We start from the raw sequence: 50,371 nt of genomic DNA, 5'->3' as shown, positions 1-50,371 counted from the left end.
TCAGTAGGGTTAACTTTTGTTGGTTCGCCTTCTACTGTTGTTTTTGTTCTGTTGTCGTCTACACCTTTTGTGTGTCCTGTTACTGGAACTTCTTTTGTGATTTCTCCCTTTGGATTGTCTTCTGTCTTGAAGTCATCGTCTTGAATTGTAACAGTTATTGGTCCATCTACATTTGTTCCTGGTGTTACCTTGATTTCTCCTGTTTCTGGATCGACTTTTACTGGAATTTCTGTTCCGTCTTCATCTTTGGCTGTTACTGTTGTTGGTGTAGTTTCGTCTTGGTTTTTAACTGTTAAACCTGTTTTTTGTTCTTCGTCAGTAGGGTTAACTTTTGTTGGTTCGCCTTCTACTGTTGTTTTTGTTCTGTTGTCGTCTACACCTTTTGTGTGTCCTGTTACTGGAACTTCTTTTGTGATTTCTCCCTTTGGATTGTCTTCTGTCTTGAAGTCTTCATCTTTGATTGTAACAGTTATTGGTCCATCTACATTTGTTCCTGGTGTTACCTTGATTTCTCCTGTTTCTGGATCGACTTTTACTGGAATTTCTGTTCCGTCTTCATCTTTGGCTGTTACTGTTGTTGGTGTAGTTTCGTCTTGGTTTTTAACTGTTAAACCTGTTTTTTGTTCTTCGTCAGTAGGGTTAACTTTTGTTGGTTCGCCTTCTACTGTTGTTTTTGTTCTGTTGTCGTCTACACCTTTTGTGTGTCCTGTTACTGGAACTTCTTTTGTGATTTCTCCCTTTGGATTGTCTTCTGTCTTGAAGTCATCGTCTTGAATTGTAACAGTTATTGGTCCATCTACATTTGTTCCTGGTGTTACCTTGATTTCTCCTGTTTCTGGATCGACTTTTACTGGAATTTCTGTTCCGTCTTCATCTTTGGCTGTTACTGTTGTTGGTGTAGTTTCGTCTTGGTTTTTAACTGTTAAACCTGTTTTTTGTTCTTCATCAGTAGGGTTAACTTTTGTTGGTTCACCTTCTACTGTTGTTTTTACTCTCTCAACTATTGTTTGTTCTGGTGTTAGAGTATTTGTTGAATTATCTTTGTAAGTTAATGTTACGTTTCCATCGTCTTTAACTTCTACTTTTGTTGCTTCTGGATTTGCTTTCTTAACTTTTGCTTCAACTTCTTGTTTTTCTTCCGGTGTTAATTTCTCTTTGTTTTCAACAGTTGTCTTTTCTGGAGCTACTGCCGGATTCTTTTCAGCTTCTGTTTTTTCTTCTATTACGTTAATCTTTGTCTTAACAATTGTTGGTCCACCATTTTCTGTTGGATTTGGATAAGTTACTTTAACATTTACATCCTTTTCTCCAATTGAATTTGTATCTGGAGTAATCGGATCTCCTTTATCATCTACAAATTCGTATGTTGTTCCTTCAGGAAGTGTATCCTTATTTGCTATTGAATCTTTGGCATCAACCACAGCTCCCTTTTGTACAGTTTGTTCAGTTCCCTTTGGAGCATAGGCATCTTTAGCGCTGACTTTAAGTGTAGTATCTGTTGTTGGATAATCAGTTGGAACTACTTCTTTACCATCTACTGACCACTCTAAAGAGTTTCTACCAGTTATAGGATCAACATTTATTGTAGTCTTAGAACCATCTTTAGTAATCTCATTTATTAGATCAGAATATTTAACAGTTCCATCATTTTTGACATCATAAGCTTGTGTTCCAGTAATACTAGCAATATTTTTTCCACTTTCAAGTGTTACTCTTACATATCCTTGTGGTGTTTCTTGATTAGGGTCTGTTACTTCAATTATGTCGTCTAATTTTTCTACGTTGATTTTTGCTGTTGTAGTATCTGTTGTGTCGTCTGAATAAATTACTTTTACTGGAACATTTATAGTTTTTCCTGCATCTCCTGCACTTGGTGTATATGTTACAGCACCTGTTAGAGGATTAACACTAGCATTAGCTGGTGGGTTATCACCTAATTCAAATTTTGTTCCGTCTGGTATTGGAGTTGGAGCATTTTCAATATCTGTAAAGCTTGGAACATTAGTTGTAACTTCTTCTCCTACTTTTGCTTGTGTTTCTTCATAGTGAGGCTCATATGAAGTTGCTTTATCAGCTTGTTTTATTACTAATGGTACATGATCTACATGTCCTTCTGCAAATAGAACTTCTTCATTATTATCATTTAATTTATATATATCATATGTTACATCAACATTAGTTTTTTCTTGATCTGCATCAACAGCAACTGTTGGTGTTCCTGATATAGTATTATTTTCAGCTGTAAGACCTGCTATTGCACTTGTCAATTCAACTTTAACATTTTTAAATACATAACCGTCAATTGCTTTTGGACTTACAGTTTGATTGTATTCTTTTCCAACCATTCCTTCTGGAACTGGTGAATCAGTTATTAAATAACTATATGTTCTATTAGCTGAAAGAGCTCCTGATTGATCATTTACAGTTGTTGTAACTGTCACATCAAATTTTCCAGCTTCAGTTGGTTTACCACTAATAATTCCAGTATTGCTATCTATCTCTAAACCATTAGGTAATCCTTGAGCACTAAATGTTGCACCTTTTGTACCCTTAGTATCATGGGTAAAATCATCATATACTGAACCAATATATTTATCCACTATAACTGCAAATGAATCTACAGCTAAAAGCTCTGCGTTGTTACCTCTTGAGTCAACCCTATAAAGTTTTGCAGTATAAAGTTTGTTCTCTTTAACTCCACTTGTATCAAGTGTTGCTTCTGGTAATGCTCCTAGAGAATTTGGTTTTGAAATATCTTCTGACTTAACTTCAGCTCCCTTTTCATCATACCAAACTATTCTAAATGAATCTGGTGTATTAGAATATGGTAGACCTTGAGTAGATGTTTTTGCAATATCTCCTGGTGTTGCGGTATTTGCTCCTGCATCATAGTTTACGATATTAAATTTAATTTCAGCTGGTGCTAGGGCAAAGTCTGCTCTTAAGGAAGAGTTTGTCGCATTTGTAACTCCAGTGCTAAATCCTACTCCTGACCATCCACTATGGATACCATAGGTATTATGCATAAGTGTATATTGGTTATTATTATATGGAGTCATCTCACGTAAGTTATCTGCACCTTCTAATGATACAAATAGCCAATCATAATTTACATGCTTCTTTTGGTTTGTTGTAGCAGATGTTGTAAAACCACCTTCGCTTGCAGAATCTGCAACTTGTCCAAGTCTTGCAATTTGCTCATCAGTCCACCTATTCCAAATTTGTCCACTTGAAGGATCCCCTACTTTATAGGTATATTCTTTTTTACCAGCATCTGCATTTTTATAATCACCCCAAGTTCCCTTGAATTGAATCAAATACTTACCTTCAGCATTTGTTTGGGCAGAAACTGTTTCTGCAATCCATCTATCAGGATCAGTTGCGATTTGGGTTTTTATCCAATCTTGAAGTTGGTTTTCTAATGCTTTTGTCCATCCACTTCCACGTATATCATCAACTGACCTTAAACTCATTCTAGCTACAGTATCTTCACTATAGATTTGCTTTAAAGCATAATCAGAAAGATATGATGCCTTTACTGTAACACCTTGTGCTGGAGAAGTCTTATCAGCTACAGTATTCCATTGAACTCCACCAATTCCTGAATTATAATCATAGCTTACTGTTCCTTCTACAAAACCACCATCAGCTCTAACTTCAGTTGGTGTAGCTTCCTTATGCATATCTTCTTTTGGTTTTTCCATAAGAAGAACTTTCCAGTTATTATGAGTGTTTGATACAGTATCTGAACTAGCTCCACCTTGTGTTATTGGAAGTCCCGCATCTGGTATTACAACATTTTCGCCTGTAATATATTGGAGTTGATATTTTTCAGGAATTGTTTTTTCATCTACCCAAAACTTATATCTTTCATTTCCTCCTGATACTGTTGGATCAGCGTCAAATTTAATGATTTTTCCATCTGCAGCCAAGAATGGCTTAATAGCCAAGTGTATCCTTCCATCAGGACCTGATACTGTTGTATAGGTTGGGGAAACATAGCCACCATTTTCAAACCATTGGAAATATACTCTTACGCCTTCAACTGGAGTAAATGCTCCACCTGTAGCGGATCCTAAATTTAGGTTTATGTCTCCTGATGATTGAACTCCTACATATCCATGAACAGCATTTTTGGCATTTTTATCTGTAGTAGTATCTTCAGGAGCAGCAGCTTCTCTTGTAGCTATTCCATCTGTATTATTTGCTATCATTGAAGCGGCTCTTGGCACTCTTCTTTTTGCAACATTTGAACCAGCAGATTCAGTTGTTGCTTCTGTAGCTTGGCTATTAGCAGATAACTCATCGTTAGCTTCAACTGTAACTTTTATTTTAATTTCTTTTTCAGAACCATCTGAAAATACTATTTTAGCCTTAGCTATACTTTCTCCAATATTGTCTGTTTTTGCTGGAGTAAGTACTTCAAGTTTGGCATCTTGTGGTAGGTTTTCAACAGCATCTTTGTAGTTTATTTCTTGATTTTCCTTAACTATTATATCTTTAATGCTTGCATTAAAACTATCAGCTTGTTTTTTAACTACTTCTCCACTTGCTGTTTCAGCTTGTGGGGCATTTTCCTTACTTGTATTAAGCTCTCCTGCTGGTTGACTGTCTTTGTTAGGAGCAACAGCTTTCTCTGTGGTTGGATTAGCTGATGTTGCTTCACTAGTTTCTCCAGCTGGTGAAATCGCTTCTTTTGGCGTTTGATCCCCTTCTACCCCTGCATTAGTTTCTTCTGGTGCTGCTTGTTTTGGTGCTACATTTTCTGTTCCAACTTCTGCAGCATTAGAAACTGATGGAGTGAAAGCTATTAAGTAACCCATCATACAAGATACTAAGCCCACCGTTAGTTTCCTCATTGCATACTTAGGTTTTTTGTTTTGATTTTTAGACTTATTATTTTTAATAACTTCCTCAAATCCTCTCAAATTTTTCATATTTTTCCTTTCTTATCTGTAAGATAACTTTAATAATATCTACTTTAACCTAATTTTAGATATAATAGGTTAATTATATCCAAATTGACTTTGGTAGATATTATTTATAAATATTTTATAAGAAATATTGGGTATTGTCAGTGATAGTTAATAATAATCTTATCATGATTTATAAGATAATTTAGCTATCCTAACGCCTTATTTCTTTAAAAAATTATACCACATTATATAAGTTTAAGCCAAATATTTTTAATAATTATTGCAGGTCTTAAGTTTTTGAAAAAATATGCTTATTTTGTTTATATTTATTGACAAAAGATTTATTTTGATATTTCAAGATGTTTCTTGATAAGATTATTTTATTTAGAGATTATGTTCTAAGTCAATGAATAATTATTTATTTTATATGAAAATTTTGATTTTATTTATATTCCTCTTTATAATTTGTATAAAGGTTGTGCTTTTGAAATATTATATGAATATAGAAAAAACGCCATAAGGCGTTTAGTTCTATAAGACTTTTTTAAGAAATTGTCCTGTATATGATTTTTTACACTTGGCTATCTCTTCTGGTGTTCCACTTGCTACTAAGCTTCCTCCACCATCGCCACCTTCTGGTCCTAAATCTATTATATAGTCAGCTACTTTTATTACATCTAGGTTGTGTTCTATTACTAGTACTGTATTATTTTGCTCTACCAACCTATTTAAAACTTCTATAAGTTTATGGACATCTGCCATATGAAGTCCTGTCGTTGGTTCATCTAGGATATATAAGGTTTGACCGGTTGATCTTTTTGCAAGCTCTGATGCAAGTTTTACTCTTTGAGCCTCTCCTCCTGAAAGTTCTGTGGATGGTTGACCTAATTTTATATAGCCTAGTCCTACATCATAAAGAGTTTGTAGTTTTCTTATTATAGATGGATGGTTTTCAAAAAATTTAAGAGCATCTTCTACTGTCATATCTAAGACTTCTGATATGTCTTTTCCCTTATATTTTACTTCAAGGGTTTCACGATTGTATCTTTTACCATGACATACTTCACATGGTACATATACATCTGGCAAGAACATCATGTCTACTTTTATTGTTCCATCACCCTTACAAGCTTCGCACCTTCCTCCCTTTACGTTGAAGGAGAATCTTCCCTTGTCGTAGCCTTTCATCTTGGCCTCATTGGTCATAGCAAAAACATCTCTTATATTGTCGAAGAGTTTGGTGTAGGTTGCAGGGTTTGACCTTGGGGTTCTTCCTATTGGGGATTGGTCTATAGATATGATTTTATCAATTTGATCAACCCCTTCTATTGAATCGTGTTTTCCTGGGTGGGTTTTGGTCTTATTTAACTTTTTTGTTATTGATTTATAAAGTATTTCATTTACTAGGGATGATTTTCCAGAGCCTGATACTCCTGTTACTGCTGTAAATGTTGATAAGGGAAATTTTACATCTATGCCCTTAAGGTTATTTTCTCTAGCATTTTTAACTTCTATATATTTATCCCAATTTCTTCTTTTTTCTGGTACTGGAATCTTCTTTTTGCCTGATAGGTAGGCTCCTGTTATAGATCTTTTTTCATTTTCTATGTCTTCTAGACTACCCTTGGCAACTATCTGTCCACCATGAACACCTGCTTCTGGTCCTATATCTACAAGATAGTCCGCAGCCTTCATGGTATCTTCATCATGTTCTACTATTATTAGTGTGTTTCCTATATCTGTTAAATCTCTTAAAGCTTTAATCAATTTATTATTATCTCTTTGGTGAAGCCCTATGGAAGGCTCATCCAATACATAGCATACTCCTACAAGTCCTGAGCCTATTTGGGTTGCAAGCCTTATTCTTTGACTTTCCCCTCCTGAAAGGGTTGCCGCAGACCTTGATAAGGATAGGTAACCTAGGCCAACATCTTGCAAAAATTTAAGTCTTGCCTTTATCTCATTTATTATAAGTTCTGCAATCTTTGCTTTCATTGGTTCAAGTTTTAGATTATCAAAAAACTCTATTGTTTTATCCACAGACATATTAGCTATATCTGATATAGACATCTCTCCTACCTTTATAGAAAGAATTTCAGGTTTAAGTCTTGCCCCATGGCAAGTCTTACATTCTTCTTCACTCATAAAATCTCTCATTCTTTTCTTTTGGGTATCTGAGTTTGTCCTTTCATACCTATCGGATAGGTTTTTTATCGCTCCTTCAAAATGTCCTGTGAATCTTTTTCTACCCGAAAAATGACTGTCAAACATAAAGGAAATTTCATTTTTTGTTCCATAAAGTATTTCATCTATCATTTCCTTTGGAGCATTTTTAATTGGTTCATCAAGGTCAAAGTTATGATTTTGAGCTATGGCTTTTATCATTTCATTATAATAAGTTCCCTTAGCACTTGTGGCATATGGGTCTATGGCTCCTTGGTTTATGGATAGGCTCTTGTCTGGTATTACAAGCTCTGGGTCGATTTGTAGGTGAAAACCTAATCCATTACACTCAGGGCACATACCTTGGGGTGCATTAAAGGAGAACATGTTTGGTGTAATCTCTGGTAAAGAAACATGACCATCTGGACAAGCAAGTTTTGATGAAAGCATAAAGTCATCTCCCCCTATTACATTTATCTCAACTAAACCTTCTGTAAGCTTGAGTGCTGTTTCTAAGCTATCTGCAAGTCTTGATTCTATGCCTTCTTTTATTACTATCCTATCTACTATTATAGATATGTCATGTTTTTTGGTTTTAGAAAGTTCTATATCATCTTCTATCTCATAAGGCTGTCCATCTATCATAACCCTTACATATCCCATTTTTTGAATATTTTCAAGCTTTTTTTTGTGTTGCCCCTTTTTTCCCCTTACTACTGGAGCAAGGATTTGAATACGAGTTTTATCATCTAATTTTAGAATCCTATCTACCATTTGATCTATAGATTGGGCCTCTATTTTTTTACCACAAACTGGGCAGTAAGGATCACCTATCCTTGCAAATAAAAGTCTATAATAGTCGTATATTTCTGTAACTGTTGCCACTGTTGATCTTGGGTTTCTGTTTGTTGTTTTTTGATCTATTGAGATAGATGGGGAAAGTCCTTCTATAGAATCAACATCAGCCTTATCTAGGTTTCCCAAAAATTGCCTAGCATATGAAGATAGGCTCTCCACATATCTTCTTTGACCTTCAGCATAAATTGTATCAAAGGCTAAAGTGGACTTTCCAGATCCGGAAAGTCCAGTAAATACAATCATTTTATCACGAGGAAGAGTAAGATTTATATTTTTTAGGTTATTTGTTCTTGCTCCCCTTATTACTATTTTATTTTCACTCATTTTACACCTCTGCTAACTGTTTTTTCATCTTTGTTATTTGATCACGAAGCCTTGCTGCCCTTTCAAAGTCTAATTCTTCCGCAGCTTTATACATTTCTGCTTCCATATTGATTAGAATAGTATCAATTTGATCTGATGAGAATTCATCTCTGATTTCTTGGTCTTTTTCTTCAGCAGACTTGGTAACTTGGATAATTTCCGAGATATTTTTCTTTATGGTTGTTGGAGTTATACCATGCTTTTTGTTGAAGTCTTTTTGGATGGACCTTCTTCTTTCAGTTTCGGCTATGGCCTTTTTCATAGATTTGGTAATCTTGTCTGCATACATAATTACATGACCTTCTGAGTTTCTTGCTGCTCTTCCTATAGTTTGAATAAGAGAGGTTTCGCTTCTTAAGAATCCTTCCTTGTCTGCATCTAGTATTGCTATAAGAGAAACTTCTGGAAGGTCAAGACCTTCACGAAGGAGGTTTATTCCGACTAAAACATCAAACTTTCCTAATCTCAAATCTCTTATTATTTCACTACGTTCTATGGTTTTTATATCTGAGTGAAGGTATTTTACCTTGATTCCATTTTCTGACAAATAGTCTGTCAAATCTTCTGCCATTCTTTTTGTTAGAGTAGTAACAAGGACTCTTTCTTCTTTTTCTATAGTTTTATATATATTTTCTATTAAATCATCTATTTGATTTTCAACAGGTCTTACATCTATCTTAGGATCTAAAAGCCCTGTTGGTCTTATAATTTGCTCTACAACTTCTCCACCAGTTTTTCTAAGTTCATAATCTCCTGGTGTTGCTGATACGTAAATTGCTTGTTTTATGAGTTCTTCAAACTCAGGAAATTTTAGTGGTCTATTGTCAAGGGCTGATGGAAGTCTAAATCCATAATCTACTAAGTTTTGCTTCCTTGACCTATCTCCTTCATACATTCCTCCAACTTGAGGAATTGATACGTGAGATTCGTCTACAAAAAGGATAAAGTCATCTGGGAAGTAGTCTATAAGGGTATAAGGTCTTGAACCTGCTGGTCTTTGGGACATATGTCTTGAGTAGTTTTCTATACCCGAACAAAATCCTATCTCTTCAAGCATCTCTATATCATAGTTTGTTCTTTGTTCAAGTCTTTGGGCTTCTACAAGTTTATTTTCATTTTCAAGCTCAGCTAGCCTTTCTTTTAATTCTTCTTTTATAGTAACAATGGCAGCTTCTGCTTTCTCACTTGTTGTAGCATAGTGACTTGCAGGATAGATGTAGGCATGGGATATATGGGATTGGATTTTGCCTGTTAGAGAATCAAATTCTGAAATCCTATCTATTTCATCACCAAAAAATTCTACTCTAATAGCTTTTTCATCATTTCCAGCTGGGAATATATCAAGTACATCTCCTCTTTTTCTAAATGTTCCACGAGAAAAGTCAAAGTCATTTCTTACGAATTGCCTATCAATAAGTTCTTTCATGACTTCTTCTGGGCTTATCTCTTGACTTGGTCTAAGAGATAGGACTAATTTTCTATATTCTTGAGGATCTCCCAAACCATATATACAAGATACACTTGCTACTATTATTACATCACGCCTTTCAAAAAGGCTCATAGTAGCCGAGTGACGAAGCTTGTCAATCTCATCATTTATAGATGAGTCCTTAGCTATGTAGGTATCAGTTGCTGCAACATAGGCTTCCGGTTGGTAGTAATCGTAGTAGGATACAAAATATTCTACTGCATTGTCTGGGAAAAATTCCTTAAATTCTGTAAACAATTGGTAGGCAAGTGTCTTATTATGGGCAAGGACCAAGGTTGGTTTTTGAACCTCTTGAATAATGTTAGCCATAGTAAAGGTCTTACCTGAACCTGTAACTCCTTGGAGTATCTGGTGTTTTTTACCTTTTTTTAATCCATTTACAAGTTTTTTTATAGCTTCAGGCTGATCTCCTTTTGGAGAATAGTCTGATTTTAGGATAAATTTATTTTCTATCATATAACACTTCCTTATATAAATAAATATAATAAGTCATTAATCGTCCTATTTAGTATACACTTTAATAGTTTAATTTCAATCTTTTCACTAGGGATTATAAACTGGATAAGTTTGCCGATTAGCATACTTTCTGCTATAATTTTTTATGGGTAGATATTCATATGAAAGGATGTAATATGGGAAAATTATTAAAAAACATATCTGACAATGACTTGTTTGATTTGGCGGATTTATTTAAAGTTTTTTCTGACTCAACAAGGATAAGGATACTCTATTCTCTCTTTGATGAAGGAAAAAATGTAAATACGATTTCAACAGAACTTGAAATGACTCAATCTGCTATAAGCCACCAACTAAGATATTTAAAGGAAACAAACCTAATAAGTTCAAAAAGAGCTGGTCAGTCAATGATATATTCTTTGGCAGATGACCATGTGAAGACAATAATAAAAATGGGACTTGAACATTTATGGGAGAAATAATATAGCATTATATATTCATTTGATAAAAATAATCAAATATTTTTATTTTATGCAGTAATAGTAGATGAATTTTGTAGGCATTTAAGCGATTTTAGTCAATGATTTTCACATAATTATTAAAATATATATAATTCAATTTTAAAAAATTTAGCTTTTTAATGATATGTCCCTTTTGTTTCATTATATGAGCTAGGTTTTAGTTAGGAGCAATTATGAAAAAGAAATATAAAATAGAAAATTTAGGGTGTCCTTCTTGTGCATCTAAGATGGAAGATAAAATAAAAAAACTCGATGGTGTAAAGGATGTAAATATTTCATTTATAAGCCAAAAGATGAAACTTGATTTAGATGATGGTGTCGATATAGGCTATATTTTAGAAGAGTCATCTAAGATTATAAAGTCCATAGAATATGATGCAAAGTTGGTTTATTAAATGGAAGTTTTCAAAAATATGTCAAAAGAAAACAAGGTCAATCTTCTAAGACTCTTGTTTTTTACTATTATTAGCTTTATTTTATATAGGTATTATAGTCATGTAGGCAAGAAGTTTTCTATTGTTATGGGCTTTTTGATTGTTTACCTCCTACTTGGTGGGGAAATTTTTCAAAGAGGGATTTATTCAATCACCCATGGCAATAGTATGGATGAAAATTTTCTTATAACGATAGCAACTTTTATAGCATTTTTATTAGGTCAATATGAAGAAGCCTTGGCTGTGTTGATTTTTTATTCTTTTGGAGAAGTTTTTGAAGATATAGCTACAGATAAGTCTAGGGATAATATAAAATCCCTTATGGATATAGTTCCCCAAAAGGCACAAAAGGTAAATCCTGATGGAACTTTTACAGAAGTTGACATAGAAGATATAGAAATAGGAGATATAATACTTGCCAGTGATGGTGAAAAGATTGCTGTTGATGGAATTGTTATAGATGGTGAGGGACTTTTGGATACTTCCTCTCTTACAGGAGAGTCTTTGCCAAAATCTATTAAAAGTGGTTCTAAAATTTTATCATCTTCAATTCTTTCAAGTGGCATTATAAGATATAGGGCCAGCAAGGTATTTGATGATTCTATTGCAAATAAAATTATTGAGCTTATCGAAGAATCTAATGAAAGGAAGTCTGATAGTGAAAGACTTATTACAAGATTTGCTAAAATATATACTCCCATAGTAGTAGCTCTTGCGACTTTTATCGCTATTGTCCCACCACTTTTGGGATTTGGTTTGAGGGAATATCTTCTAAGAGCTGGAACATTTTTAATTATAGCCTGTCCTTGTGCCTTGGTTATTTCGATTCCCTTAACTTATATATCAGGACTTGGTCTTGCTAGTAAGAATAAAATTCTTCTTAAGGGAAGCAATTTTTTTGAAAAGATTATGGATTCTGATACCCTTTTTACAGACAAGACAGGTACCTTAACCAAAGGAGAGTTTGATATAGAAACTATAGTCTACTACACAGATTATAGTAAAAATCTTATCCTTGATTATATATATAATCTTGAAAAACTTTCAAATCATCCTATAGCAAAATCAATTGTAAATAGCCTCAACAGAAACGATAATCCTTCCTATTTTATTGCTAGTAAAAATATAATTGGCATGGGAGTTTGGGCTAGAACTTATGAAAACAATGAAATAAAGATAGGATCTGCTGACTTTGTAGGTGAAGTTGATAATACTAATGGCAAGGCTGTTTATATGACTATAAATAATCTTTTGGTATGTAAGATTATCTTACAAGATAAGTTAAAAGATGATGCTAAAGAAACTATAGATGATATAAGGGAAAATTTCAATCAAATTGCTGTTTTATCTGGTGATGATGAAAAGGCAGTTATAGAGGTTGCTAAAGAACTTGGAATAGGATATTGTGCAAAACTTCTTCCTGATGAAAAGTTAGAGCTTTTAAGAGATGAACAAAAAAAAGGACACTCTGTTATATATTTGGGTGATGGTATAAATGATGGCCCTATTCTAAAAAGTGCTGATGTTGGTATTTCTATGGGACAAACTGCATCAGATCTTGCTATAGAAGCATCAGATATACTTATAGTAAATGGAGAAGTTTCAAAGATTAAAGATTTAATAAAGATTTCAAAAATAGTCGATAAGACTGCCAAAGAGAACTTATCTTTCATACTTTTAGCTAAAATAATAATACTTATCCTAGGACTATTTGGTTACGCTCCAATGTGGCTTGCAGTATTTGGAGATGTTGGGGTTTCTATTATAGCTACCTTATGGGCTATGAGGATTTTAAATAAAAAAATATAAAATTTTTAAAAGCTAGGCTAATTAATTAACCTAGCTTTTTTATACATTTCTTGTTATTGTATGATTATTGTCATATCTTTCTTCTGTAAAGATATCATCTTCTCTTTTTAAATCACCTTTATAGTCAAGGTAGTTATCTGCAATTCTCGCCCTAATTATAGGTCCTATAATCAAAAAGTATATAAAAAATAATCCACCAACTATAACTCCTATTCCCAATGTAGTCATAGGGTCATCAGTTGCAAGAAAAAGAATTGTTAAAAGACCAGCTAAAATAGCAACTGGTATAAGAATATAAAGTAAATATACTGTAATTGTTTTTCCTAAAAGTTTTATACTTGTGCTAAATATATCTTTGATTGACTCGCTTATTGGTTGGTTTTTGTTTCTAGGATCTACTAAAATGTGATTGGTATAAGTTGTTAGTAGGTCAAAAACTATTGTTGCTAAATATCCAACAGAAGTAGCTGATAATAATGATAGTGGATTTTTACTAATAACTGATAATATTGCTCCTGTTCCTAATAAATACGTTATTGCTGTTGATATAAGTAAAACTAAAAGGTTGATTATAATAACTTTTCCATTAATTCTACTTACTTGATTAAGATAATCCCCAACTCCACCAGTTCTATTATTTATAAGTCCTGCAGTAATCAAAAATGAAGAAAACAAAGTAATAATACCTCTTATAAATCCTACTAAAAAGTTTGATTCATTTAGGTTAAGTAATGTCATAATTACATAAGATGCTAGACCACTTAAAATAGCAAATATCATATTAACTATAAACACTGAGCCATAGCTATATTCTCTTTTCATATTTATTTCCTCTCTATTTCTAAAAATTCATTTTTATATTTATACCCACTAAAATTAATATTAAAAATCTATATATAATTAATTATAATCTATATATTATTGTTGCTAATCTTGGGTATATACTATAATGAGGTGATATAATGGAATACAAAATTAATGAAGAAGAAAAACAAGTACAAGTTTTTGATGGAAATAAGAAAATAGGCCTTATAGATATGATTTTTAAGGGAAATGTTATAGATGCTGTCCATACTGGAGTAGAAAAAGAATATGGTGGTCAAGGTATAGCAGGAAAGCTTGTAGACAAACTTGTAGATTATGCTCGAGAGAATAATAAAAAAATCATCCCTTCTTGTCCTTATATAAGAGATAAGTTTGAAAAGGATGACTCATATGATGATGTTTATCTTAAATAGCTAATATAAGGGCTGTTGCAGAATGGATTAATCTTTGCAACAGTCCTTTTTATCTGTTTCTTTTGTTCATCTTATTTCTATAGAAAAATATTGCAATTAAGATTATATGTATTATCACAAAGGCAATAAAGCCTTTTGATAAAGATTTGGTATTGAGGAATTTATCAATCCAACTTAAAAATAAGGGAGCCATAAAGACACCCACATTACAACCTATAAAAATAAGGTTGGTTGCAAGCCTTGAGCTTTGTCCTCTTACATATCTTGGTACTTCGGCAAATATATAAGGCATACACAAAGATTGGGCAAAGACAGCAAGGAGAATACAAGACAAAAAGCCCCAAAAACTATTTTCGTATCCTATTATTAAAATATTTGCCAAAGTGTATAAGAAAAGTCCCAAAAATATAGTATATTCCCTAAGTTTTAGGTTAATAGGTGTAAATAAAATAGCTGAAAACATACCAATAATTGGGACAAGGTTTAAGTAAAAACTGATATTAATTCCCATTCCCCTAGTTAGACTTGCCACAAAGGGAAATCTTGTTTGCATACAGGTCATATTTAAAATCATAATCATAGCAAAAATTATGAATAAGAATATGTTTGAATCTATATATACTCTTGTCTTTTCCTTTTCTAATTTAACATCTTGTACATTTATTTTGAAAATAATAAATATAATTATAGCTGTTGAATAGACCAAAAATGTATAGATAAAATTTACTTGAACTAGAATACCTGCAAGGGTATATAAGAAAATCTGTCCTATAAATTCAGCTGCATTTCTTAGAGCATGGAGCTTTGTTCTCTCATCATTATCATTATATAAAAGATTTATATAATTTGCAGAATGCCCATTAAAGAGTCCAAGCCCTGAACCTAGGATAACCCTAGATAATAAAATTAGAGGATAAGAGTTGAAAATCACAGGAATTACCCCACTTATACTCACAAGAGATAGCCCTAGAAGGACTGTTTTTTTCATTCCTATATTTTGGGCTATATATTCTGCCAAAAGTATAAAAATCATAGTACTAAAAGATGCTAAAGTTACTATAAACTCAGTATTGGATCTTGTTAGGTTAAAGGCGTGCTGAATATAGATAAGAGAGCCTGATATAGCATTATTGCTTGCAAGAAGTAATGATATCGAAAGTATTGCAAGTTTTTGAGCTATATTCTGACTCTTAGACATCTTCTCGCTCCTTATAAGCGATAAATAATCTCTTAGCAAAGCCTACCATCTCTTTTGAAAAGTCATATCTCAAAAATTTTTCGTCTAAATCATCTAACCTAACCCTATCAAGTCCATCAGAGTCTTTAAAAAATTTGGAAAGTCTCTTCGCCCTATCAAAATCTTCTACAAAAAACTCTTTTATGGTATCATCCATTTTTTTATCTATCCTAGAGTGAGCTGCAAGAACTGCTTGGAGGGTTTTCTTGTCAGATGCATCTATCTTTGCAAAGTCTATTGAATAAAGGGCAGCCCTATATCCATGTTCAGTATCATAAGAATCATCTACTCTTTTTGTATCATGAAGACTTGCTGCATATCTTAGCACATCAGTATCGTTAGAATTAAGCTTATACTTATAAGATAAGAGCATAGCAAATAAAATTACTCTTTCTATATGACCTTGGTCATGAACTTTACTTTTATATAGGATATCGGTATTTAAGTTTCTATATGTGTCTAAAAGAATCTTATAGTAAGATGATTTTCTAAAATCTTTAAAAAAATCATAATCATCAAGCCATGAGTCTTGATTAAGTATGTCAAGTATAATCATAATTCTCTCCTAATTACTTATTAATTTATTATTATTATATCAAATTGGATTAAGATTTAATAGAATTTAAATTGCTGATAATATATTTATAAAAAAGGTATATAAGTGAACAGACCTCAAAAAATCGAGTTTTTAAGTTCAATTTTTTGGGGTCTGTTTATTTTTTGAAAGCTTTCTTTTTTTATTTTTATAAAGATTTAAGCATATCTACATATCTTGGAATAGAGTAGTTTTCTCTTGAAATTTCAATCTCAAGCGAATCTGAAACCTCTCTTATATTTCCTGCTATAACAAGGGCTTTTTCTTGTATAAAGCAAGCTTTTTCCTCTATATCATCTATTTGGTCAAATTTTTTAAGAATTTCTTTTAAATCTTCCCCATATTCTAGTAATTCTTCTACCTTTTTATTGATTCTTTGAGCCTTTTCTTTAAGTTTTTCATTTTCTACAAAGGATAAGTATTCTTTAATTTCTTTTATTTCCTTCATGGAAGATGGTAATATTTCTTGGTATATCATATTATTTAAGATTTCAAGTTCTGATGAGTAAAAATTACCAACTTCTTCTAATTCTACATTTATGATTGATTCAATTTCCTTATCTGTAAAAATTTTCTCATCCTTATAGAGCTTATAAGCATTAGAATTTCTGGCATTTATTAGGGCATCAAGGAAGCTTTTATGATTCTTAAGTCCTCTCTTTTTTGCTTCTTCAAGCCATTGTTTGGAATATCCATCTCCTTGAAAGAGTATGTTTTTATTTTCATCATAAATTTCTTTGACAATCTTATAAACCTCATTCATTAGGTCTTTTTCATCAATTTTTTCAAGTCTATCAGCAATTTTTTTCATACTTTGTGCCATAGCAAGGTTTATAAGGGTGTTTAAATCAGATGCAGTCTTTGAAGATCCAAGCATCCTAAATTCAAACTTATTTCCAGTAAAGGCAATAGGTGAAGTCCTATTTCTATCAGATGAATCTGTTTTTATCTCACCTAGATGAGGTATATTAACCCTATTATCTATATCAATACTTTCAAAATTATTTTCTGAAATTGATTTGAGCATATCTTCTAGGTCATTACCTATAAACATAGAGATTATAGAAGGGGGTGCTTCATTTCCACCTAACCTAAAGTCATTGGTTACAGATGATGTTGTTACTCTGATTAGGTCTTGATATTTATAGCAAACTTCTATCATTGCAGATAGGAAAAGCAAGAATATAGGATTGTTCTTAGGGTCTTTTCCTGGTGAAAAACAATTTTTCCCATAATTTGTAGCTAGTGAGTAGTTGTTATGCTTTCCACTTCCTGCCATATTTTTAAATGGTTTTTCCTTTAATAGACAGGCTAGCTTATGTTTAATTGCAGTTTTTTCTAGTATATGCATAAGAAGTTGGTTATTATCTACAGATATATTGCAATTTTCAAACATTATAGCTATCTCAAACTGATTTGGACCTACTTCGTTGTGCTCAGCTTCCATATAGATACCAAGGTCATAGAGTTGTTTATTTACATCTTCAAAAAAATCATTTACTCTTTGAGGAATAGCTCCAAGATAGTGAGAAATTAATTCTTTTTCGACCATAGGATCTGAACCTATAAGACTCATACCACAATACTCAAGGTCTATTCTTTTATCAAAATATTTTTTATCAATAAGGTAAAATTCTTGTTCAAGTCCAACCTTAGGCTTTACCCTATAAGTTTTTTCATCCTTTAAAAATAAATTACAAACTCTAGAAGCTTCCTTACTTATTCTATTCATTGATTCCATTAGTGGAAGCTTTTTATCAAGTTTTTCTCCATAAAATGAAACAAAAACTGATGGTATATAAAGAGTTTCGTCTTCTATAAATGAGTTAGCTGTCAAATCCCAATAAGTATATCCCCTAGCCTCAAAAGTTGATCTCATTCCACCAGATGGAAATGATGATGCATCAGGCTCACCTTTTATAAGTTCATTTCCAGAAAACCTATGTATTGGATTGTGTTTATCATCTCTATTTAAAAAAGCTGTCTTCTTGTTGGCAGTCTTTCCATTTAAAGGTTGAAACCAGTGGGTGTATGATGTAGCACCTTTTGAAATGGCCCAAGCTTTCATGGCATGGGCAATGGAGTCTGCTGTTTCCTTATCAAGATTTATATTATTTCTGGCAGCCTCTTTCCATTTCAAATATACAGGATAGGGAACATTCTCCTTCATTGTCTTCTTATCAAAAGCTAAGTTTCCAAATTCTTTTAAATTCATATACCGACCTTTCTAATGCTTTTTTCAGATTTACTTCTAGATTATAACACGATTTTTTTTATATGAAAATAATTTTTCAACTTTATTAGCTAGCTATAATAAATTAAGATTCATTGACACTAAAGTAAATTAGTGATAGATTATAAATAGTTATTGTATATAAAAGGATTTAAGATGAAAAAAAGCAAGAAAATTATATTATTATTGACAACTGCATTATCATTTGGTATTTTTGGCACAATGGAGAAATCTGAAGCAAAGTCTCTTATCATTAATTACGATCTTACAGAGGGAGTCAATGTAAGAAAAGATGATTCAGATAATGATAATTCTAATATTTTAGGTGGAATTGACTACCCAGATATATATGAGATTAAGGGCGAAACAGAAGATTATTATCAAATAGAATTTGAAGGAAAAAAAGTTTATGTAGGAAAATATTGGTTTCACATCCTAGATGATATCAAGGCCTTAAAGGATACAAAAATTTATGAAAAGAACGATGAAAGTTCTAATAAAATTTCAGATATAAAAAAGGATGAGCAATTGACCCTTGTAGATTTTGATGAAAATAAAGATTTTGTCAAAGTTAAAAAGGATGATAAAGAAGGTTTTGTAAAAATAGAAGACTTTGATTTATCTACAAAAGATGAAAAGGACTTAGATAAGTTAAAGGAAAAGTACAAAAAAATCTATGAATCTATAAAAAGATACATAGACTATCTTAAAAGAAATGGTCTAAGTCTTTATCCAGAAGGTGAAGATAAGGCAGAAGAAAACGACCAAATAAGAAGGATTTATCCTGAGAAAACAGCTTACGAAGAAAGTTCAGAAACTAGAGATATTGAATATATCTACTATACTGTTGATGACAATGATATAGGAAAATCTGCCTATAATTTTGCAACCAAATTTCTAGGTAATCCATATGTATTTGGTGGAATTGACTTGGTAAATGGTATAGATTGTTCAGGTTTTACTATGCAAGTATATAGTGAATTTGGAATTGGACTTCCCCACCTAGCTCAAACTCAATCAAACTACGGAAAAACTATAGCCTTGGGTGAAGAAAAAGCTGGAGACTTAGTATTTTTTGGAACAAGTCTTTCAAATATTACTCACGTTGCCATAGCAGATGGTCAAGGTGGAATAATCCATGCTGCTAATCCTAGGGCAGGTGTTATTACATCTTCTATCGGAAATCCAATACTTATTAAAAGATTAATAGAAAATTAGATAAGAAAAGATTAAAGTATGCCTTAAGGTGTACTTTTTTATTGGGAAAATAATATTGTAAGTAAAAAAAAATAGTGATATAATAATTCGTGAAATATTATAGAAAAATTTTAGTAAATATAAGGAGTTAAAAATGAGTGATACACTTAACCCATTAGAATCTGCCCAAATACAAATAAAAAAGGCTTGTGATAAGCTAGGACTTAATCCTGCAGTATATGAATTCTTAAAAGAACCTCAAAGAGTAATTGAAATTTCGATACCTGTTAAGATGGATGATGGAAGTCTCAAAATTTTTAAGGGCTATAGATCAGCCCACAATCACGCTCTTGGACCTTCAAAGGGAGGCGTTAGATTTCATCCTGATGTAAATATTGAAGAAGTAAAGGCACTTTCTACCTGGATGAGTCTTAAATCTGGACTTTTGGCAATTCCTTATGGTGGAGGTAAGGGTGGTATAGCAGTAGACCCATCAAAACTTTCCGAAAGAGAACTTGAAAGCCTATCTCGTGGATATATAAGAGGGCTTTACAAATATCTTGGTGAAAGGATAGATATACCAGCACCAGATGTAAATACCAACGGTAAAATTATGTCTTATTTTATAGATGAATATATAAAACTAAATGGAGATAAGGAAGACATAGGAACTTTTACAGGAAAACCTCTTATACTTGGAGGAAGCCTTGGAAGAAATGAGGCTACAGGATTCGGATTAATAATTGCAACAAAATACACTGCAAATGAAATAGGAATCGACCTTAAAAAAGCAAGGATAGGACTTCAAGGTTTTGGTAATGTAGCAAGCTTTAGCTTAAAATACCTTAATGAGCAAGGAGCAAAAATACAATATCTTTCAATAAGAGATGAAAGTGAAGAGTGTGGAAGATCTGCTCTTTACTCAGAAGAAGGCTTTGACTATGATTCACTCCAAGCCTATAGGGATGAACACAAAACCCTTGCAGGATATCCTAACGCAAAGAAAATAAGTGATGATGAATTTTGGTCAACAGAGTTTGATATTCTAATTCCTGCAGCACTTGAAAATATAATAACAGAAAAAATAGCTAAAAATCTTAATGTAAAACTAATAGTAGAAGGAGCAAATGGTCCAACAACCCCAGAAGCTGATGAAATTCTTAATGAAAAGAACATTGAAGTAATTCCAGATATATTAGCAAACTCAGGTGGAGTATTAGTATCATACTATGAATGGGTTCAAAACCAATATGGCTACTATTGGACACAAGAGGATGTCCAAGAAAAACAAGAAAAGGATATGTTAAAAGCTATAGAAGGAATCTATGAACTTAAAAGAGAATATAAAACAAATATAAGGCAAGCTGCATATATGTATGCAATAAAGAGAATTGCAGAAGCAATGGAACTAAGGGGATGGATATAGGTCTGTCCGACCCATAGAGGACTAGCACGTCTGGCTCAATGAGTTAGCCGAGTAGTATGTATCCCAAAATAAAATACCAATATAAAAAACTTACAAGAATTTCAAAATAGCTAATTAAAAACAGATATATTTCTACTATAAATCTTCTGAATAGGGTGATTTCCCCTTTCAGGAGATTTTTACTTAAATAACATAAATCTAGAAAATCAATAAAATCTATTCTTATGGTGATTAATGATATAAAAAATATCAACCTATAGGCTTTCTAGCCTACAGATTGATAATGTGGTTAATCTAATAACAAATTTTCCAAAAAGTTATATAAATTTTACACAAAAACCTAACTTATTATTATGGTATAGGTGAAATCATGCTTATATAATTTAAAATCAGCCTATAATTTTAATATATAAACAAATTTCAAATATAACTTAATTGCTAAAAATAAAATAATTCTTCAAATTTTTTATTTAAAGCTATGCATAATATTAATGCTAGTTTTGCAGTGGGATTAAACTGACCTGTCTCAATTGAACTAATAGTATTTCTAGAAACACCTATCTCATCAGCCAATTTTTGTTGTGAAAATCCTTGTTCTTTTCTTACTTCTTTTAGTCTATTTTTAAGAATCAATTCTTCTTTCATAATAGTCCTATTTAAATGATACAAAAAAGTACCCTACAATAACAAGAAAACCAACTATGCCACTAATAATGCCAAAGAATAATTCTTTTCTTTCTTTCATTTTTGAATACTTGAATAAGTATCTTGTAGCTTCCATAGCCAAGTAAACCCCAATTATAGCATAATTAAAGCTATTAAAGAAAAAAGCTTCAATTGCAAATATTAATGCAGTAATTATTAAACCTATTTAGCTTGAGGCTTTACCAGACTTTATAATAGTATCAATCATCATTTCATCAAAATACTTGTTTTCTTCTCTACTTTTTGACAAAATTTCATCTCTATTCATTTTTCTTACTTCTATCAATTTATTGCCAAGTAAACTTTGCAATATTATTATTGCATCGTCGACAAGTAAACCTGTCAAACAAACTTAAAAATTTACTATACTTTAAAAAGGGGCTGTTGCAAAATGAATTAATCGTTGCAATATCATTTCAAGTCCCTCTACGACAATTTGGCCTCCATGAGCCGGCAGGCTATTCTCAAATTGTCTAGGAGTAACTTGAAATGATGCAACGATAGAATTCATAATTTTGCAACAGCCCCTTAATAATACTATTATAAATTAAATATTTTAAATTTTAATCTAGTGGTCGGACTTAAGGCCTGCCCCACATAGGGTAATTATAGACTTTCCCCTTATATCATTTTCTTTTTTATATTTTTCATAGGCTGCAAGATTTCCTGCTGTAGTATACTCCACATAAGCTCCCTTTAAAGCTAACTTTTTTCTTGCTGGAAGAATTTCTTCTTCTGGAATTTCTACTATATCTATGTCATATTTATAGATATATTCTAAAATCTCCTTATCCCTCATAGGCTTACCTATAGCAATTCCTTCAGCCAAAGTACTTTCAGGAGAGATTTCAGGAATTCTTTTTAAATTCTTACTCTTAGCCTTAGCAAAAGGTGCACATTTTTCACTTTGTATAGCAATTATATTCGGCATTTTATCTATTAGATTTGATGATAAAAGATGTTCTAAGGCAAGGATTGAACCTATAAACAAAGTCCCATTTCCCAAAGGTAGAAAAATATTTTCTGGAATATAAGCTAATTCTTCATATATTTCGTAAATATATGTTTTTGTACCTTCATAAAAGTAAGGATTGTATACATGGTTTGCATAATATTTTCCACTTTCCCTAACATATTTTCGACACTCATCAGCACAATAATCCCTATTTCCATTTATTACATGACATTTTGCACCATGAGCTTCAATCATACTTATCTTTTTAGGTGATGTATTTTCCGGAACAAATATCTCACATTCTATGCCAAGTTTTGCAGCATAAGCCGCAACTGAATTTCCAGCATTACCTGATGAATCTTGAACAATAGACTTAACACCTATATCTATGCAGTGAGTCAAAAGAGCTGCAGCTCCCCTATCCTTAAAAGATAGGGTAGGCATCATGTAATCCATTTTCATTAAAAGATTTTCATCATAAGCTATAATAGGTGAAAGTCCCTCTCCCAAAGTCACAGACTTATAAGATGAACCTTCAAAAGGCATAAAGGCCCTATACCTAAATATATTCCACTCATTTGTGTCGATAAGATTTTTAGAAAAATCTGGAATATCATAATTGAGCCTAAAAAGCCCACCACAATCACACTTATATTCTAAAGTATCAGTAGGATATTTCTTCCCACACCATGTACATTCAAATTCTACCATTTCTCCCCTATTCTGTTGATTTGTTTGATCCAAACAATGAATTAAATATATCTTTTATAAAGTTTATTATCTTATCTAAAAGTCCTGATTCTTTTATATTATTTCCTACCTTATCAATTTCGTCTTTATTATCTTCGTAGAATTTCTTTCCTTTTTCTGTTACGTCTCCTGCAAATTTTTTTAAATTTTCTTTTACATCTTGGCTGTCTATAGCTGATGTTTCTTGGTATTGTTCAAAGTAATTTATAAGAATTTGTATATTGTTATTTGATAGAATATCTCCCATATTTACATTTTTAAGAGCATCTTCTATATACATTTTTATTTGATTAGAATCAGCTATTTGTCCATTTTTTTCTTTGTATTGTTGAAGATCTTGTTTTACTTCTGCTACTACTTGGTCAAGTTTTCCCTTATCAAATGAGGAATTATCAGAATTTTCTTCACTTATTTTCTTAAGTGTCCCAAGCTCTTCTTGTGCTGTTTTGGTTCTTTCTGTATCTATATTATCTCCACTTAACTCAACTGCCTTATATACCCCAACAAGGGCAGATTCTCCAGTAACAGGTTTTGGACTTGCTACTTTTATTTCTGCATCTGTAATTCCTGCAGTTATAGCTGCGTTAGTATATTGACCTTCAGTTATTGAGTTTATATAGTCAGGTGTTTTTATATCAACCTTTATTCCTGATCCTTTTGGAAGTTTTTTTACAGCAACTGAAGAAATCATGTCATAATCTGATGTACTATAACCAAGGTATCTTTGAAGGTCATTTGCATTTACGCTTGCTATATTAATATCATCTGAAAGATCAAGTTTTTTCCTAACCTCTTGGATTTGACTTTCATTTAAGCCAGCTCCATAAATGTAGGATTGCTTATTTGAATCAAATTGTTCGGCTTTTACAAGGCTTGGAACAAAAATAGTAAATATTAAAATCAAAGCCAATATCTTATTTTCTAATGTTTTTTTCATATTCTCACCTAAAGATTTTTTATTTTTTTGATTATATTATCAAGGTCTTTTTCTTCTACGTCTTCTATCCTTCCTTCATCTATCATTTTTGTTATTTTAGGATTTATGGCAAGTTTTGATACAGTATCTATAGCAAATTTATTAGCAATATCATCTGTTGCACCCTCACCAAATATTTTATATACTTTTCCAGTATCTGGAGCTTTAAAATATGACATATTTTCTACTATTCCAAGGATAGGCTTGCCCATCATTTTCGCCATGTTCAATGACTTTTCTACAACCATTCCAACCAAATCTTGAGGTGTAGTTACAGCAATTACCCCATCTATATTTAAAGATTGAAATACTGTTAGAGGAATGTCACTTGTTCCTGGTGGCATATCTATTAAAAGATAATCTAAATCTCCCCAGTCTGCCTCTGAGTAAAATTGTTTTAAAACATTGGTAACTATTGATGATCTCCAAACAACTGGAGATGTTTTTGAATCAAGGACTAAGTTTATTGACATAATCTCAATTCCACTTTTTGATTTAGCTGGTATCATTGCTCCATCTTCAAGAGCCCTTATCCTATCTTCTATGCCAAAGGCTTGAGGAATTGATGGTCCTGTAATATCTGCATCAAGGATTGCTATCTTTTTTCCATCTTTTCTAAGCTTTGATGCAATAAGGCTTGTCACTGATGACTTACCTACTCCACCTTTACCAGACATCACTGCTATTGTCTTTTTTATATTTGAGCCTTTTCTAGGACTTACCTTAAATTTATCAAAGTTTAATTTTTTGTTTTCCATAAAATCTCCTTTAGCTAATTTTAATCTTAACACCTATATTATATGCTCTTTATCTTATTTTTCTATCAAGCAAGATATACATAGTTTCCATAAAACATGGTAAAGGTAGCTATAAGTATAAATATATGCCAGATAGCATGATTATATTTGATTTTCTTATTAGAATAAAAGTAGGCACCAACTGTATAAAATATTCCACCTAATATCATATATAAAAGATATCCTATTCCTATATGTTTAATTATTTGATAAAATAGGATTAGAGAAAGCCATCCCATTATTATGTAAATAATCATTGATATCTTTGAAATTTTTTCTTCCATAGCCTTTGAAAAGGCAATAATATTCATAAGTATTCCTGCTATAGCAAGAATCCAAACAGCAACAAATATTACTAGTGAAAGCACTGACCTAAGACCTATAAGTATAATAGGAGTATAAGAGCCTGCTATGGTTAGGTATATTACTCCATGGTCTATAGCCCTAAAGACTGTCCTAAGCTTTGGATTTGTCATTGAATGATATAGAGTTGATGACAAAAACATAAGACCGATAGAAATCATATAGATTAAAAATGCTACAGCCTTAAGATAGTCTCCTTCTTTAAAAGCTGGAATTATAATAGGCAAAAAGCATATTAATGTTAGGATAAAACCTATAGCATGACTTAATATATTTGTAATTTCCTCACTTTTTTTGTATTGTATTATTCTCATTACTTACTTCCTTATCTTTTATTTATATATATGATATTACAAAATTATGTTTTAATAAAGTTTTATTATGGAAAATTTATAAATTTCATTTCTAAACATTAAAGCAAAAAAATATCTTGACAAATGGATTTTTTCAATGTATTATTAGCTTAAGATATTAAAGACTTTGATAAGAAGAGTAACTAATAGGCTATATTTAAAGAGAGTCTTGGCAAGGTGTAACAAGATAGTATAGGATTAGAGAAAAAAGCCTTGGAGTCGTGTCGAGGATTAATTGATTTGGCACCGTAATTTGCACGTTATAGCAAAGGGGTATGTATGTACTTTCTTATTTTAAAATCCTTTGAAAGTATATATGGTACTTTATAAGGATATTTTTGTGAGAAAATATTGAATTTGGGTGGTAACACGGTCTTCGTCCCTTAGGGATGAGGCCTTTTTTAATGTCTTAATTATATTTTAGGAGGATAATAATGAAAAAATTCAGGAGATTTTTTCTAGCATTTATTTTTATTTTTGTACTTAATATTACAAGTTCTTATGCTAGTGAAGATACGTTTAAGGTTGGAATGGAAGTAAACTATGCTCCATTTAACTTCTCTCAAGTTGATGATTCAAATGGAGCTGTAGAGGTTGCAAATTCAAAGGGTGAGTATGCTAATGGTATAGATGTACAAACCGCAAAGATGATTGCAGATAAGTTAGGTAAAAAACTAGAGATTTATAAGATTGACTGGGACGGACTTCCACCAGCTCTTACAAGTGGAAAGATTGACGCCATAATTGCTGGTATGAGTCCAACAGCAGAAAGAAAAAAGGAAATTGATTTTACATCTCCTTACTATTTTGCAGATCTTACTGTAGTAGTTAAAAAGAATTCTAAATATATGAATGCAAAATCTATAAATGACTTTAAGGGAGCAAAACTGACAGGTCAGCTCAATACTTTCCACTATGATTTATTAGATCAGATGCAAGGAATTGATAAACAAACTGCTATGGATTCTTTTCCTACAATGATTTCTGCAACAAAGGCAGGTTCTATTGATGGATATGTTTCAGAAAAGGTAGGAGCTTTATCAGCAGTTGCTGCAAATCCTGACCTAAACTATGTAGAATTTCCTGAAGGTAAAGGATTTAAAACAAATGATGAGGATACAACTTGTGCAGTAGGACTTGTTAAAAATTCCCCTATGAATGCTGAAATATCAAAAATTGTCGAAGGCTTTAATAGGGATGACTTTGATAAGATGATGGAGAAGATGGTGGCAATAACCGCTGCAGATGAGAAAGAAGTATCATTTTTTGGGCAAATGAAAAATATTTGGGATGAGTATTCTTCCATATTTATAAAAGGTATTGTAAACACTCTTCTAATATCTATAATTGCAACATCCATAGGTTTTATAATAGGACTTTTAGTTACAGTTATAAGAAAAATTGATGTAGATAAAAATAAGAACAAAGTAGGCTACATAATTCATAAAATAGTAAATTTCTTACTATCAGTTTATGTAGAAGTATTCAGATCAACTCCTATGATGGTACAAGCCATGCTTATATTTTATGGAGCAAAGCAATTTCTAAATATAGATATGTCAACAATGTTTGCAGCTTTAATGATAGTGTCCATAAATACTGGTGCTTATCTTTCTGAAGTTGTAAGAGGTGGTATCAATGCAGTTGATAAGGGACAATTTGAAGCTTGTAAAGCTCTTGGTATGACTCATTCTCAAACAATGTTTAATGTGGTAATACCACAAGCCATAAAGTCAATCCTTCCATCAATTGGTAATGAGTTTGTAATAAATATAAAAGATACTTCTGTACTTAATGTAATTTCAGTCACAGAATTATTCTTCGTATCAAAATCAATAGCAGGTTCAACCTATCAAATATTCCAAACATATTTAATAACAGCAATAATCTACTTTATACTAACTTTCGTAGTAACAAGGATTATAATGCAATTAGAAAAAAGATATATAAATAAGGAATTTACCTTAGAATCTTCAACAGGAGGAATACATGGAAACAATAATTAAGGTAGAAAATCTAGAGAAAAAATTTGGTGAAAACCTAGTTTTAAAAGATATAAATATGGAAGTTTCTAAAGGTGAGGTAGTAACTATAATAGGTTCATCAGGATCTGGTAAGTCTACTCTTCTAAGGTGCTTAAACCTACTAGAAGAACCTACAAGTGGAAAAATTCTCTACAAAAATGAAAATATACTTGAAAAGCACTTTGACCTAAGAGCTTATAGGACAAAAGTTGGAATGGTATTTCAAAACTTTAACCTTTTTGAAAATAAGACGGTTTTGGAAAATTGTACTTTAAGTCAAGAGAAAGTCCTAAAGACTTCAAAATCTGATGCTGAAGCTAAGGCTCGTAAATACCTAGAGCTAGTAGAAATGGCTCAATATATTAATGCTAAACCATCACAAATATCAGGTGGTCAAAAGCAAAGAGTTGCCATAGCAAGAGCACTTTGTATGGATCCTGAGGTATTATTGTTTGATGAACCAACAAGTGCTTTAGATCCTGAAATGGTTGGAGAAGTTCTAAGAGTTATGACAAAGCTTGCAGAAGAAGGTATGACAATGATTGTAGTAACTCACGAGATGGATTTTGCAAGAGAAGTTTCAACAAGAGTACTTTTCATGAATGAAGGAATAATCCTTGAAGATGGTACACCCGAAGAAATTTTCACAAATCCAAAAAATCAAAGAACAAAAGATTTTCTTAAAAGATACAGAGGATAACAGAAGCGGGAATTCCCGCTTTTTCTTTACATAAATTTAGGTATAGTAGATAAAAGGAGTTAATTATGGAAGATAAGTTAATAGAAATTTATGATAAAAACAATAATTCAATAAGTTTTGGATACAAGATATTTGAAGATAACAAAAATATTCTTATAAACAATTTAGATGACCAAGGTAGGTATGATGGCTATTTACTAGTAGACAAAAGCTTAATAGAGCAAAAGGAAACATCAGAATTTTTAAATAAGCTTAAAATCTACAATTCCTATTGGAAATCTATAAACATTGGAAAATCTGATAGTGAAGTCTTTAAAAATGACCTATCTTTTCTTGATATTCTCAGCTATGCAAAAGATAACAATAAAATTGTAAGCCTAGGGGAAGACCTTCTTTATTACAATATAATAAAGGGCTATGTAGAAAAAATTAATAATGAAAAAGTCTACATAAGGGCTATAGATATAAATAATGGCAAATATTTTGACGATTTTGAAATGGAAATTGTTAATATAAAGTACTTAGAAGTAGAAACAATAGACAACATCCTATTGGACTACGCTTATAATGAAATTTATTGATGTTTTGGAGTTATTATGGATCACTACCTAACAAGAGATAAGCCTTACAAGGCTATAATAAAATTTTCAATACCAATGATTATAGCATCCTTATTCCAACAAGTCTATACCTTAGTCGATTCTCTAATAGTTGGAAAATATGTTGGTGAGTCCGCCCTTGCATCGATTGGTGCAAGTTTTTCTTTGACAACTATTTTTATATGTATTGCTATAGGTGGAGGTGTTGGAGCATCTGTCTTAATTGCAAGATATTATGGTGCTAGAAATTATATAAAGATGAAAACTGCTACTTATACTTCAATAATATCTTTTTTAATTGTGGCCATTGCACTTTCAGTTTTTGGTCTTATTTTTTCAAAGGATATTATGATTTTGCTACATACCCCTGATAAGATACTAGATTTATCTGTCCTATATCTGGATATCTATTTTTATGGGCTCCCTTTTTTATTTATGTATAACATAATATCTGCCTTATATAATTCCTTAGGAGAGTCTAGAATTCCCTTGTATTTTCTAATTTTTTCATCAATTCTTAATGTTATTTTAGATATATACATGGTTAGGGACTTAAAGATGGGAATAGAGGGAGCAGCCTATGCTACTTTATTAGCTCAAGGAGTATCAGCCTTTTTTTCTTTCATTTTATTTTTAAAATATATGGGGAAATTTGATGCTAAAGTTGATAATTTTTTTGATATCCATGAATTAAGACTCATGTCAAGACTAGCAATTCCATCTATTATCCAACAATCAACTATTACCATTGGTCAAGTATTGGTTCAATCTGTTGTTAATTCTTTTGGAACAGAAATACTTGCAGGTTTTACTTCCGCTTTTAGAGTGGAAAGTCTTATAATAGTACCACTTACAAGCCTTGGTAATGCAGTTTCTTCTTATACATCTCAAAATGTTGGATCAGGTAAAAAGATGAGAATAAGTGAGGGACTTCGCAGCAGTTTAATTATTGTTGGATTTATATGTTTTTTTATATGTATATACCTGAGTATATACTATAAATCTATTATTGGAGCTTTCATGAACAAGTCATCTTCAAAGCTTGCTTATGAAACTGGGTATTCCTATCTTAGCTTTATTGCTTTCTTTTTTGTACTTGTTGGTTCAAAGCAAGTAGTTGATGGTGTATTGAGAGGTCTTGGAGATGTGAGAATATTTACTATGTCAAATATTGTAAATTTAAGTATAAGGGTAAGTTTATCAATGATTTTCGCTCCAATAATTGGTATAAGTATGGTTTGGTATTCTGTTCCTTTAGGTTGGCTAGCTAATTTAGTCATATCATCTATTTATTATTTTTATTTAAAGAAAAGAAATTTTACACTAAAATTTTAAGAAATTAGACTTAACTTATAGAAACTTTATTTAGTAAAAAATTAAAAGCTTGCTAGTAGCAAACTTTTAATCTTTTGCTATTTTTAGAGATTTTGTATTTTCTCTTTCAATTTTTTAGTTTCTTCAAATACATTTTTTGCATCCATTATTGACCTCACTACACATATACCATCAAAGCCTGTATTTTTTAATATATCTATATTGTCATAGTTAAGACCACCTATAGCGTAAACATCTATATCTACATTCTCCTTTATTCTTTTAAAAGTTTCTATAGATGTTCTTTTTGTATTAACATGGGTTTTTGTTTCATAAATCGCCCCTACTCCAAGGTAATTTGCCCCATCTTTTTGAGCTCTTTTTGCAGCTTCTACACTTTTTGCAGTAGCTCCAATTATAGTATTTTCTCCTAAAAGTTTTCTAGCTAGATTTACTGGCATATCATCAGCTCCAAGATGAACTCCACAGCCTAAAGCCCATGCAAGATGAGGCTTATCATCAAGTAAAAGAGGAAGTTTATATTTATCAGAAAGAGCCTTTACTTTTTTGCCTAATTTTAGGATTTCAAGGTCAGTTTTTTCCTTTTCTCTAAGTTGTAAAATATCAACCCCACCCTTTAGGGCATCTTCTACTCTTTTAAGAAATTCTTCTTCGGTATACTTGTCTGAGTTTGTAACTAGATATAATTTTTTCATAAAATCCCCTTTTTAATCTTTGCACTTTTTTCTATTGTTTCATTTTTTATTGTAGCAATATTATCCATTAGGTTTACAAAAAAGCTATAAGGCTTATCTTTTTTTGATAATTCTGCCGATACTTCAAGAATTAAAAGTCCCAAAAGTGAAGCATTTATCTCATTAGTAACTGATAAAAATGTTGATATGAGTCCTGTTAACATACATCCTGTTGCTGTTATTTTAGAAAGTTCTTCACATCCATTTTTTATTAGATAATAATCTTTATCTTTTACTAAAATATCTGTAGCTCCTGTAATAAGAACAGTTGTTTTATATTTAATAGAAAGCTTTGATGCAATTTTAATCATTTCTTCTATATTCTCATCGCTTATCTTATCCTCACAGCCTACATCTATGCCCTTTGCATTTGAAATTTTCCCACTTAAGGCAAGAATTTCTGATGAGTTTCCTTTTATAATTGAATATTTATATTGGCCTAAAAGTTTAAGGGATAAGTCATATCTAAGCTTACTTACTCCTATTCCTACAAGATCAATTATAATGGGAATATTTTTATTGTTTGCTAATCTTGAAGAAATTTCAATTGACTTTATTCTTGCATCCGTTATATTTCCAATATTTAGAGAGAGTGCCTTTGCTTTTGGAACAATATCTCTCATTTCATCAGGGTGTTCTGCACATATTGCCTTAGCACCTTGAAAAAGTATAGCATTTGCTAGCATATTTATAGCTAATGGATTGGTAATAGCATGAATTAGTGGTTCTTGCTCTTTTATTTTTTCTCTATTTGTTAGAAGTTTTTTTAGATTTATCATAAACATTTACTCCAAGTTTTTTTTGAATACTATATAAGACCTTGGATTTTTGTAAAGTTTTTAAAAAAATAAAGGCAAGAGAACCACCTATTATTGTAGCTATAATAAAGCTTGGTAGGTAATAAAACCAAGTTATATCTCCCGTTCCATAAAACAATTTCATAACTGGATATGATACTAGAGCTCCTATTACACCAGTTCCAAGAATTTCTCCTATTACTGGGCAAAGAAGATTTCCCTTGGATTTCCTATAAAATATACCTGAAAGAACTGCTCCAAAAACTTGACCTGTAATGGCAAGGGGTGGAATTCCCATAAAACTCATTCTTATTATAGCTGTAAGTATAGCATTTAAAAGGCTATACCAAGGTCCTAAAAATACCGAACATACTACATTTACAAAATGTGCTGTTGGTGCAAATCCCTCAAATCTTAAAATTGGTGAGATAACTACCCCAATTGTTACAAACATAGAAACTGTTATCATTACAAGTAATTTATTATCTTTTTTCATTTCTTCTCCTTGACTTCATATATTAGTCTTAAAGATTGATATAATCTGTAAATACTGGGCTCATACCAAAACTTTTTAAATCCTTAATCACATCATCACAAGATCTAGAATCTGCAATTTCAAATTGTTCATCTCCTTCATCTTTGCTTCTTTTAGACCTATGACCTATAGATGTATCAACAGATGCTGATATTTTTGTTGCCGCATATTTTATTGCCAAATTTCTAAAATCTTTATCTTCTCTTGTAGAAAGAGTAATTGATGCAAATGGCAAGAAAATCCTTAATGCAAGCATGATTTGGAAAAATTTCTTATCATCTATCTCACAAAAATCAAGCTTATCCGCCCCATGAGTAGGTCTTATTCTTGGAAGTGATATGGATACTTCTGCATGGGGATATTTTCTTTGAACTTCTTTTGCATGAAGTCCAAGTTTATAGGCCTCTTCTATCGGATTATTTAATCCAAAAAGTGCACCAAATCCAACTCCTCTAAAACCTGCCATTAGGGCTCTTTCTTGTGTATCTATTCTATACACAAAAGATCTCTTGTGGCCATAAGGGTAGTAGTAGTTGTATGATTTTTTATTATAAGATTCTTGAAAAACTGTAACAAAATCAGCTCCGGCTTCTCTTAATTTTTCATAATCTTTAATATTTGCAGGATAAATTTCTATACCTACTGTTTTAAAATACTTACTTGCAAGCTTACAAGCATTTGCTATATAGTCGATTGATGAAAATCTTTCACTTTCTCCTGTTAGAATTAATACTTCTTCTATTCCAGTATCTGCTAAGGCCTTCATTTCATCTTCAATCTCATTTCTATTAAGCTTTGCTCTTTTTATATTGGATTTTTCTCTAAAACCACAATACCTACAAGAATTTTCACAGTAGTTTGCTATATAAAGTGGTGAAAATAGAAATACATTATTTCCAAAATACCTTACTCTCTTATCTTGGGCAATCTTTCCCATTTTATCAAGAAAGTTACTAGCTGTATCTGACAATAGGTTATAAAAATCTTCATCATCTAAATCAATTTTTTCCAAAGAAGCTAAAACATCAGCCTGTAATACTTTTTTATTTATTATATTTTTGTAGCTTTTTTCTAATTTATCTTTTATATTTGAATCAATTATATCCATTGTTGGAAAATAATCTGTTACCTTTCCTATATTCATATTAATCAAAAAAGTCCCTTAGTGGTGATGATGGATCAGCTCCAGCTTCTAAGACTCTTCCTGGTTTTGAAAGATAGGCTAATCTTCCTGCCTCTATTCCTAGTTTAAAGGCACGTGCCATAAGGCTTATGTCAGATGCTGATGATATAGCTGTATTTGCCATTATAGCACTAGCTCCCATCTCCATTGCTTCTGCAGCTTGGCTTGGAACACCAATTCCTGCATCAACAATTACTGGTAAGTCTACTTCATCAATAATAATTTTTATAAATTCTTTTGTAATAAGTCCCTTATTTGAACCAATTGGTGCGGCAAGGGGCATTATTGAAGCAGCACCAGCATCTCTTAGGTCTCTTGCAAAATTTAAGTCTGGATACATGTAAGGCAAGACTACAAATCCATCTTTCGCTAAAATTTCTGTCGCTTTTAATGTTTCTACATTATCAGGAAGAAGGTATTTTGTATCTCCCATAATTTCAATTTTCACAAAATTACCACATCCCATTTCTCTTGCAAGTCTTGCTATTCTTACGGCTTCATCTGAATTTCTTGCTCCAGATGTATTTGGAATTATTGTCACATGCTTTGGTATATAATTTAAGATATTAGCGACATCTTTTGTATTGGCTCGTCTTAGAGCAACTGTAATCATTTCGCATTCTGCATTTTTTACAGCAGCATCTATAAGGTTGATTGCATATTTTCCACTTCCTAGTATAAATCTTGAACTAAATTCCTTATCACCTAATATTAATTTATCATCCATTTTTTACCTCTCTAATTTTTTTTAAACATTCTAAAGCTTCTAGCGATGCTACTATTCCCACATAGGCAAGATAAAGCCCATCCTTTTTGGCGTTGGACTTAAAATCTCCAAGCATTGTAATATTTTTAAATTTCTTTATTTTTATATCAGATATATCTCCAAGTCCCGCCATGCCAGATGCTGTAAAAAGATATTTATCCTTTATATTTGTAAAATAGTCAAAAAGCATGGTTTTAGACTCCCTATTATCAAAGGCTTCTATGAAAAAATCAGCATCATCAATTATTTCTTTTATGTTATCTTTATCTATATAGATATCCTTGGTGTTTACCTTAACGTATGGCAGAGTTTCTTCTATTCTTTTTTTGGTAGTAAGGGTCTTTTTCTTTCCTACTTCATCTAGCCTATAGTTTTGCCTATTAAGATTTGAATATTCTATATAGTCAAAATCATAAAGGTTTAACTCAGTTACTCCAGATCTTGCAAGAATCATAGAAACAGTTGAACCAAGCCCTCCACAACCTAAGACTGATACCTTAGCATACTTAAAGATTTCATTATCTCTTATATCTTGTCTTTTTAAAATTTTATCTCTTATATCTTCCATCATCCCCCTCCTACAAAAGAAAAAACTTCTATAGTATAGCCATCTTTTACTATAAACAATTTAAAATCTTCTCTTTTTACAAGCTCTTTGTTTACTTCACAAGCTACAAAGTCAGGATTAAAATTTTCTTTTTTTAATAAATCATAAAGTGATAAATTATTTTGAAATTCTACTTCCAATCCATTTATCAAAAGCATTTCCTCACATCCTTTTTTTAAAAAAAAGACACGAAAAGTGCACCATACCCGAGGTGGTATGCCCCTTTCGTGTCCAATAATTAATATGGAAACAATAACAAATAATAATTTTATTAGAATCATAATAAAAAGACCCTAATACTAGGGTCTTTAAACTTCAATATATAATCGCTTTCTTACGCAGGTTTTAACCTAATCAAGTTTAAAGGGTTAATGGTATACCATCTCTCAGCTAAATAGCACCCCTAGCTATTTTCATTATAAGACAAATCATTTTTATTTGCAAAATTAATTTTAATTTTATTTCTATTTTTTGATATCTAGGCAATATTTAGGTAAATATATGAGTAAGTATATAAAGGATTACTATTAAAGATATATTTGAAACTTCAAATATAGAGATTCTCAATATAAGGAAATATTATAATATACAAATTGATTGTTTTTCATATTAGACTTTCCAATTTTACCAAAAGATAGGCTAAAGATAATTTACTAGAATATTTTTTCCACATCTAACTTAATCTTAATTTACTTAGACTACCTATCTTTAAGACTTAGATAATCCTTTTTTTGACTTAAAGACTTATAAGCAGGTCTTATTATTTTTGAATCTTCAATTTGCTCAAGTCTGTGAGCAGACCAACCAACTGTTCTTGCTATTGCAAAGATTGGTATATATAAATCTTTTGGAATTTTTAGCATTTCATAGCAGAAACCAGAGTATAAGTCCACATTTGCGCAGGCAGGATAGTCTCTTTTTAATTTTTCCATAATTAGCTTTCCACCAATTTTTTCTACTCTTTCTATAAATAAGAAATCTTCTTCTCTTTTCTTTATTTTAGAAAGCTCTCTAGCCTTTTCTTTAAGTAGCACTGCCCTTGGGTCTGATAGAGTATATACTGCGTGTCCTAGTCCATATATAAGTCCTTTTTTATCAAAAACTTTCCCATCAATCATCTTAGATAGATAGTCTTTTATTTGATCTTCATCTTTTAAATCTTTGATATTTTCTCTTATATTCTCAAGCATTTGACTTACTCTTAGACTTGCTCCACCATGTCTTGGTCCTTTAAGGGAACCAAGTCCTGTAGCTATAGCGGAATATGTATCAGTACCTGATGATGAAACAACGTGAGTTGCAAAAGCAGAGTTATTACCGCCACCATGTTCTGCATGGATTATAAGGAGTAGATCCAATAGTTCTGCCTCTTCTTTTTTATAAATTTGATCAGTTCTTAGCATGGATAGAATATTTTCTGCTATAGTATTATCTTCAATTGGGTTATGAATTATCAGAGATTTTTTCTCAAAATTATGAATCTTAACCATATAAGAATATACAGCTATTATTGGCATCTTTGATATTAAGGATAAGGATTGAGACAAAACATTTAAAGTATCAGTATCATCGGCTTTTTTGTCATATGAATAAAGGGCAAGGACTGAACGCATCATAATATTTACTATATTATTTCCAGGAATATTAAGAATAGTATCTTCAAAAAACTTCTTAGGTAGGATTCTTTCATTGGTCAATACTTCCTTAAAATCTGAAAGTTCACAAGCTTTAGGAAGCTGATTAAATAAAAGAAGGTAGATTATCTCTTCAAAACCTAGTCTTTTATTATCGTTAAAGTCTTTTACCATATCAGTTAGGGCATATCCTCTATAATAAAGCTCACCTTCTTCTGGTATTTTTTCTCCATCTTCCATCCTATAACCATATACGTCTCCAACCTTGGTTACTCCAACCAAAACACCTGTGCCATTTTTATTTCTAAGGCCTCTTTTTATATCATACTTATCATAAAGGTCTTTCTTTATGGTATTTTCTTCTTTTATATTTTTTGCATAGAATTTTAATTTATCGCTAGCACTTATCATACTATTCTCCTATTTTATCAATAATTGCCTTGGTAAAATCAGAAAGGCTTGAACTTCCACCCAAGTCTTTGGTATGATTCTTCTTATCTTTCAAAACGTCTTCTATAGTTTCTCTTAATTTCTTAGCCTTTTCCTTCTCTTCTATATCATCAAGCATAAGACAAGATGTCAAAAGCATAGCTGTTGGATTTGCCAAATCTTCACCAGCAATATCAAGAGCTGCACCATGAACTGATTCATAAATTGCAATATCTTTACCCTTATTTACTCCAGGAATTAAACCAAGTCCTCCAACAAGACCTGCACCTAGATCCGAAAGTATATCTCCATATAAATTTTCTGTAACTATAATATCAAACTTATTTGGATTTATAACCATTTGCATGGCAGTATTATCTACCAAAAGTTCTTCAAATTCGATTTCCGGATAGTCTTTTGATACTTCCCTTCCAACTTCTAAGAATAGGCCATCAGTTAGTTTCATTATATTGGCCTTGGTAACTATAGTTATTTTCTTTCTATTAAATTTCCTTGCATATTCAAAAGCTGCCTTTATAATTCTTTGAGATTTCTTTCTTGTTATAACCTTTATAGAATGGCTTTCATCATCTGAAATCTTCTCTTCTATTCCCATATATAAATCCTCAGTATTTTCCCTAAAGATAATCATATCTACATTATCATATTTGGTTTTTATACTTGATATAGATTTAATTGGTCTTATATTTTGATAGAGATCAAATTTCTTTCTAAGTTCAACATTTATAGACCTAAAACCATGGCCTATAGGTGTTGTTATAGGACCCTTTATTGCAATCTTATTTCTTTTTATAGATTCAAATAGCTCATCTGGAATAAACTTTCCTTCTTTTTCAAAAACACTTGCTCCAGCGTTTATTTCTTCAAATTCTATTTTTGAGCCTAATCGCTTGAGGATTTGCTTCATAGATTCACAAATTTCTGGACCTATGCCATCTCCCTTAATTAATGTGACTTTCATACTTACTCCAATTCTAAATTTTTGGCGTAATTTAGGTAACCGCCTTCTCTTAATATTTCTTTTTCCCTATCTGAAAATACTCCTTTTAAATTTATAGAAATATTTTTATCTATATTTTCTATGATAAAATTCCCACTTTCAATGGAATATTCGACATTTGAAATCTTGATATTATCAAATTCTCCAAGTTTTTCATAGTCATTAAAATCTACAAACTCAAGAGGAAGTATGGCATTATTAATTAGATTTGATCTGTGAATTCTTGCAAAAGACTTAGCAAGAACAGCTTTGACACCTAAATATAAAGGAATTAAGGCTGCGTGTTCTCTAGAAGAGCCTTGACCATAATTTTCTCCTGCCACAATTACTCCACCATCATTTTCAATGGCTCTCTTCTTAAAATCACTAATCTTTGTGCTAAAGGCAAAATTTGAAAGATATTCAATATTTGACCTAAATGGCAGAAGTTTTGCATTTGATGGGCAGATATCGTCAGTAGTGATTCCATCACCTGCCTTATATATTATCTTTTTATCTATATTACTTATAGGTTTTGCCTTTGGAAATGGTTTGATATTTGGTCCCTTTACAGTTTTCTTATATCTTTTTGATAAATCCTCTTCTCTTTCAATAAAATAAGCCTTGGTATGGTTAAAGATTATATTTTCATCAAAATTCTTCTCATAAGAGAAATTACTTGGATCAGCTATATATCCCTTTATTGCACTTACAGCACAAGTTTCTGGACTTGCAAGATAGATTTCAGCATCCATAGTTCCAGAACGACCCTTGAAATTCCTATTAAAAGACCTAAGGCTTACTCCTTTGGACTTTGGAGCTTGACCCATTCCTATGCAAGGACCACATCCCGATTCGAGAATCCTTGCTCCTGCCTTTATCATCTTTGACAAGGCTCCATTTTCAGATAATTTTTCTAAAATTGTTGCAGAACCTGGAGATATTACTAAAGAAATATCAGGGTGTACTTTCTTGCCATCAAGTATTGATGCAACTTTCATCATATCCTTATATGATGAGTTAGTACAAGAGCCTATGGCTACTTGGTCAAGCTTTATTTTTGGAAGATTCTCTACAATTTCATATTGATCTGGAAAATGAGGCTTAGCAACTGCTGGTTTTATATCCCTTAAGTCAATTTCCATGCTTTCATCATAGATTGCATCATCATCTGCAGAAAGCATTACATAATCTTTTTCCCTATTTTGACTCTTTAGATATTTTAAGGTGTTTTCATCTGATGGAAAAATAGAAGTTGTAGCACCAAGCTCAGCTCCCATATTACAAATTGTTGCTCTGTCTGTTACAGAAAGAGACTTCACTCCCTCTCCTGTATATTCCATAATAAATCCTGTACCACCCTTTACAGAAAGTTTTCCTAGTATATATAAAATAAGATCCTTAGCATTGACTGAATCTTTTAGTTCATTTTTAAGATTAATCCTATAAATCTTTGGTACTTTTATAAAATAAAATCCCCTAGCCATAGCAACAGCAACGTCAAGTCCACCTGCTCCTATAGCAATTTGAGCTAAAGCTCCCCCTGTTGGAGTATGAGAATCAGAGCCAAGAAGAGTTTTACCTGGTTTTCCAAATTGTTCAAGTTGAACTTGGTGACAAATTCCACAACCTGCCTTTGAAAAAGTTATTCCATATTTATTTGCAGCAGACTTTATAAATTCATGATCATCTGCATTTTCAAAACCTGCTTGTAAAATATTATGGTCTATGTATGCTATTGACTTTTCAGTCTTGACATCTTCTATATCCATAGCTTCAAGTTGTAAATAAGCCATAGTCCCAGTAGAATCTTGAGTTAAAGTTTGGTCGATTTTGATACAAACTTCATTACCTGTTTTAATCTCTCCCTTTAGGAGATGATTTTCTAAAATTTTAAGTGCAAGTGATTTTTTCATAACCTTACTCCTTTAATCCAATGATGTATTAATATTATACACTGATATGTTGAATTTTGAAAATTATTTTTCCTAGTAAAAAATCTCCCAAGACTTATCTTGAAAGATTTCTATAGCTAAATTACATAGATTTTGACTTGTTAAAAGAAGCTTCAACAGCCTTAATAAGGGCAGCCCTAAAATTATTCAATTCAAGAGCTTTAACTCCTTCTATAGTTGTTCCCGCAGGACTTGTCACCTTATCTTTTAATAGACCTGGATGTTCTTTAGTCTTATCCATAAGCTTAGCAGCACCTACTATAGTTTGAGCTATAAGTTCATAGGATATATCTCTTTTAAGTCCACACAATACAGCCCCATCAGATAAGCCTTCCATAAATAAATCAACAAAGGCAGGAAGACAACCATTTATAACAGCTGCCACATCAAATTGATCTTCATCAATTATTATTGCTTTTCCGAAAGATGAAAATATAGATAAAACATTTTGAATTTCATCATCACTTACATTTTTATTTGGAAGAAGAATTGACATACCCTCTCCAATTGATGCTGGAGTATTTGGCATAGTCATAACTATTTTTTTATTATCTCCAAGTAAATCTTGAAGTTTTTTTATAGTGAAACCTGCAGCAATAGAAATAAAAATCTTATCTTTTAAAAAATCTTTAATTTCAGCTATTACAGATGGATAATATTTTGGCTTTACTGCTAAAACTATATAATCACTGTTTTTAACAACACTTTCATTATCACTAATAGTGCAATCTTTATCTTTAAAGAAATCAAGATTAGATCCCCTATTAGATAAAAACAATTCATTGTCATCTAAAAGTCCTTTGGCAATAGCAGATCCCATATTACCAATACCAATAATACCAATTTTCATATTTCCTCCTCCTTATAGAAAATTATATTTTTCTAAATTTACTTATTTCTATATTTTAATTTGTCTATTTTCAAAAGTATGCTGCTTTGTATCTATTAAATAAATATCTTTAATTAGTAGTTTCGATATTTTAATAAATTTTCTTATTAAGATAATCTACGTATACTTAGGGCGGAGGGAACAGGGGAGTTTCGATTCTCCCCTTTTTCCCTCCCCCTAAGACGAAGAAGTAAAGTTAAATTATTATTACTTGTAATGCAAAAAATATTAAAAATTAATATTTATAATGCTTATCTTAATTGAGCAAATCCCCTTGGGCTGTCTCCCAAGATACAAAGAATTATTTTAATATATAATTACTTACAATATTCTATATATAATATTTAAAATTTAAGGAAATTTAACTATCCCCTTATTTGTCCATCACCCAAAATAACATACTTATAAGTCGTAAGTTCATTAAGTCCAACAGGTCCTCTTGCATGGAGTCTTTGAGTTGATATACCTATTTCTGCTCCAAATCCAAATTCAGAACCATCTGTAAATCTTGTTGATGCATTTACATATACACAGGCTGAATCTACTTCTTCTGTAAATTTATTAGCTTCATTTATTTTTTCTGTAATTATTGCATCTGAATGACCTGATGAGTATTTATAAATATGGTCTATAGCCTCATCTATGTTATCTACCATCTTTACTGAAAATTCATAGTCTAAGTATTCTTTACCATAGTCCTCGTCATTTGCTGGTATGGCATTTTTTATTTTCCCTAAAGTTCTATCACAAGCATGAACTTTTATATTATATTTTTCTATGATTTCATTTAAGCCATCATAAAATTCATCTTTAACTTCCTTATGAATAAGCAAGGATTCTAAAGCATTACATACTCCTATTCTTTGAGTCTTACCATTTTCAAAAATTCTAAGTGCTTTTTCAATATCTGCATACTTATCCACATATAGGTGACAGTTTCCTACTCCTGTTTCAAGGGTTGGTACACTTGCATTTTCTACTACTGCATTTATAAGAGATAAGGAACCTCTTGGTATAAGTAGGTCTATATATCCACTTAATCTCATAAGCTCGGTTGATGACTGTCTTGTTATATCATCTATTATTTGGACTATATTTTTATCAAATCCTGCCTTATCAATTCCTTCTCTAATAGCAGCTGCTATAGCGAGTGATGAGTTTATGGCTTCTTTCCCACATCTTAGTATAATAGAATTTGATGATTTAATTGCAAGGATTGATGCATCGAGTGTTACATTCGGACGTGCTTCATAAATCATTGCCAAAACTCCAATAGGTACTTTTTTCTTTCCTATAAGTAAGCCATTTTCAAGTCGTCTTACATCTTCCATTTTTCCTACTGGATCTTTTAAAGCTATCATTTGATCAATTGATAAAATCATAGAATCAATCCTATCATTGTCAAGTTTTAGTCTATCCAATAGACCATCTGCCATATTATTATCTTCTCCATTTTTATAGTCTATATCATTTGCTTTTATGATTTTTCCCCTATTTTTTTCAAGAGAAGTTTTTATATTTTCTAGTATTTTATTTTTATCTATTGTTTTAAGTTTTTTAAGCTTTCTATTTGATATTTTTGAAAGCTTCCCCATTTTTATTAGTTTTTCCCTTAAAGATTGTTCCAATATCCTCACCTCTAATTATTCTTCTAATGTTCTTTAAATCTATTGAATTTGCTATTATTGTATCAATTCCTCTTTCCATACAAAGAGCTGCCGCATTTATCTTTGTTGCCATCCCTCCTGTACCAACTTTAGAATAGGCATCTTTTCCCATGGATCTAAGTTTTTCATCTATGATACTTACCTCACTTATAAGCTTTGCATCTTCATCTATTCTTGGATCATTTGTATAAAGTCCATCAATGTCTGATAATAATAAAAGAAGGTCGGCATCAACTAGCTTTGCAACTACTGCCGAGAGGGTATCATTGTCCCCAAAATTTATTTCAAATGTTGATATAGTGTCATTTTCATTTACTATTGGTATAACTCCCATATCTATAAGTCTATTTATGGTATTTTCGGCATTTTCATGCATAATCTTATTAGTTTCAACCATTCTTGTAAGAAGAATTTGACCTATAGAAAATCCATACTCTGCAAAGGCCTTAAGAAAAGTATTCATTAGGGTAACTTGACCTACTGCCGCAGTAGCCTGTTTTGCTGAAACATCTCCTCTCGGTCTTTCTATATCAAGTCTATGAGCGCCTGTTGCAATTGCACCACTTGATACAAGGATTACTCTTATTCCCTTATTTTCTAAATTTACAATTTCTTTGGCCAATTCTTCAATTCTTTCTATATTAACCCCACCATTTTGATGGGTAACTGAAGACGAACCTACTTTTATAACTATTTTTTTGATTTCTCTACTAAATTCTCTCATAATTTCACCTTTTTATATTGTATAGGATAATTCCACTTTAGGCAATTAAAAAGGAACTGTTGCAGAATGAATTAATCGTTCTAAAACCATTACCAGCTCCTTTACTACAATTTGGTTTCCTTAAGTGGTAGACTATTCTCAAGTTGTATATAAGTAACTTATAATGATACAAGGTTAAAAATTCAAAATTTGCAACAGCTCCCTTATTTTATAAAATTTCTTCAGCTATTTCTCTTAGTAAAGCAATTTTTTTCCATTGATCTTCTTCTTTTAATTTATTTCCTTCTTCTGTAGATGAGAAACCACATTGAGGTGAGATTGCTATTTGAGACTTATCAAGATATTTACTCGCTTCTTTTATTCTATCTATTATATCTTCCTTTTTTTCAAGATTAGCAAGTTTACTTGTTACAAGACCTAAAACAACACTTTTTCCTTCTGGAACTTTTTTTAAAGCTTCAAAGGAACCTGATCTTTTATCATCATATTCTAGGAAAAATCCATTTACATGTTCACCAGCTAGTAAATAGTCTGCTATCTTGTCATAACCACCCTTAAAATGAAAAGTTGATTTATAATTTCCTCTACAAATATGGGTAAGTACGTTCAATCCTATTGGAGCCTTGTCTATTGATTCGTTATTTATTTTTAGGTAAATTTCCTTTAACTTTTCAACATCTTTACCAGCTTTTTCATATTCTTTTATAGCATCATCGTCTACTAATGCTCCCCAAGTACAATCATCTATTTGAACTGTTCTACAACCTAAATCATAGATTTGTTGGAAAAATTCTCCATAAGCATTAGAAACATCTTTTATAAAATCTTCTTCATTTTCATAGATAGCCCCCTCTTTTATTTGAGTATAGACTGTTCTTAAAAATTGGGCTGGTGCAGGAATTGTTTGTTTTGCTTTGACCTCTTCTTCTTCAAATTGTTGCAAGAATTTAAAATGTTCTAAGAACGGATGGCCCTTAGCTGTTATTTTTCCAACTATCCTTACTGAATCAGGCCTAAGGGTTTCACCATGAAATTTTATTCTATCTTTTTCATCTAATTGGTATTTTTCTACTCCATTAAGTCCCCAGAAAAAATCATAATGCCACCAACTTCTCCTAAATTCACCATCTGTTATAAATTTAAGACCTGCTTCTTTTTCTTTTTTTACTAATTTTTCAATTTCTTCATCTTCAATTTTTCTTAATTCAACATCTGTAATAAATCCACTATCGTAGTCTTTTCTAGCCTTTTTAAGACTTTCTGGCCTTAGAAATGATCCTACTATGTCGAATTTGTATGGTGCTTTGATTGTCATATTGTCTCCTTAAAATTATTATATTTTAGGCCTAAGTTAAATAGTAATGTTATGATAGCTTTTAAAATTCATAAAGTAAAACCTCATAAAATAATTAACATTCACGGTGTAAGGATACTTAAATGTCTCTTAGACTTTCTCTTTGGAAGTTTCCATTAAAAAAGTCCTTATCATTTCTTACGAAACAATAAGGACGAATTTTTCCGCGTTACCACCTTTTTTGCATATTATGCCACTTTAGATACTTTCATATCCTATCTCTATAACGGGAGATCCCGTCTTGCTCTAAATATCGAACAAGCCCATCGGAGGCCATTTTCATTTTTGCTTCATCTTATCCCTTCTCAGCTTATGGGACTCTCTGTTAAGTCTTGGCTAAATTACTTTTCTCGTTTTTTGGTTTTAATAAATACTTTAACTTAGAACATATTTTAACCTCAAATTTATTATATGTCAAATAATTTTAATTTTTTTAATAAATATGAAAATTTCCAGTTTTATAAGCACATTGAGTAAATCTCTTTTACATCAGCTGGACTAAGTTCAACAAATCCCTCTATCTTTCCTTTTTTACCACAGGCTTTTTTAGACATTTGATCAAACTTACTTTCATCTATGCCTATATCTTTCAAATTTGAATCAAGTTCTAGGTCTTTAAAGAAAAATTTATTTAACTTCTTGATTACAATCTTTCCTACTTCTAGCTTATCTAGGTTTTTATCTATATCAAAAACATTAACTCCTAAATCATAAAACTTATGGGCTGTTTTTTCATTTAGGACATACTCCATCCACCTTGGTGTAAGTATAGCAAGTCCAAGACCGTGAGTTATATCATAAAAGGCTGAAAGTTCATGCTCCATTGGGTGAACAGTCCAAGATGACTTACTTGATGCTGATACAAAGCCATTTATAGCCCAACTTGATGCCCACATAAGATTTGCTCTTGCCTCATAATTTTCAGGCTCCTTTAAGGCTATTGGACCATATTTTATTACGGTTTTCATAAGAGATTCCATTATCCTATCGAGCATGTACATAGATTCATCAACATTAAAATAATTTTCAAAAATGTGAGAAAGAATATCTACCGTCCCACAGGCTGTCTGGTATTTATTTACAGTATAGGTAAGTGTAGGATCTAGGAATGAAACCTTAGGTCTTGTATCTTTATGACCTGATGATAATTTTTCATTAGTTTCAAGATTTGTAATGACTCCTCCGCAGTCCATCTCACTTCCTGTAGCTGCCATTGTTAAGACTGTAAGTAGCGGTAGAGCTGGACTCATTGGCTTATTTTCTGATATAAATTTCCATGGATCAAAGTCAACCATAGCTCCTGCAGCCATAAATTTAGAAGCATCTATAGTTGAACCTCCACCTACTGCAATAATTGCACCTATCTCTTTTTCTTTTATTATTCTTATTCCCTCTCTAACAGAGTCTATTCTCGGATTTGGTTTTATTCCAGATAATTCATAAACTTTTACTCCACTTGCTTCAAGTTCTAATAAAACCTTCTCATAGATTCCGTTATCCTTAATAGAACCACCACCGTAGGTTAAAAGAATCTTATCTGTAAACTTCCTCGCCTCTTCCCCTATATAATCTAGAGCATCATCTCCAAAGTGTACTTTTGTTGGTATATCGTAAGTAAAATTTAACATAAAAACCCCCTTCTAGTTTATTTTTACCCAAAATTGTAAAATATCATTTAGTAAAATTATGAAAGTCTTTTAAAAAAATCTTTTTTAATATATAATTTTTAAAAAGGAGGTATTATGAATTATTTCGTATTAGTAGGAATACTTATTATAGTTATAGGGTTTGCCCTAAAACTTGATGTAGTAGCAGTCGTTTTATTCTCAAGCCTTGTTACAGGTCTTGTCTCAGGAATGAGCCTTATAAAAGTACTTGATTTAATTGGTAATGGATTTGTAAACAATAGGTACATGTCTTTATTTTTGTTAGGTTTACCACTTATAGCAATTATGGAAAGATATGGCTTAAAGGAAAGAGCTGCTGAAGCTATCCAAAAAATTAAATCAGCATCAGCTGGAGCTGTTATTGGTCTTTATATAGTTATAAGAACTGTAGCTGCGGCTCTTTCACTTAGATTAGGTGGTCATATTCAATTTATAAGGCCAATAATCTTACCAATGGCTCAAGGTGCAGCAGAGAAAAATCGCAAACTAACAGATGAAGAAATTGAGCAATTAAAGGCACTTGCAGGTGCTAGTGAAAATTATGGAAACTTTTTTGGTCAAAATATTTTCCCTGTTTCAAGTGGTGTTTTATTGATGCAAGGTGTACTTGCTGAAGCAGGTTATAATGTAACAGCAGCAAGCATAGCTAATGCATCAATATTCGCAGGTGTTGCTATGATAGTCATATCTCTTATCCAATGTTATTTATTTGAAAGAAAGATAAGAAAGGAGGATAAGAATGTTTAATTTTATCTATCAAAACACAATAATTATCGATGAATTTATTTATATAATTTGTGGTCTAATATGTTTGCTTGCAGGTATTAAAGGACTTTCTAATAAGAATGCTCCTATAGGGACATTTTTATTCTGGACTCTTTTAGGATTTTTATTCTCATGTGGTAAATTTATAATCGATAAGTTTCAATATGGTGGTGCATTTATAGGAGCAATCCTTATGGTTATTGCTATCATAACTGTAAGTAACAATGTTAAAATGGGTAATTTTAAAGAACAAAGTCAGGAACAAAAGATTAAATATGCTAAAATAGCTGGAAATAAAATCTTTATCCCAGCTTTGGCTATGGGAATTATAGCAATGATTATGGCTCAATTTAAAAGCTTTAAAATTGTAGTAGATTCAGCGAAGGATGGATCTGAAATATTCTTCGGTTTTTCAGCCGCCCAAGTTTTAGGAATAACTTCAGTTATAGCAATAATTCTTGCAATTGCAATTACTCATGCAAAATTTAAAGAAACTGGTGAAGATACAGCAAAAATGCTTATGCAAATAGGCTCATCATCCCTACTTCCACAACTTTTAGGAGCATTGGGTGGAATCTTTGCAACAGCAGGTGTAGGTGATATAATAGGAGCTGGTATGAGTGCAATAGTGCCAGCTGAATCAAAAGTATTTGGTGTAATAGCATACTGTATAGGAATGGTTTTATTTACTATGATTATGGGAAATGCCTTTGCAGCCTTTACGGTAATGACAATAGGTGTTGCAGTTCCATTTGTAATAGGAAATGGCGGAGATCCAGCCATAGTAGCATCTTTAGGAATGACTTGTGGTTTTTGTGGAACCTTGATGACCCCAATGGCAGCAAACTTTAATATAGTACCAGCAGCAATACTTGAGTGTGAAAATGAAAAATCAATAATGAAAATTCAAACACCAGTAGCCCTAGCACTTATAGTAGTTCACATTATCCTAATGCTTGTTTTAGCGTTTTAGGTAAAATAAAAGAGGATTTGCAAATAACTCATATGTCCACTTTACTAGATAAGACGGTAAAGTGGTATATGTCATAACTTGCAATTCCTCTTTATTGTTATTCTATAATGTTTGGATTTCCAATAAGTTTTGAATTGAAATAAATTTTTGCGGCATCTTCAACATATTCTGCTGATAAAAAGGCACTCTCTAAATCTTTTCCACATGAAACAACCCCATGGTTTGCCAAAAGACATGAGTTTCTATCTTTTAGAAATGGAATAATAGCTTTAGCAAGCTCCTTACTTCCAGCAGGCTTAAATGGAGCAACTTTTATATCTCCACCTAAAAAAGGTTTCATTTCAATTAATATCAAGGGAATATTAACCCTAGAAACTGCAAATGAAGTAGCTACAGTAGAATGAGTATGGACTATGGCTTCATAATTTGGATATTTTTTGTATATTTCAAGATGCATCATCCACTCTGATGATGGCTTTTGCTCTTTTTTATATGCTGAACCATCTTTATGAATCCTAACTATATCTTCTTCTTTCATACTTTCATATGATAAACCAGATGGGGTAATATAATAGCTATCATCATTTTCTTTAATTGATATATTTCCACTTGTTCCTGCTACAAGACCTAGATTATAAAGTTTTTTTCCTGCTTCTACTAATTTTTTCCTATAATTCATACTTACTCCTTTATTATTCTTATACCTGATTTCTTAAATTTTCTAAAAATATCATCACTTATATTTTGGTCAGTTATAATCATATCTACCAATTTAGTTTCACAAAAAAATTTGGCAGTATCATCAGAAAACTTGGTATAGTCCATCAATGCAATACTTCTATCTGAACGACTAATCATCTTACTTCTTAAAAGTAAATTATCAAAATTATTATCTCCAAATCCTAAATCATGGTTTATAGTGGCAAAGCTTACAAAAGCTATATCCGACTTATAGTTTTCTATGTTATTCATAGTCAAAGCTCCCATAAAAGAATTACTATGTTTACTATATTTTCCTGCAAGAATAAAAAGTTCTATATTATTTGATTGACAGACTATATTCGCTATCTCCATAGAATTGGTAATGATTCTTACACAAAGCTTTTTCTCAACTATTAGCTTAGCCAACTCTATACAAGTAGTAGAATTGTCAACAAAAATAGTATCCTTGGTATGGATATATTTTATAGCAAGCTTTCCTATATATTGTTTTTCCTTCTTGCATAAATTTTTCTTTACTAGATTTGAAATACCAAAATACTTTTCATCTGTTGATACTGCTCCACCCCTAGTTCTTTTTAAAACATTTAAATTTTCTAATGCTATAAAATCTTTCCTAATAGTCTCCTCACTTACATTTATCTTTTTTGCAAATTCTTTTAAATTTAATAAGTGATTTCTATCTAGTTCTTTAATAATTTTATTATGTCTTTCTTCTTTAAGCATATTAGCTCCTATATTCCAATTTTTTCCAATTATAATAATATGATAACCTATAAATCTTAAAATTTTTAGTTTTTTATCATCATAAAATTCCAACTTTTTACAATAATATCTTTATTTTTTGTTTTTAATTTGTTATACTTATTGTAAATAAACTTAAAGGAGGTTTTATGAAAAATTCAAAGATATCCTTATTTGACCTCATAGGTATAGGAGTGGGGCAAATTATAGGATCAGGAGTTATGATTCTAACAGGTATTGCCATTGGAAAAACAGGACATGGTGTTCCCCTAGCATTTATTGTAGCAGGAATTATTGTCGCTATTACCAATATATGTCTTGCAACCCTAGGTTCTGCAATACCAGCAAATGGAGGACAATATACTTATGTAAGAGATCTTATAGGAAAGAAGGCAGGATTCTTCTATGTAGCTTTACTTGCAGCAGGACAACTAGTTTTAGCAAACTATGCAATCGGTTTCGCAGAGTATATGAAAGAGCTAATTCCAAGTATAAATGTAGGTATTGTTGCTGGTATAATGATGACAGTTGTATTTTTAGTAAATATAATGGGAGTTAAAACAGCAGTAAAATTTCAAAATTTACTAGTTATAGTGCTGGTAATCTCTATTGGCCTATTTATAGTATTAGGCTTTCCAAAAATCACCACATTCAAACCTTATACCCAAATGAAGACTATTATGCCAAATGGTTTTACAGAGTTTGTAGCCGGTATTTTCTTGGTAAGATTTTCTCT

44 protein-coding genes, 1 riboswitch and 1 other annotated feature (1 of these 46 running past the window's edge) are annotated in these 50,371 nt (G+C 31.5%); of the genes, 13 read left to right on the top strand and 31 right to left on the bottom strand.

Annotated features, from left to right (window positions below; genetic code table 11):
• The 3 genes from FYJ26_RS05705 to uvrB form a co-directional block, all read right to left on the bottom strand.
• On the bottom strand, positions 1-4,937 hold a 4,937-nt coding region (locus FYJ26_RS05705; RefSeq protein WP_154540530.1), incomplete at its 3' end, for a Rib/alpha-like domain-containing protein.
• 510 nt (positions 4,938-5,447) lie between these two features.
• Positions 5,448-8,261 carry an excinuclease ABC subunit UvrA gene (gene uvrA / locus FYJ26_RS05700; protein ID WP_154540528.1) on the bottom strand — a complete coding sequence of 938 codons (2,814 nt, stop codon included), beginning with the start codon at positions 8,259-8,261 and terminating at the stop codon, positions 5,448-5,450.
• Between the two features lies 1 nt (position 8,262).
• The gene (uvrB, locus tag FYJ26_RS05695) at positions 8,263-10,245 is read right to left on the bottom strand and encodes an excinuclease ABC subunit UvrB (RefSeq protein ID WP_154540526.1); all 1,983 of its coding nucleotides are present in this window, start codon (positions 10,243-10,245) and stop codon (positions 8,263-8,265) included.
• 176 nt (positions 10,246-10,421) lie between these two features.
• Here uvrB and FYJ26_RS05690 point away from each other — a divergent pair, with 176 nt between their 5' ends.
• The 3 genes from FYJ26_RS05690 to FYJ26_RS05680 all read left to right on the top strand — a co-directional run bounded on the left by FYJ26_RS05690 (position 10,422) and on the right by FYJ26_RS05680 (position 13,009).
• Positions 10,422-10,727, top strand: a complete 306-nt coding sequence (locus FYJ26_RS05690; protein ID WP_154540524.1) for an ArsR/SmtB family transcription factor — start codon at positions 10,422-10,424, stop codon at positions 10,725-10,727.
• A 212-nt stretch (positions 10,728-10,939) separates the two neighbouring features.
• Positions 10,940-11,161 (top strand): heavy-metal-associated domain-containing protein, encoded by a 222-nt coding sequence (locus FYJ26_RS05685; protein ID WP_154540522.1) that lies wholly within the window; start codon positions 10,940-10,942, stop codon positions 11,159-11,161.
• On the top strand, positions 11,162-13,009 hold the full coding sequence (locus tag FYJ26_RS05680; RefSeq protein WP_154540520.1) for a heavy metal translocating P-type ATPase: 1,848 nt from the start codon (positions 11,162-11,164) through the stop codon (positions 13,007-13,009).
• A 39-nt stretch (positions 13,010-13,048) separates the two neighbouring features.
• On the opposite strand, the gene FYJ26_RS05675 is transcribed toward FYJ26_RS05680, so the two are convergent.
• Complete coding sequence (locus tag FYJ26_RS05675; protein ID WP_154540518.1) at positions 13,049-13,831, bottom strand: hypothetical protein; 783 nt, start codon at positions 13,829-13,831, stop codon at positions 13,049-13,051.
• A 140-nt stretch (positions 13,832-13,971) separates the two neighbouring features.
• Here FYJ26_RS05675 and FYJ26_RS05670 point away from each other — a divergent pair, with 140 nt between their 5' ends.
• Positions 13,972-14,247, top strand: coding sequence for a GNAT family N-acetyltransferase (locus FYJ26_RS05670; protein WP_154540516.1), 276 nt, complete (start codon positions 13,972-13,974; stop codon positions 14,245-14,247).
• Between the two features lie 49 nt (positions 14,248-14,296).
• On the opposite strand, the gene FYJ26_RS05665 is transcribed toward FYJ26_RS05670, so the two are convergent.
• The 3 genes from FYJ26_RS05665 to FYJ26_RS05655 form a co-directional block, all read right to left on the bottom strand.
• On the bottom strand, positions 14,297-15,445 hold the full coding sequence (locus tag FYJ26_RS05665; RefSeq protein ID WP_154540514.1) for an MFS transporter: 1,149 nt from the start codon (positions 15,443-15,445) through the stop codon (positions 14,297-14,299).
• Positions 15,438-16,040 carry a hypothetical protein gene (locus FYJ26_RS05660; protein WP_154540512.1) on the bottom strand — a complete coding sequence of 201 codons (603 nt, stop codon included), beginning with the start codon at positions 16,038-16,040 and terminating at the stop codon, positions 15,438-15,440. The genes FYJ26_RS05665 and FYJ26_RS05660 overlap by 8 nt, the downstream gene beginning before the upstream one ends.
• A 187-nt stretch (positions 16,041-16,227) precedes the next feature.
• Positions 16,228-18,294: a glutamine synthetase III gene (locus tag FYJ26_RS05655; RefSeq protein ID WP_154540510.1), complete on the bottom strand. Its 2,067-nt coding sequence runs from the start codon at positions 18,292-18,294 to the stop codon at positions 16,228-16,230.
• Positions 18,295-18,468: 174 nt separating this feature from the next.
• On the opposite strand from FYJ26_RS05655, the gene FYJ26_RS05650 reads away from it, so the two are divergent.
• Together FYJ26_RS05650 and FYJ26_RS05645 are read left to right on the top strand one after the other, a co-directional pair.
• Positions 18,469-19,530 (top strand): C40 family peptidase, encoded by a 1,062-nt coding sequence (locus FYJ26_RS05650; protein WP_154540508.1) that lies wholly within the window; start codon positions 18,469-18,471, stop codon positions 19,528-19,530.
• Positions 19,531-19,663: 133 nt separating this feature from the next.
• Positions 19,664-20,935 (top strand): Glu/Leu/Phe/Val family dehydrogenase, encoded by a 1,272-nt coding sequence (locus FYJ26_RS05645; RefSeq protein ID WP_154540506.1) that lies wholly within the window; start codon positions 19,664-19,666, stop codon positions 20,933-20,935.
• Positions 20,936-21,373: 438 nt separating this feature from the next.
• Here FYJ26_RS05645 and FYJ26_RS05640 read toward each other — a convergent pair whose 3' ends face one another.
• The 7 genes from FYJ26_RS05640 to trhA form a co-directional block, all read right to left on the bottom strand.
• A complete protein-coding gene (locus tag FYJ26_RS05640) occupies positions 21,374-21,580 on the bottom strand; it encodes a helix-turn-helix transcriptional regulator (protein ID WP_154540504.1) in 207 nt (68 codons plus the stop codon).
• Positions 21,581-21,587: 7 nt separating this feature from the next.
• The gene (locus FYJ26_RS11025; RefSeq protein ID WP_320595473.1) at positions 21,588-21,794 is read right to left on the bottom strand and encodes a DUF6442 family protein; all 207 of its coding nucleotides are present in this window, start codon (positions 21,792-21,794) and stop codon (positions 21,588-21,590) included.
• A gap of 12 nt (positions 21,795-21,806) precedes the next feature.
• On the bottom strand, positions 21,807-21,986 hold the full coding sequence (locus FYJ26_RS11020) for a hypothetical protein (protein WP_229771213.1): 180 nt from the start codon (positions 21,984-21,986) through the stop codon (positions 21,807-21,809).
• A gap of 222 nt (positions 21,987-22,208) precedes the next feature.
• On the bottom strand, positions 22,209-23,306 hold the full coding sequence (locus FYJ26_RS05630) for a threonine synthase (protein WP_154540502.1): 1,098 nt from the start codon (positions 23,304-23,306) through the stop codon (positions 22,209-22,211).
• Between the two features lie 7 nt (positions 23,307-23,313).
• Entirely contained in the window at positions 23,314-24,282 is a 969-nt protein-coding gene (locus tag FYJ26_RS05625; RefSeq protein WP_154540500.1) for a DUF1002 domain-containing protein, read from the bottom strand.
• Positions 24,283-24,290: 8 nt separating this feature from the next.
• A complete protein-coding gene (locus FYJ26_RS05620; protein WP_154540498.1) occupies positions 24,291-25,079 on the bottom strand; it encodes an Mrp/NBP35 family ATP-binding protein in 789 nt (262 codons plus the stop codon).
• 65 nt (positions 25,080-25,144) lie between these two features.
• Positions 25,145-25,795 carry a PAQR family membrane homeostasis protein TrhA gene (gene trhA / locus FYJ26_RS05615; RefSeq protein WP_154540496.1) on the bottom strand — a complete coding sequence of 217 codons (651 nt, stop codon included), beginning with the start codon at positions 25,793-25,795 and terminating at the stop codon, positions 25,145-25,147.
• Positions 25,796-26,268: 473 nt separating this feature from the next.
• Between trhA and FYJ26_RS05610 the strand changes: the two genes are divergently transcribed.
• The 4 genes from FYJ26_RS05610 to FYJ26_RS05595 all read left to right on the top strand — a co-directional run bounded on the left by FYJ26_RS05610 (position 26,269) and on the right by FYJ26_RS05595 (position 30,492).
• Complete coding sequence (locus FYJ26_RS05610) at positions 26,269-27,840, top strand: ABC transporter substrate-binding protein/permease (RefSeq protein ID WP_154540494.1); 1,572 nt, start codon at positions 26,269-26,271, stop codon at positions 27,838-27,840.
• Positions 27,824-28,558 (top strand): amino acid ABC transporter ATP-binding protein, encoded by a 735-nt coding sequence (locus FYJ26_RS05605; protein WP_154540492.1) that lies wholly within the window; start codon positions 27,824-27,826, stop codon positions 28,556-28,558. Before FYJ26_RS05610 ends, FYJ26_RS05605 begins: the two co-directional genes overlap by 17 nt.
• Before the next feature lie 65 nt (positions 28,559-28,623).
• Positions 28,624-29,139 carry a hypothetical protein gene (locus tag FYJ26_RS05600; RefSeq protein ID WP_154540490.1) on the top strand — a complete coding sequence of 172 codons (516 nt, stop codon included), beginning with the start codon at positions 28,624-28,626 and terminating at the stop codon, positions 29,137-29,139.
• A 15-nt stretch (positions 29,140-29,154) separates the two neighbouring features.
• The gene (locus FYJ26_RS05595) at positions 29,155-30,492 is read left to right on the top strand and encodes an MATE family efflux transporter (protein WP_154540488.1); all 1,338 of its coding nucleotides are present in this window, start codon (positions 29,155-29,157) and stop codon (positions 30,490-30,492) included.
• 83 nt (positions 30,493-30,575) lie between these two features.
• Here FYJ26_RS05595 and thiE read toward each other — a convergent pair whose 3' ends face one another.
• The 15 genes from thiE to FYJ26_RS05520 all read right to left on the bottom strand — a co-directional run bounded on the left by thiE (position 30,576) and on the right by FYJ26_RS05520 (position 46,394).
• Positions 30,576-31,187 carry a thiamine phosphate synthase gene (thiE, locus tag FYJ26_RS05590; protein ID WP_154540485.1) on the bottom strand — a complete coding sequence of 204 codons (612 nt, stop codon included), beginning with the start codon at positions 31,185-31,187 and terminating at the stop codon, positions 30,576-30,578.
• Positions 31,184-32,005: a hydroxyethylthiazole kinase gene (thiM, locus tag FYJ26_RS05585; protein ID WP_154540483.1), complete on the bottom strand. Its 822-nt coding sequence runs from the start codon at positions 32,003-32,005 to the stop codon at positions 31,184-31,186. Before thiM ends, thiE begins: the two co-directional genes overlap by 4 nt.
• A complete protein-coding gene (thiW, locus tag FYJ26_RS05580; protein ID WP_154540481.1) occupies positions 31,974-32,519 on the bottom strand; it encodes an energy coupling factor transporter S component ThiW in 546 nt (181 codons plus the stop codon). Before thiW ends, thiM begins: the two co-directional genes overlap by 32 nt.
• A gap of 28 nt (positions 32,520-32,547) precedes the next feature.
• On the bottom strand, positions 32,548-33,702 hold the full coding sequence (gene thiH / locus FYJ26_RS05575) for a 2-iminoacetate synthase ThiH (RefSeq protein ID WP_195837849.1): 1,155 nt from the start codon (positions 33,700-33,702) through the stop codon (positions 32,548-32,550).
• A 1-nt stretch (position 33,703) separates the two neighbouring features.
• Positions 33,704-34,468: a thiazole synthase gene (locus FYJ26_RS05570; protein WP_154540477.1), complete on the bottom strand. Its 765-nt coding sequence runs from the start codon at positions 34,466-34,468 to the stop codon at positions 33,704-33,706.
• Complete coding sequence (thiF, locus tag FYJ26_RS05565) at positions 34,461-35,075, bottom strand: sulfur carrier protein ThiS adenylyltransferase ThiF (RefSeq protein WP_154540532.1); 615 nt, start codon at positions 35,073-35,075, stop codon at positions 34,461-34,463. The genes FYJ26_RS05570 and thiF overlap by 8 nt, the downstream gene beginning before the upstream one ends.
• On the bottom strand, positions 35,075-35,272 hold the full coding sequence (thiS, locus tag FYJ26_RS05560) for a sulfur carrier protein ThiS (RefSeq protein WP_154540475.1): 198 nt from the start codon (positions 35,270-35,272) through the stop codon (positions 35,075-35,077). Before thiS ends, thiF begins: the two co-directional genes overlap by 1 nt.
• 156 nt (positions 35,273-35,428) lie before the next feature.
• Positions 35,429-35,529, bottom strand: a riboswitch (TPP riboswitch).
• Between the two features lie 283 nt (positions 35,530-35,812).
• Positions 35,813-37,159, bottom strand: coding sequence for a citrate synthase (locus FYJ26_RS05555; protein ID WP_154540473.1), 1,347 nt, complete (start codon positions 37,157-37,159; stop codon positions 35,813-35,815).
• 1 nt (position 37,160) lies between these two features.
• Positions 37,161-38,159 carry an isocitrate/isopropylmalate dehydrogenase family protein gene (locus FYJ26_RS05550; protein WP_154540471.1) on the bottom strand — a complete coding sequence of 333 codons (999 nt, stop codon included), beginning with the start codon at positions 38,157-38,159 and terminating at the stop codon, positions 37,161-37,163.
• A 2-nt stretch (positions 38,160-38,161) separates the two neighbouring features.
• Complete coding sequence (locus FYJ26_RS05545; RefSeq protein WP_154540469.1) at positions 38,162-40,093, bottom strand: aconitate hydratase; 1,932 nt, start codon at positions 40,091-40,093, stop codon at positions 38,162-38,164.
• A gap of 121 nt (positions 40,094-40,214) precedes the next feature.
• Complete coding sequence (gene proC / locus FYJ26_RS05540) at positions 40,215-40,982, bottom strand: pyrroline-5-carboxylate reductase (protein ID WP_154540467.1); 768 nt, start codon at positions 40,980-40,982, stop codon at positions 40,215-40,217.
• Positions 40,983-41,386: 404 nt separating this feature from the next.
• Positions 41,387-42,649, bottom strand: coding sequence for a glutamate-5-semialdehyde dehydrogenase (locus tag FYJ26_RS05535; protein WP_154540465.1), 1,263 nt, complete (start codon positions 42,647-42,649; stop codon positions 41,387-41,389).
• Entirely contained in the window at positions 42,588-43,412 is an 825-nt protein-coding gene (gene proB, locus FYJ26_RS05530) for a glutamate 5-kinase (RefSeq protein WP_154540463.1), read from the bottom strand. The genes FYJ26_RS05535 and proB overlap by 62 nt, the downstream gene beginning before the upstream one ends.
• Positions 43,413-43,620: 208 nt before the next feature.
• Complete coding sequence (locus tag FYJ26_RS05525; RefSeq protein ID WP_154540461.1) at positions 43,621-44,727, bottom strand: 5-methyltetrahydropteroyltriglutamate--homocysteine S-methyltransferase; 1,107 nt, start codon at positions 44,725-44,727, stop codon at positions 43,621-43,623.
• Between the two features lie 186 nt (positions 44,728-44,913).
• Positions 44,914-45,132, bottom strand: a binding site (T-box leader).
• A gap of 92 nt (positions 45,133-45,224) precedes the next feature.
• Positions 45,225-46,394 carry an iron-containing alcohol dehydrogenase gene (locus tag FYJ26_RS05520; protein ID WP_154540459.1) on the bottom strand — a complete coding sequence of 390 codons (1,170 nt, stop codon included), beginning with the start codon at positions 46,392-46,394 and terminating at the stop codon, positions 45,225-45,227.
• A gap of 114 nt (positions 46,395-46,508) precedes the next feature.
• Here FYJ26_RS05520 and FYJ26_RS05515 point away from each other — a divergent pair, with 114 nt between their 5' ends.
• Positions 46,509-47,180, top strand: a complete 672-nt coding sequence (locus tag FYJ26_RS05515) for a DUF969 domain-containing protein (RefSeq protein WP_154540457.1) — start codon at positions 46,509-46,511, stop codon at positions 47,178-47,180.
• The gene (locus FYJ26_RS05510) at positions 47,173-48,171 is read left to right on the top strand and encodes a DUF979 domain-containing protein (RefSeq protein ID WP_154540455.1); all 999 of its coding nucleotides are present in this window, start codon (positions 47,173-47,175) and stop codon (positions 48,169-48,171) included. The genes FYJ26_RS05515 and FYJ26_RS05510 overlap by 8 nt, the downstream gene beginning before the upstream one ends.
• A gap of 97 nt (positions 48,172-48,268) precedes the next feature.
• Here the strand turns inward: FYJ26_RS05510 and FYJ26_RS05505 are convergent, their stop codons facing one another.
• On the bottom strand, positions 48,269-48,850 hold the full coding sequence (locus FYJ26_RS05505; protein WP_154540453.1) for a class II aldolase/adducin family protein: 582 nt from the start codon (positions 48,848-48,850) through the stop codon (positions 48,269-48,271).
• 2 nt (positions 48,851-48,852) lie between these two features.
• On the bottom strand, positions 48,853-49,617 hold the full coding sequence (locus tag FYJ26_RS05500; protein ID WP_154540451.1) for a DeoR/GlpR family DNA-binding transcription regulator: 765 nt from the start codon (positions 49,615-49,617) through the stop codon (positions 48,853-48,855).
• 167 nt (positions 49,618-49,784) lie between these two features.
• On the opposite strand from FYJ26_RS05500, the gene FYJ26_RS05495 reads away from it, so the two are divergent.
• Positions 49,785-50,371, top strand: partial view of an APC family permease gene (locus tag FYJ26_RS05495; protein ID WP_154540449.1) — the 5' portion only. It continues 727 nt past the right edge of the window; 587 of the gene's 1,314 nt are visible here — the first part of the coding sequence; the start codon lies at positions 49,785-49,787; its stop codon lies beyond the right edge, outside the window.

Source organism: Anaerococcus porci, from assembly GCF_009696575.1.
Taxonomy (GTDB): Bacteria; Bacillota; Clostridia; order Tissierellales; family Peptoniphilaceae; genus Anaerococcus; species Anaerococcus porci.
This window is presented reverse-complemented; position numbering and strand designations above follow the sequence as displayed.

Bases quoted from the DNA above. Each gene is read 5' to 3' on its own strand.
- uvrA (WP_154540528.1), bottom strand. From the start codon at position 8,261: ATGAGTGAAAATAAAATAGTAATAAGGGGAGCAAGAACAAATAACCTA.
- uvrB (WP_154540526.1), bottom strand. From the start codon at position 10,245: ATGATAGAAAATAAATTTATCCTAAAATCAGACTATTCTCCAAAAGGA.
- FYJ26_RS05690 (WP_154540524.1), top strand. From the start codon at position 10,422: ATGGGAAAATTATTAAAAAACATATCTGACAATGACTTGTTTGATTTG.
- FYJ26_RS05685 (WP_154540522.1), top strand. From the start codon at position 10,940: ATGAAAAAGAAATATAAAATAGAAAATTTAGGGTGTCCTTCTTGTGCA.
- FYJ26_RS05680 (WP_154540520.1), top strand. From the start codon at position 11,162: ATGGAAGTTTTCAAAAATATGTCAAAAGAAAACAAGGTCAATCTTCTA.
- FYJ26_RS05675 (WP_154540518.1), bottom strand. From the start codon at position 13,831: ATGAAAAGAGAATATAGCTATGGCTCAGTGTTTATAGTTAATATGATA.
- FYJ26_RS05670 (WP_154540516.1), top strand. From the start codon at position 13,972: ATGGAATACAAAATTAATGAAGAAGAAAAACAAGTACAAGTTTTTGAT.
- FYJ26_RS05665 (WP_154540514.1), bottom strand. From the start codon at position 15,445: ATGTCTAAGAGTCAGAATATAGCTCAAAAACTTGCAATACTTTCGATA.
- FYJ26_RS05660 (WP_154540512.1), bottom strand. From the start codon at position 16,040: ATGATTATACTTGACATACTTAATCAAGACTCATGGCTTGATGATTAT.
- FYJ26_RS05655 (WP_154540510.1), bottom strand. From the start codon at position 18,294: ATGAATTTAAAAGAATTTGGAAACTTAGCTTTTGATAAGAAGACAATG.
- FYJ26_RS05650 (WP_154540508.1), top strand. From the start codon at position 18,469: ATGAAAAAAAGCAAGAAAATTATATTATTATTGACAACTGCATTATCA.
- FYJ26_RS05645 (WP_154540506.1), top strand. From the start codon at position 19,664: ATGAGTGATACACTTAACCCATTAGAATCTGCCCAAATACAAATAAAA.
- FYJ26_RS05640 (WP_154540504.1), bottom strand. From the start codon at position 21,580: ATGAAAGAAGAATTGATTCTTAAAAATAGACTAAAAGAAGTAAGAAAA.
- FYJ26_RS05630 (WP_154540502.1), bottom strand. From the start codon at position 23,306: ATGGTAGAATTTGAATGTACATGGTGTGGGAAGAAATATCCTACTGAT.
- FYJ26_RS05625 (WP_154540500.1), bottom strand. From the start codon at position 24,282: ATGAAAAAAACATTAGAAAATAAGATATTGGCTTTGATTTTAATATTT.
- FYJ26_RS05620 (WP_154540498.1), bottom strand. From the start codon at position 25,079: ATGGAAAACAAAAAATTAAACTTTGATAAATTTAAGGTAAGTCCTAGA.
- trhA (WP_154540496.1), bottom strand. From the start codon at position 25,795: ATGAGAATAATACAATACAAAAAAAGTGAGGAAATTACAAATATATTA.
- FYJ26_RS05610 (WP_154540494.1), top strand. From the start codon at position 26,269: ATGAAAAAATTCAGGAGATTTTTTCTAGCATTTATTTTTATTTTTGTA.
- FYJ26_RS05605 (WP_154540492.1), top strand. From the start codon at position 27,824: ATGGAAACAATAATTAAGGTAGAAAATCTAGAGAAAAAATTTGGTGAA.
- FYJ26_RS05600 (WP_154540490.1), top strand. From the start codon at position 28,624: ATGGAAGATAAGTTAATAGAAATTTATGATAAAAACAATAATTCAATA.
- FYJ26_RS05595 (WP_154540488.1), top strand. From the start codon at position 29,155: ATGGATCACTACCTAACAAGAGATAAGCCTTACAAGGCTATAATAAAA.
- thiE (WP_154540485.1), bottom strand. From the start codon at position 31,187: ATGAAAAAATTATATCTAGTTACAAACTCAGACAAGTATACCGAAGAA.
- thiM (WP_154540483.1), bottom strand. From the start codon at position 32,005: ATGATAAATCTAAAAAAACTTCTAACAAATAGAGAAAAAATAAAAGAG.
- thiW (WP_154540481.1), bottom strand. From the start codon at position 32,519: ATGAAAAAAGATAATAAATTACTTGTAATGATAACAGTTTCTATGTTT.
- thiH (WP_195837849.1), bottom strand. From the start codon at position 33,702: ATGAATATAGGAAAGGTAACAGATTATTTTCCAACAATGGATATAATT.
- FYJ26_RS05570 (WP_154540477.1), bottom strand. From the start codon at position 34,468: ATGGATGATAAATTAATATTAGGTGATAAGGAATTTAGTTCAAGATTT.
- thiF (WP_154540532.1), bottom strand. From the start codon at position 35,075: ATGGAAGATATAAGAGATAAAATTTTAAAAAGACAAGATATAAGAGAT.
- thiS (WP_154540475.1), bottom strand. From the start codon at position 35,272: ATGCTTTTGATAAATGGATTGGAAGTAGAATTTCAAAATAATTTATCA.
- FYJ26_RS05555 (WP_154540473.1), bottom strand. From the start codon at position 37,159: ATGATAAGTGCTAGCGATAAATTAAAATTCTATGCAAAAAATATAAAA.
- FYJ26_RS05550 (WP_154540471.1), bottom strand. From the start codon at position 38,159: ATGAAAGTCACATTAATTAAGGGAGATGGCATAGGTCCAGAAATTTGT.
- FYJ26_RS05545 (WP_154540469.1), bottom strand. From the start codon at position 40,093: ATGAAAAAATCACTTGCACTTAAAATTTTAGAAAATCATCTCCTAAAG.
- proC (WP_154540467.1), bottom strand. From the start codon at position 40,982: ATGAAAATTGGTATTATTGGTATTGGTAATATGGGATCTGCTATTGCC.
- proB (WP_154540463.1), bottom strand. From the start codon at position 43,412: ATGAGAGAATTTAGTAGAGAAATCAAAAAAATAGTTATAAAAGTAGGT.
- FYJ26_RS05525 (WP_154540461.1), bottom strand. From the start codon at position 44,727: ATGACAATCAAAGCACCATACAAATTCGACATAGTAGGATCATTTCTA.
- FYJ26_RS05520 (WP_154540459.1), bottom strand. From the start codon at position 46,394: ATGTTAAATTTTACTTACGATATACCAACAAAAGTACACTTTGGAGAT.
- FYJ26_RS05515 (WP_154540457.1), top strand. From the start codon at position 46,509: ATGAATTATTTCGTATTAGTAGGAATACTTATTATAGTTATAGGGTTT.
- FYJ26_RS05510 (WP_154540455.1), top strand. From the start codon at position 47,173: ATGTTTAATTTTATCTATCAAAACACAATAATTATCGATGAATTTATT.
- FYJ26_RS05505 (WP_154540453.1), bottom strand. From the start codon at position 48,850: ATGAATTATAGGAAAAAATTAGTAGAAGCAGGAAAAAAACTTTATAAT.
- FYJ26_RS05500 (WP_154540451.1), bottom strand. From the start codon at position 49,617: ATGCTTAAAGAAGAAAGACATAATAAAATTATTAAAGAACTAGATAGA.